The sequence below is a fragment of the Pokkaliibacter plantistimulans genome, assembly GCF_003194385.1.
GTDB classification, from domain to species: domain Bacteria; phylum Pseudomonadota; class Gammaproteobacteria; order Pseudomonadales; family Balneatricaceae; genus Pokkaliibacter; species Pokkaliibacter plantistimulans.
The window spans coordinates 1-57671 of sequence record NZ_LAPT01000095.1 but is presented as its reverse complement, the minus strand read 5'-3'; the positions used below and the strand labels follow the sequence as shown (position 1 = coordinate 57671).

The window sequence follows — 57671 nt, the reverse complement described above, 5'->3', positions numbered from 1 at the left end:
AGCACCATCCGCCTGCTGCCGGATGCGGGCAATGTTTCGCATTTCTCCGAAGATCACTTCGCGCTGGCCTTCGCCCGCATCGAGAACCACTTCTTCGTCAACGCAGGCTGGATGGAAGAGGGTCAGCTGATCGCTAATGCCGCGCGCCTGAAAGATATTCCGGGTGTGATCATTCAGGGCCGCTATGACGTCTGCACCCCGGCCAGAACGGCGTGGGAACTGCACAAGGCCTGGCCACAGGCGGATTATCAGATCATTGATGATGCAGGCCATGCCTTCAACGAGCCGGGTATTCTTGATGCGCTGATCCGTGCGACCGACCGCTTTGCCGGTTTATCACACTCATAGCCTGTGTTAACCCGGGCCATGCACGCCCACACCGCCCGCCGCCTCTGTGGCCTGCTCCGTCGCCTTGCGGGCCACAGAGGCAGGCCATACCTACAGCAGATAGACGCCAATGAGCCTGAAATTAAATCATATTCATCACGTTGCCATCATTTGCAGCGATTATGCCCGCTCCAGAGCCTTCTATACTGAAGTACTGGGGCTGACGGTCGTAGCGGAAACCTACCGCGCTACCCGTGACTCCTGGAAACTGGACCTGGCGGTGAACGGCCACTATCAGATCGAGCTGTTCTCCTTTCCTGATGCTCCCGTTCGCCCGTCCTGGCCGGAAGCGCAGGGCCTGCGCCACCTGGCTTTTGCCGTTGAGGATGTCAGCACCGCACGGCAGGTGCTGCTGGATGCGGGCATAGAGGTGGAAGCGGTGCGGGTGGATGACCTGACCGGCAAACGCTTTGTGTTTTTCAGTGACCCGGACGGGTTGCCGCTGGAGCTGTACGAGCAGTAATCGCACTGGCAGCACGCTGAAACACCCTGACGACCGGCGCCCCGTGCACTCCGACAGAACTGCCGCTATGATGCGGCATCCCGGCGATCAGGCCGACACAGCAATATGAGAGAAGTACAGCATGAGCATGAGGTTGTGGATCAATCTGGGCGGCCTGCAGGGTCGCCAGCCCGACAAAACCGATCTGGTCACCCTCTATGAAGAGATTGAGGCGCTGGACGATCTGGCCGAAGCGCTGGATCAGGTGCCGCTGTCTGCCTATTTCGATGACACCGACCTGCAGTATCAGCTCAATGACGGTGATCATTTCGACGATGATGAAGAAACCTGGGACAACGACGAAGCCGAGTGGTTCTATCCCAAGGAGTGTCTGCTGACCGTCAACGCCCTGCTGGCCCATCTGCAGGCCAACGGCGAAGTGCTGGCAGAAGACACCGAGCAGGCGATCCGCGAGCTGAGCCATGTGCAGCAGGTGCTGAGTCAGGCGGAAAGCGAAGGCATGGTCTGCCACCTGATGCTGGTGATGTAAGCCGCGGTTCACGAACTGCTGCGCGCCAGCCACCCGGCGTGACAAGACCTTCCCGTCCCGGCGGGTGCGCACGGGCGAAGATCAAACATAATTTAGGGTTTTACAGGAGGTGCTCCGTGCCCCTGAACAGCAATGCCTCCACACGCCTGACGGGCGGTTGCCTGTGTGGAGAACTGCGCTATGAAGTCAGCGGTCAGGTGATTGATGCCGGTTACTGCCACTGCCGCCTGTGTCAGCGCGCCAGTGGTGCACCGATGATGGCCTGGCTGACCTGTGCCGACAGCCACTTCCGCTATACCTCCGGCACGCCGGCGGAGTATCACTCCTCCAGCCGCAGCCTGCGCGAATTCTGCCCTCACTGCGGCACCCATCTGGTGTTCCGCACCGTAGGTCAGGATCATCTGGATGTCACCATGCCCAGCCTGGATGACCCCGATCAGATCAAACCGCAGTACCACATCTGGTGTGCCAGCAAGCGCCCGTGGCTGCAGATCGGCGATATGCTGCCGCGTTTCGACGATAACGGCCCGGATATCTGACCGCTTCCCCAGCGGATAGCGCTGATGTTCTCTCCAGCGCACCGCTGTCCAGCACACCTCTGCCTCAGGCAGAGGTGTCATCGGTCTGCACGATCAGCAGGCGATCAGGCTATCAGGCTTCCAGTAATTTCAGCAGATCCGCATAGAGCGCATCCGGCAGTTCCACACCCTGCGCCTCACTGCGCAGACGTGCCTCATAGCGCCGCTGTGACGGCAAGCGGGCACCCGCATCAATGATCCCCTCGAACAGGCTTTCTGCCCGCAGCAGATGGGTATCGCAGTCATCACCAAGGAAACGTTTGGGATCGAACACCACCAGCAGCTCGCCGTGATAGGGCAGTGAACGGCTGCCGTCATCAAACGCCAGTGACTCTGCACTGGTCAGGTCGCCAATCAATGGCCCTGCCAGCAACTCCACCATGGCCGACAAGGCCGATCCCTTATGGCCGCCGAACGTCAGCATGGAGCCCCCGTTGATCACGGCATTAGCATCAGTGGTCGGCTGCCCTTCAGCATCCACGCCCCAGCCCAGCGGAATGGGCTTGTCAGCACGACGATGCAGCTCGATATCGCCACGGGCAATGGCACTGGTGGCAAAGTCAAAGATATAGGGGTTATGACCGGGACGAGGCCAGCCAAAGGCGATCGGATTGGTACCAAAGACCGGCTTGCGACCGCCCGCCGGGGCCACCCAGGCATGGCTGGGAGTGAACGCCATGGCGACCAGCCCTTGCTCCACCAGCGCTTCGATTTCTACCCACAGTGCCGAGAAATGCACGCAGTTGTTAATGGCCATGGCCGCGATGCCGCCACTGCGGGCCTTGTCCACCAGCAGCGGCAGCCCCTGACGGAAAGACAGCGGCGAGAAGCCACCGTGCGCATTGACCTTCACCACCGCAGGGGCGTGATCAATCACTTCAGGCTCCGCATCGGCAACACCTTTACCAGCCTTGAGGGTGGCAACAATACCGAGCAGGCGGTACAGCCCATGGGAATGACACTCATCCCGTTGACCACGTACCACGGTATCGGCCACCGCCTGCACGTGACCTTCAGTAAAACCGTGATGACGCAAAATACGCTCAGCCAGTTCGCGGATGTCTGTCAGTGACAACTGCATATCGCTCTCCAGATTCAGTCATGCCTAGGGCAGAGAGACGATGGTCACTGCCCGCTGATAGCACTGGTGTTCAGTTAAATTCCAGCTCCGGCAGCATCGACTGCCCGACCGCGACTGTCAACTCTCACCCGTGTGACGTCATCAGGCCTGATCAGAGGGGGCCGCGGCACGTTCCAGCGCCGCCTGCAGGGTCGGGAACCAGGCCGTCACGCCCGGCTCGGGCCGCACCCCCGCATGCCTGAGCGTTCGCAGCGGCTGCTGCTGCATATCGGCCAGCCACAGGCTGACCCCGGCGTGACGACACTGATCCATCAGCTTGAGCAGGGCGGAGAGGCCACCGGCATCCAGCACCGTGACCCCATCCAGATACAGAATCATGCCGGGCAGGGGCTCGCCGCTGCGCTGTTGCTGACGATGCAGCTGGGCCAGCTCACCAAAAATGCGCTCTGCCGCGGCAAAGAACAGCGGCCCGTTGATCTTGAACACCCGCCAGCCCGCTGGCAGCTGCGCATCCCGCACCCGCTTGCCGTCGGTAATATCGGTGACTTGGGTCATCGCCGCCATTTCCTGCATGAACAGCACGGCTGCCAGCAGAATGCCAGCGGTGATGGCGATCACCATGTCAAACAGGATGGTCAGCAACAGACAGGTCAGGAATACCAGCACATCGCCGCGTGGTGCGGTTTTCAGCAGATGCACGGCCTTGGGGGCTTCACTCATGTTCCACGCCACCATCAGCAGCAGCGCCGCCATGGCCGGCATCGGCAGATAGGCCAGCAACGGTGACAGGCTCAGCAGCGCCAGCAGCACCACCAGCGCATGGATCATCGCTGCCAGCGGCGACTGGGCGCCAGCGCGGAAATTGGCAGCGGAACGGGCAATGGCGGCCGTCGCGGTGATACCGCCGAAGAACGGGGTGATGACATTGCCGATACCCTGACCGAGCAGTTCCGAGTTGGCGCTGTGGCGTTTGCCGGTCATTCCATCCAGCACCACCGCACACAGCAGCGACTCGATGGCGCCCAGCATGGCGATGGCAAACGCCGAGGGCAGCAACGCCTGCACCATCGCCCAGCTCCACGCCAGCGGCTTGCCATCCGCGCCCGGATGGCTCCAGGGCCACGCCAGCTCCGGCAGTACCGGCGGAATACCCTGCCCCTGAGAGCCATCGGCCAGCACATAGCTGAAACGCGAACCTATGGTATCCACCTGCCAGCCCAGATGATTCAGTGCCAGCGCCAGCAGGCTACCGGCCAGTACCGCAGGCAGATGCGCAGGCACCGGTGTTTTCAGTTTTGGCCACAGCAGCATGATCGCCAGTGTCAGCCCGGCCACCAGCACACTGGGCCAGTGGCTGCCCGGCAACGCCAGTAGCAGCGCCTCCACCTTGGGCAGATAGCGCTCCGGCAACTGGCCGACGCTGAGGCCAAAGAAGTCCTTGATCTGCAGGGTGGCAATCGACACGGCGATCCCCCCGGTAAAGCCCAGGGTGACCGCTTCGGGAATGTATTCAATCAGCCGCCCCAGACGCAGCAGCGCCAGCAGGATCAGAATCAGCCCCGACAGCAGGGACGCCAGTAACAGCCCGCCCAGACCAAACTGCTGCGCCACCGGATAAAGAATCACGACAAAGGCCGCGGTCGGCCCGGAAATGCTATAGCGCGAACCGCCGGTCAGGGCGATCAGGAAACCAGCGATGATGGCGGTGTAGAGGCCATACTGCGGCGCAACGCCACTGGCGATAGCCAGCGCCATGGACAGCGGAATGGCAATGATACCGACGGTGATACCTGCCAGCAGATCCTTGCTCAGTCGCTGCAGGTTGTAGGTTTCATTCAGACAGCTTTCACGCAGGGCGTGGCCAATACGGAGGGAAAACAGGTGGGCGCGATGCGGCATGATCACAGGTCTCCAGCAGGAGAAAGCGCCAACCGCAGACAGCGCTGTGTATCGCCTTCTGTACAGTTAGCATGTGATGAGAATTATATGCCTATACAGTATTCATTCAATGTTAATAACATTAACATGTAATGCACATATCCATGAGCCTGCATGGCGCTCAAGCCCCCGAATCCTGCCGAGGTACCTGAAGATGGAGCAGCGAACTGCACGCCTGACCCTGTTGATCGACCCCCGCAAGAAAGCCATTTTCGAAGCACTGTGCGCGAAGGAAGATGTCACTCCTTCACAGAAGGTCCGTCAGTTTATCCGTGACTACATTGAACAGCAGATGGGGCCAGACTGGTTGCAGCAGGCCATTGAGCAGGAAGGACAACAGGAAGAACAGTAAGGCTGACGGCGCTGCGGCCGTCAGCCAGCTGATTTACAGGGCGTAAACACACTCTCACGAGCGCAGGCCCGGCAAGACGAAAAGCGCCGCAGAAGCGGAGTTTGCTTAACGCACATGGCCTTTCAACGCTGCGTGGCCGACACGCAGCAGCGCGTTGGCAGGTACTCAGAACAGCCAGCGCAGCACGCCATAGACCAGCATCCCGCCACAGACCGTCAGCAGCAGGCTGACCCCACGCCAGGCCATCAGACCAGCGACCACAGCCGCCCACAGGGTGGGATTCTGCCAGTCGGTGTGGATCTGCTGGTCACGTACCAGCGTGGTCTGCACCACGATAGCGGTCAGTACTGCAACCGGCACATAGCCCAGCGTACGCTGCAGCAACGGCGGCAGCTGGAAGCGATGAGCCAGTGCAAAGGGCAGATAACGGGGCACAAACGTCACCGCCATCATCGCCAGAATCAGCAACAGCAGGGTCAGATCATTCATGGTGAGTCGCTCCGTTCAGGGGGGCCGTTTTTTTGCTCAGCATCTCCGTCCCGATACCGACACCAATGGCCACCAGTGAGGTTACCAGCAGACCGGTATTGTGCGGCCAGTCATAGGTCAGCAGGATGACGCCTCCCGCCGTCACAGCACAGCACAGGTGGCTGAACTGCTTGATGGCAGGCACAACCATGCCGACAAAAGCCACGACCAGCGCCACTTCCAGCCCCCAGTGGGTGAGATCAGGCACATCCCTGCTCAGCCAGGCGCCCAGCGCGGTGCAGGCGACCCAGTTGATGTACATGGCAGAACCCGAGCCCAGCCAGTACCAGCGCAGGTTGCCGGTATCGCGATAGTGGCGCAGATGGGTGCTGACGGTGGCATAGGTTTCATCCGTCAGCCAGAACGCCAGAGGTAACCGCCAGCGCTGTGACAGTCTGGCCGCTTCCGGCATCAGGCTGGCGGCATAGAGCATATGCCGCAGGTTGACCACCAGTACGGTCAGCGCAATCACGGCCGGATGAGTGTGCGATGCCAGCAGCCCCACGGCAATAAACTGTGAGGCACCGGCAAATACCAGCAGGGACATGGCCAGAATGGCCCACACCGGCACCCCCTGACTGTAGCCAAGGGCACCATACAGAATACCAAAGGGGATAGCGGCCAGAATCAGCGGCACGGTATCGGTTATACCGGCCAGATAGGCGTTGACTGGCAGCTCATGGCCAGCGCGAAGAGTCTTGTTATGGGTTGTCATGGGCATCACTGACGCTGCAGATTGGGCTCAGGCAGTATAGACCTGCCGTCTGAAAGACTGCTTGGACAATATTGACTTTCTTGCTGGTCCGGCGGGGCGGTGGCATCGGGCCGGTTTTTTCTATACATTGCCGACTCCGGGCGGCGGTCGCCCGACCCGAATCAAGTATTACCTCAGGGGAGTGTTCTCCATGGCATCACTCAAGGATCAATTACTCAAAAACGGCCTTGCTACCAAACAGCAGGCGCAAAAGGCATCCGCGGACAAACGCAAGCAGGACAAGCTGGCCAAGCAGGTGTCCAAAGCGGATCAGGAAGCGGCCAAGCTGGCTGAGCAAGTCAAACGCGAACAGGAGCGTCAGGCCAAGGTGCAGCGCGACCGCGAGCTGAACCAGAAACAGCTGGATGACAAAACCCGCCGCGCACAGGAAGCCGAAGTGCGTCAGCTGCTCGAAGTACATGGCGTCAAACCGCCCAAGGACGCTGACACGCCCTACAACTTCGTCCACGGCACCAAGATCAAGAAGCTGTACGTCACCCCTCAGCAGCTGGAGCAGCTGTCACGCAGCCAACTGCTGATCGTGATCGCCGATGAAGGTTACCTGCTGGTCCCCGCAGCAGAAGCCGCCCGTATTGAAGAGCGGATGCCGGAACGGGTGATTCATCCTCATGTCGACAGCAGCAGTGACGATGACGAATACCCGCCCATCCCCGATGACCTGATGTGGTAAGGGTGGTGTAACAAACAAAAGAGCCCGGGCCGCTTAGCGACCCGGGCTCTTTGTTTTTCCACAGCACCGTTGTTTGACGAACGTCCCCGCGCTCAGAAGGTGAGCCGGTTACAACACCTGCGACAGGAAACGCTGCAGGCGCGGATGGGTAGGGTTATGGAAGAACTTGTCCGGGGTATCTTCCACCAGCAGTTCGCCGTCTTCCATAAACAGCACCCGGTCAGCCACTTCACGGGCAAAGCCCATTTCGTGAGTCACCACCACCATGGTCATGCCTTCTTTGGCCAGACTCTTCATGACATCCAGCACTTCACCGACCATTTCCGGGTCCAGTGCCGAGGTCGGCTCATCGAACAGCATGATTTTCGGCTTCATGCACAGCGCCCGGGCGATGGCCACACGCTGCTGCTGACCGCCCGACAGCTGACTGGGGTAGTTGTTCATGCGCTCGGCCAGACCGACTTTCTTCATCAGCGCCTTGGCATGCTCCTCCACCTCGCTTTTGGCCCGTTTGGAGACCTTCAGCGGCGCCATCATCACGTTGTGCAGGGCGCTCTTGTGCGGGAACAGGTTGAAGCTCTGAAACACCATACCAACGTGCTCACGCAGTTTGTTGATATTGGTGTTTTTGCCGTACATATCGACCTGATCGATGACGATACTGCCACTGGAGATGGTTTCCAGCTGGTTCAGGGTCCGCAGGAAGGTGGACTTGCCGGAGCCCGACGGCCCGATAATCACCACCACTTCGCCCTTCTTGATAGAGGCCGAGACCTTTTTCAGGGCATGGCAGCCATTGGGATAAATCTTGTCGACATCTTTGGCGATGATGATGTCTTCGGCGTTCTGTAAATGCATCGTATCGTCCTCGCCTTAATCGCTGGCTGCCAGTTTCTTTTCCAGACGCTGGATCATCCATGACAACGCGCCGGTCATCACCAGATACAGCAGCGCCACGGTGAACCACACCTCGAACGGAGCAAAAGTGGCGGAGACCACTTCACGACCGGCTTTGGTCAGGTCAGTGATGGAGATGACCGACACCAGCGAGGAGTCCTTGATCAGGTTGATAAACTGACCGGCCATGGGCGGCAGGGTGCGTTTGAAGGCCTGCGGCAGGATGACGTTGACCATCGCCTGCACGTAGGTCATGCCCAGCGAGCGGGCGGCTTCCATCTGTCCGGGCGGAATCGACTGGATACCGGAGCGGACGATTTCCGCCACATACGCCGCGGTAAACACCGCCAGCGATGCCACACCGGCGGTAAAGCGGTCCAGTGACAGCACAGTGCCGATAAAGAAGTAGAAAATGAAGATCTGCACCAGCAGCGGCGTGCCGCGGATGATCTCGATATAGGTGATACACAGCTGACGGATAGCCAGATTGCGGGAGATACGGCCAAGGCCAATAAACAGGCCGATGATCACCGCAAACACCAGCGATGCCAGCGAGATTTCCAGCGTGGTGATCATGCCTTCGGTGATGGGGCCGATGCGCCAGTTGCTGATGGTGGCCACCTGATCACCTTCAAAAATCAGGTCGCCGTCGTTCACCGAAATCGCGCTGAACTTCTTCACCACCACCGGCTCGCCACCGGCATCGGGCACCAGCGTCAGGGTCTTGTCGTCAGTACTGACTTTGGCGGTACCGTCAAAGGGCGCACGAACCGATTGCGGCTCGGTATTGATCAGGTAGGGAACGACACGCTGCCAGTTCCAGTTGTAGTTGATGTGTTTACTGGAGGCGTAGACCACAGCACAGAAGGCTACCACTATCACCAGATACACGCTTTGCCATAGCGCCCGGTTTTCAGATCGCATGTTTGAGGGTACTCCAAAAAAACAAACACCGATTTGCAAGCAAACCGGTGTTCGGTATCACAGGACTGAATTCAACTTACTGTACAGTTTTCAGCCATTCGTCACTTTCAAACCACTTCTGGTACAGACGGTCATAGGTGCCATCACCCTTGGTCTGACGCAGGAAGTTGTTGAGGAAGTTCAGGAAGTCAGGATCGTTCTTGCGGATCGCCCAGCCCAGAGGCTCATAGGTGAAGGGCTTGTCCAGGTGAACCACTTTGCCTGCATTCTGCGCTGCGTAGATAGCGTTGAAGGGCAGGTCGTAAACGAAGGCATCAGCCTTGCCATTGACCACTTCCAGTGCGCCATCCGCTTCGGTGTCGAACAGACGGATGTTGGACTGACCGATATATTTCTTGGTTGCAGCATCACCGGTAGTACCCAGTTTGGTCACTACGGTGTACTTGGGATCATTCAGATCTTTGTAGGAGGTGATTTTGCCAGCCAGTGAAGGCTTCATCAGGATGGACTGACCCACCACGATGTACGGATCAGCAAAGTTAACTTTCAGGTTACGCTCAGCAGTGATGGTCATACCGCCCATGATGATGTCGCACTTGTCAGTCAGCAGGGCAGGGATGATACCGTCCCAGGCAGTGTTGACCGGGGTGAACTTCACTCCCATGGACTTGGCCATCAGTTTGCCCATATCGATGTCAAAACCGACGAATTCGCCGTTCTTGTTTTTCATCTCAAACGGCATGTAACCGGCTTCGAAGCACACCCGCAGTTCACCTGCAGAGACCACTTTGTCGACAGCGCTTTCTGCCATGGCAGCCTGTGACACGGTAGCCACACCCAATACCAGCCCCAAAGACGCGAGCAGTTTTTTCATAAGCAACCTCAAGCTAGACAACTTTTATAATGGCAGGCCTTTCACCCCGCTTCCGCCTCCAACAACGCAGATAAATCACTGATATACAGTACAAATCTGACTCTGATGTAGAAGCAGGCACCCTGAACCTGTTAATCGAACAAGACTAAAGCAATTAGCAGGCCACAACAGTTAAGTTTTCTGCGATTGATGGATTTGCAGGCAAATAAACCATATTCACACCCTCAATGACGTGATTCTGCACAGGATTACGGCTGAAATGCATACCAAAGATGCTGAACCGAACCAGTCTCAGCAGCGGGGGTGTTACCTTTTGAAGCAATCGCTTCACAGCAGGGGAAAATGCACCGGCCAGACCGGGCCCTGTCTGCACAGAGAAGCATCGGACGGGCAGGGCAATTGCCATGGCAGCCGTCCGATGGCCTTGGATTTGCACCGTTATAGTGCGTCCGAACCTTCTTCGCCGGTACGGATACGAATCACCTGTTCCAGCTGGGTGACAAAAATCTTGCCGTCACCGATCTTGCCGGTATGGGCCGCCTTGGAGATGGCATCGATCACGCTGTCCAGCGCGGTGTCATCCACTGCCACTTCGACTTTTACCTTGGGCAGAAAATCGACCACGTATTCAGCACCGCGATACAGCTCGGTGTGGCCTTTCTGACGTCCAAAGCCTTTTACTTCCGTTACCGTGATACCTTGAATGCCAATGTCAGACAGTGCTTCACGCACATCGTCCAGCTTGAAGGGTTTGATCACAGCAGTAACAAGTTTCATGACAGTCTCCCTTATACAGAACGGCTGAGCCGCAAGCAGTGGCGCCTAGTATACCCGAACAGGGCAGTGAGGCTATCCCGCTGCCGGGCACTGTGCTCCATCAACAGGATCGTGTCCTCACGTTGTGGGCACCTTCTCCCTGATGAAAGCAAGGGCCAAGCCAACCTGCTTGTTTATCCTTAATTCACCGCCACCACCGCCGCTGTCTGATATTGCAGCGGTGAGGGTGACAAAAACGCCATCGGCTCCCGCAGGAGCCGATGGTTCAGCACAGTGTTACAGGAACACGGGGCTTATTTGCTGGTTTTGAACTCAGGGTAGGCTTCCATACCACATTCGTGGATGTCCACACCTTCGTACTCTTCCTCTTCGCTGACACGGATACCCATGACGGCTTTGAGGATCGCCCACACCACCAGGCTGGCAATGAAGCACCAGGCGAAGATACAGACCGCACCCAGAATCTGCGCACCGAAGGTGGCGTCACTGTTAGTCAGCGGCACCGCCAGCAGACCCCAGATACCGCACACGCCGTGAACAGAGATGGCACCGACAGGATCATCAATTTTCAGTTTGTCCAGAGTGACGATGGAGAACACCACGATCACACCGCCCACTGCACCGATCAGGGTGGCAGCGACGGCAGAAGGAGCCAGAGGTTCAGCAGTGATGGCCACCAGACCGGCCAGAGCACCGTTCAGTGCCATGGTCAGATCCGCTTTCTTGAACCACAGACGGGCTACGATCAGCGCGGCAATCACACCGCCTGCAGCGGCAGCATTGGTGTTAACAAAGACGTTGGCAACGGCGTTGGCTTCACCCACATCAGATACTTTCAGCTCGGAACCACCGTTGAAACCGAACCAGCCCAGCCACAGGATCAGCGTACCCAGGGTCGCCAGCGGCAGGTTGGAACCGGGGATCGCGTTGACCTGACCATTAGCACCGTATTTACCTTTACGGGCACCCAGCAGCAGCACACCGGCCAGCGCAGCAGACGCACCCGCCAGATGCACAACGCCAGAACCTGCGAAATCCTGGAAGCCGGCTTCCTGCAGGAAACCACCGCCCCATTTCCAGTAGCCTTCCACGGGATAGATCACGCCGGTCATCACTACCGCGAACGCCAGGAAAGCCCACAGTTTCATACGCTCAGCCACGGCACCGGAGACGATGGACATGGCGGTGGCGACGAAGACCACCTGGAAGAAGAAGTCAGCGCGCAGTGAGTAGTAAGGCGCACCGTCACCACCGGCCAGTACCGCTTCAGCAGTGTGCTCTTCGCCGATCAGGCTGCCGAAGCTGGGGATGAAGCCGCCTGCATCGCTGGAGTACATCAGGTGGTAGCCACACAGCAGGTACATGGTACAGGCGATGGCGTAGAGTACGACGTTCTTGGTCAGGATCTCGGTGGTGTTCTTGGCACGCACCAGACCGGCTTCCAGCATGGCGAAGCCCGCGGCCATCCACATGACCAGGGCGCCCATCACCAGAAAGTAAAACGTATCTAGGGCATACTTCAGCTGGGTTACATCACCCGCCGTTGTTTTTAAAAGCTCTTCCACAGGAAACTCCTCCTCAGGCAACTTGTCGGCCTGCGCACTTCACAGCAGTGCGCGGCAGCAATCACAGTGCTTCTTCACCAGTCTCGCCGGTGCGGATACGGATGACCTGTTCCAGGTCAGATACGAAAATCTTGCCGTCACCGATCTTGCCGGTATGGGCAGCCTTGGAAACCACATCGATCACCTGATCGACCAAGGTGTCAGCCACCGCGACTTCGATCTTGACCTTAGGCAGGAAGTCAACGACGTACTCTGCGCCACGATACAGCTCGGTGTGACCCTTCTGACGACCGAAGCCTTTGACTTCCGTCACAGTGATCCCCTGAACGCCGATATCCGACAGGGCTTCGCGTACATCATCCAACTTGAATGGCTTGATTACCGCCGTAACTAGTTTCATAGATGCTCCCTCTTAGAATTCGTGCACCCTGAGGTGCTGGCAGTGCCTTGGTTACCCCTCTAAGCAGACCCTGTGCCAGTTTTTGAAAACTTATTCAATTCATAGAGTTAGAGAGATTTTGCGAACTTTCGGTAGCAAAAAAGGAAGGATTGAGCGCGCCACTTTGGTGCACGCACCAAAATTGCTCATTTTTTGTGCACTGCTGACCGTAACGATGCACCAGCGTGGCTCACCCTCACCGCCAGCGGCGCCTGCCTGTATCGGCAGGCTGTGCGCTGCAGACTTCAAATCGACAAGTCGTTGGGGGTATAGTGAAGCCCAATCGCCAACTCAGGGGACAACCCGCAATGATCAACTCCAAACTCTTTGAAAATCTGCAGCAGCAGCTCAGTCAGGGCCTGTCCAGCCTGCCGCTGCCTCATGAAGAAATTCAGAAGATGGTGCGTCAGACCCTGCAGAGCACCTTTGCCAAACTGGATCTGGTAACCCGCGAAGAATTCGATGTGCAGGTAGAAGTGCTGCAGCGTACCCGCGCCCGTCTGGAAGCGCTGGAAGTGCGTCTGGCCGCGCTGGAGCAGGGCAACAGCGGCAGCGCCGGAGAAGACAACGAAGGCGAAGGCTTTGTGAAGGTCAACCCACAGGCCGACGAATAACCCTTCCTGCAGTGCAGAGCGCCCCGGCCTCTGCGCTGTCTGCTAAAACGCCACTACACCGCCTGCTGCCCATCGGCTCAGGCACCTGCCGCTGGATGGCTGGCAGCCCATAACAAGGACGTATCTATGACACTTGCTGTCGTCAACAGCCGGGCGCTGCTCGGTGTCGATGCCCCCGCCGTCACTGTCGAAGTGCACATTTCTGCTGGCTTGCCTGCGCTGAATATGGTGGGTTTACCCGAAGCTGCCGTGCGCGAAAGCAAGGAGCGGGTACGCAGTGCCATCCAGACCAGTCAGCTGGAGTTCCCACTGGGGCGCATCACCGTCAATCTGGCCCCGGCGGACCTGCCCAAAACCGGCGGACGCTACGATCTGGCCATCGCGTTGGGGATTCTCGCCGCTTCCGGCCAGATCCCGCTGGAGCCGTTAAAGCATCTGGAATGTATCGGCGAACTGGCACTGGATGGTCGCATCCGTCCTGTGCCCGGCGCGCTGGTGGCGGCACGCGCCAGCCGGGATGCACGCCGCTGTCTGGTCTTACCTGCGGACAATGCGCCCCGTGCCGCGCTGGTACAGCAGGCGCAACTGCTGCCGGTCACCGATCTGCTGGGGCTCTGTGCCCATCTCAAGGGGCTGACCCCGCTGCCGTTCTACGAGGGCTGCATCAGTGCCAGCATCATGCCGGACTATCCCGATATTCTGGATGTCAAAGGTCAGCAACAGGCCAAGCGGGCACTGCAGGTGGTCGCTTCGGGCGGCCATAACGCGCTGCTGTTTGGCCCGCCCGGCACCGGCAAGACCCTGCTGGCCAGCCGCCTTCCCGGCTTGCTGCCGGTACTGGATGAAGAGGAAGCACTGGAAGTCGCAGCAGTGGAATCACTGCTGGCAGGCTATCTGGAAGAGGGCGGCTGGCCGCAGCGCCCCTTCCGCGCGCCACACCACAGTGCCTCGGCCGCGGCGCTGGTAGGAGGAGGTAGTGAGCCCCGACCCGGCGACATTTCGCTGGCCCATCAGGGCGTGCTGTTTCTCGATGAACTGCCGGAGTTTGACCGCAAGGTACTGGAGGTCATGCGGGAACCGCTGGAGTCTGGCCATATCACCCTGTCCCGTGCCCGCGCCAAGGTGACCTTTCCCGCCCGTTTCCAGCTGATTGCGGCGATGAATCCCTGCCCTTGTGGCTATCACGGCGACAGCAGCGGCCGCTGCCAGTGTTCTGCCGAGCAGATCCGCCGTTATCGCAGTCGCCTGTCCGGCCCGCTGCTGGATCGCATCGACCTGCATCTGCGGGTGCAGACCCCTGACTGGCAAACCCTGCGTCAGGCCGAACGCAGCGGCCCGAACAGCGCCCAGATCCGTCAGCAGGTGACCGAAGTGCGGCAGTTACAGCTGCAGCGTCAGGGGTGTCTTAACGCTCACCTGCAGGGGCAGGCTCTGGATCAGTTCTGTGATGTGGATGAAGCCACCGCTGCCACCTTGCGGCAGGCGGTGGATCGTCTGGGCCTGTCGGCCCGTGCCTATCATCGGGTATTACGAGTCAGCCGCACCCTGGCAGACATGGCCGGAGAGGCGCAGATCGGTATGCGTCATGTGCTGGAAGCCTTGTCATACCGCCAGCTGGACCGCCCGGTTTAAGCTGCACAGGGCAGACTGCGCGCAACAGGCAGAACAGCACACGTTCGTGAACGGGTGCTCAACCGCCTGTTAAAACCCTCTGCTGGCAAGATAGGCGTCATAGTCAGGAATCTGGTATTCGTATTCCTGCTGCATAAAGGGCGAAGTGATGAGGAAGTCCGCACTGGCGCGGCTGCAGGCCACCGGAATATTCCACACCGCCGCCACACGCAGCAGGGCTTTGACATCCGGGTCATGGGGCATCGGCTCGAACGGGTCCCAGAAGAAAATCATCACATCGATCTGGCGCTCGGTCACCATGGCGCCAATCTGCTGATCCCCACCCAGCGGGCCACTGATCAGTTTATTGACACTGATACCCAGCGCCTTTTCCAGCACCCGACCGGTCGTCCCGGTAGCAAACAGGGTATGGCCGTGCAGATGCTGCAAGTGGGTCTGGCACCAGTCCAGCAGCAAATCCTTACGGTTGTCGTGAGCGATCAGGGCGACCCGCTTGGCAGCAGGCATCAGCGTGGTTTTCTGTTCAATCATGGGTGAACTCGCAGCGCTATAGAACGGACATTGGAGAGACAGCATAACGCCATGCGCTGCTGACGTCTGTCAGCCAAGCGAGAGGTGGCGATATTGCTGGCCTTCCAGCATGCGGCACAGGTCTTCAAAACACTGTGGGCGGCCAAACAGGAAGCCCTGCGCCTGATCGCAGCGATACTGCCGCAGGAACAGCAGCTGCTCCGGTGTTTCCACCCCTTCTGCCACCACCAGCATACGCAGGTTATGGGCCAGACTGATCATGGCGCGGACGATGATCTCGTTGTCGCCACAGCTGGTAGCTTCCTTGACGAAGGATTTGTCGATCTTCAGGCGGGTCAGCGGCAGGCGCTGCAAATGGGCAAACGATGAATACCCCGTACCGAAATCATCCAGCGCAAAGCAGGCGCCAAGCTCGGTCAGCTCCTTGATGCACTGGGTGGTCTGCTGCTCATTCTTCATCATCGCTGACTCGGTCAGCTCGAATTCGATATTGCGCGGATCAGCCTGAGTGGTCTGGAAAATACGCGTGATGGTGCGGGTCAGCATCGGATCGCTGAACTGCCGGAACGACAGGTTGATGCTGAGCTGAATCTGCGGCAACCGGTGGTGACGAAGGAAGTTGGCATCCTGACAGGCCTGGTGAATCACCCAGTAGCCCATCGGCACGATCAGACCGGTACGTTCGGCCATCGGAATGAATTCGTTGGGCATCAGCAAGCCACGCGTTGGGTGCTGCCAGCGAATCAGGCCTTCGGCGGCGACGGTTTCCTCGGTTCGCACATCCACCCGTGGCTGGTAATACAGGCGCAACTCATTACGGCGCAGGGCACGGCGGAAGTCCGCTTCCAGGCTGAAGGCTTCCGAGGTTTTGGAATCCTGACCGGGTTCAAACAGGTGATGGCTGACACCGGGATGGCGTTTGGCCTCATGCATGGCGATGCCCGCCTGCCGCAACAATTCATCCAGATTGTGCGCCGTATCAGGGAAGAAACTGACGCCGATACTGCAACCCAGACTGATCTGCCCGCTAGGCAGCAGATAGGGCTGATTGAACAGGCGTTGCAGCTGATACAGAGTCGGCATCACCTGCTCGCGGTTATCGAGATCGGCCAGCATGATGGCGAACTGGTTATCACTGATCCGCCCCAGATGCTCCGCTGAAGGCAGAGTCAGCAACAAGCGCTGCACGGTTTCGCGCAGAATGTCGTCACCCAGCTGATGGCCAAGGGAATCATTGACCTTCTGGAAACCGTCCAGATTGAGTTGCAGCACCACCACCCGTTTCTGATGCGCATCGGCCATCTGCAGGGCATGCTGCAGACGCTGGACAAACATCTGCCGGTTGGCAGCGCCGGTGACGATGTCGTGGTGGCTGATCTGATGCAGGATCGTGCGTTGCTGGTGACGCTCGCGAGCGGTGTGAATGGCCTTTTCAAAGGCATCCAGACTGAGTTGCAGAATCGACAGGTAGTCAGCAGCGCCCATCTTGTAAATCAGCTCACGGCCACCAGAGCTGCGTAACAGCCTGCCCAGCACCACAACGGGTACAGCACTGCCGTCAGTATTGGTCAGTTTGAGCAGATCGATGGAGCGTTCTTCACGCAGGGGGTTGTGCAGCAGCAGAACGTCGACCCAGTCCATAGCCAAGGCCGTACGGGCGCTGTCAATATCACAGCACCAGCTCAGCTCATAGGCTGCCTCGGCACGCGCAACCAGAATCTGGAACAGCGCCTGCGCCCGAGGATTAGGATGGACCAGCAGGAGACGAAGCGGTCTGTTTACCGTCTGCTGGCTTTCATTCGACATGCATTTCAACTCCAGACAACTACCGGATATTTCTGAAGTACAACCAGACTGTGAGTAGCTAACACCTTGATATTGCTGGCGTTGGGACCCAACAGATCATGCGAAGCATGAAAGCCATGCAAGCGGACTTCCTTTCGCTTCCTTATATCGTTTGCCAAAGAAGAGTTCACTTTAGCCCTTTATGTCAATTTATTACAACAACCGTTATGCAACGAATTGTGAAGCGATCTGCTAGAATCATCCGGCTTCACACGAGATAACAGGTGCCAGCCGTGAGCCAACTCAACCCAAGACAACAGGAAGCCGTACGCAACATCTCAGGCCCCTTGCTGGTCCTGGCCGGAGCGGGCAGCGGCAAGACCTCGGTCATCACCCGCAAGATCGCCTATCTGGTCGAGCAGTGCGGCTACAAGGCACAGCACATCGTTGCGGTGACCTTCACCAACAAGGCCGCCCGCGAGATGAAAGAGCGTGTCGGCAAGCTGATCAAAGGACAGGCTTCGCGCGGTCTGACCGTCTCCACCTTCCACAACCTGGGGCTGAACATCATCCGCAAGGAGCTGAAGACCCTGGGTTACAAACCCGGATTCTCCATCTTCGACCAGCAGGATGCCCTGGCACTGATCAAGGATATTCTGCAGACCCTCAAGCAGCAGGATCTGGAGGTCGCGGAATATGTTCAGCATCTGATCTCCAACTGGAAGAACGATCTGGCCGATCCGCATTACATCATCAGCCACGCCGCCAACAATGATGAGCTGCTGGCCGGACAGGTCTATCAGGAATACAACCGTATTCTGCAGGCCTACAACGCCGTCGATTTCGATGACCTGATCCGTCTGCCGGCGGAGCTGTTCCGTGATTACCCGGAGGTGCTGGAGCGCTGGCAGAACAAGGTGCATTACCTGCTGGTTGACGAATACCAGGACACCAACATGAGCCAGTATCTGCTGGTCAAACTGCTGGTGGGTAAACGCGCCCAGTTCACCGTGGTAGGGGATGATGACCAGTCGATCTATGCCTGGCGCGGTGCCCGCCCGGAAAACCTCAGCCAGCTGGCACGCGACTTCCCCAGCCTCAAGATCGTGAAGCTGGAGCAGAATTACCGTTCCACCGGCCGCATCCTCAAGGCTGCCAACGTGCTGATCGCCAACAATCCCCATGAATTCACCAAGGAGCTGTGGAGTGACAAGGGCTTTGGTGATCCGCTGCGGGTCATCCTGTGTCGCAACGAAGAACACGAGGCGGAGCGGGTAGCGACCGAGATTCTTGAGCACAAGCTGCGTAAGCGCACCGAATTCCGTGACTATGCCATCCTCTATCGTGGCAACCATCAGGCGCGACTGATCGAGGCCAAGCTGCAGAGCTATCAGATTCCCTATCGCCTGAGTGGCGGCACCTCGTTCTTTGCCCGTGCCGAAATCAAGGACATCATGGCCTACCTCAAGGTGATGATTAACCCTGACGACGACAACGCGTTCCTGCGCATCATTAACGTGCCACGCCGTGAGATCGGCCCCTCTACGCTGGAAAAGCTGTCCGCCTATGCCGGCGAACGCGGTATCAGCATGTACGCAGCCTGCAGTGAAATGGGGCTGGCCCAGCATCTGCCGGAAAAGGCCATCGACAAGCTGCGGCGCTTTGCTCACTGGATGGAGCAGACCCACCAGCGCTGCTATCAGGAAGACATGGTCGGTGCGGTACGACAGATGGTGCTGGATATCGACTTCCCCGGCTGGCTGCAACAGCATTCGACGTCGCCTACGGCCGCAGAACGGCGTATGGAAAACGTCTGGTTCCTGATCGACTCCCTGCGTTCGACTCATGAGCGTCTACTGGAAGACAACCCTGACGCCGATATTCGCGATGTAATCAGCCGTCTGATCCTGATGGATATTCTGGAGCGACAGGAAGAAGAGGACGAGTCCGATCAGGTACAGATGATGACCCTGCACGCTTCCAAAGGACTGGAGTTCCCCCATGTATTCCTGATCGGCATGGAAGAGGAACTGCTTCCCCATCGCAATGCCATCGAAACCGATACCGTGGAAGAGGAACGCCGGCTGGCTTATGTCGGCATCACCCGTGCGCGTGAAACCCTGACCATGACACTGGCCAAACAGCGCAAACAGTTCGGCGAACTGCTGGACTGCGTACCCAGCCGCTTTCTCGATGAGTTACCGCCGGATGACGTCGAGTGGGAAGGTCGTGAGGGGGTCAGTAAAGAGGTCAAGCAAGCCAAGGCACGGGAAACCCTGGCATCCCTGCGCAATCTGTTGCTCGACTGACATTCAGGTCGCAACGCCGGGTGACCGGCGAAGCAGACCATGCACACTGTCCAGGCCAGTGGCATTTATGACCGGCTGCGTATGGACCAGAAAGAACAACGGGAGCCTGAAGCTCCCGTTTTGTTTTCGCTATTGCTATTTCGATATCGTTCTTTCGATAACGAGCTTTCGACGTCGCTATTCGCTCTGTCGGTCAGGCACTCAGCGGCGTTTGGCACCCACCAGCGCCCGCACATCGGCATCCATTGGCAGGCGGTAGTCTGACGCGGCGAGAATGCGGTTATCGGCAACCCGCACCAGACGGCTGGTGACATACACACTCTGTCGACCGATAGCATAGGTACCAACCACCACTGCCTGCGCCTGATGGCTCTGGCTGATGTGCTGCAACTCACGTGAAAGCATGAATTCACCGCTGCCTTCCTGAATGAACAGCGAGTCGCGCAGCTTCAGCTCCACCACGGGCAAACCCTGACGGGTCAGGCTGGAGGCCATCTGTTCTGCCAGCATACGGCCCAGTGTGGATGACTCATCCAGATGATCAACGTTAACAAAGCTGGCCACGATCAGAGGCTGGTCGGGGCGCAGATTCGGGCCCAGCTGTTTTACCAACGCGGTTGCCGCATCTTCACTGCTCTGTACCAAATTGCTCTCTTCCGCCGCCTGTGGCTGCACGGTGGCCGTCTCGCACCCTGCCAGCAACAAGCTGGAGGCAAGCATCACGGCACCGGCAAATAGTGATCCTTTCATTGTTATCCCCTGTCCCCGTTACTGCCCGACAACCTGAATGGTCTTGCCCTGCCAGGCACTGTCACCCGCCACATAGTGATCTTTGCCACCGGCGTTGATGTAGTACATGTTGGACTCAGACATCAGCAGGTTACTGCCGTAGACCACTTCGGTGGTAATCAGTACTTCCATGCCTTCATTGCTGACGGTACGACCGGCACCATAATCTGCACCCAGACCTACCAGCGGCAGCGCCAGATAGCTGTTCTCCCAGCTGTTTTTCACGGCATTGCGCATGACGGCCAGGCCAGTGGCCAGCACGGTGTAGGTGCCGGGCACAGGGCGTGCACCATCAAGATCCTTATGCTGAATCAGCTGCGCCGTATAACGGGTATGCACAGCGCCAAGGCCAGGCTCCAGCGTGACATGCAGGCCCTGCTTGACCATCTGACTCTGCAGCAGGCTATGGAACGCAGTGGAGAACGTCGTGGGAGTGGCAGGCGGCTCAACATAAATGGCGACCTGATGATCCGGTAACGACTGAGCAATACGCTCAGCCATGTCTTTGGCCAGCACGTCCCAGTGATGGGCTGTTTCCATCTTCTGCTGGGTGCTGTAGGGATAGGTGTCGGCACGTGGCACGGCGGTCTTGAGATTCTGCTCAGACCATTGCTGGCAACCACCGAGGGCCAGCATCATAAGAGAAAAGGGGGCAAGCCATACTCGCTTCATGTGGCTATCCTTACTGTTTGCTGTGATGGCGGGGGTTGCCGGGTTAGTTGACGAATTCCGTTACAGACTGAAGCAGAAGCATAAAACAAAAAATCCGGCTGTGCACTGACCTGACGATTTTTTGTGCGTCCCGGTCCTTTTATGACCGAAATGCATCTTGCCGCTGTAGCACCTCAGCCCTTCAGCACTCCTGAATCACTGCTCAGCGCCGCTCCTGCTGCAATCGTGCCAGCAGATCACGCCAGGGACCTATGCGGTCTGAAGTACCTACTTTCTGTCCCGTCGGGGAGTTGTTGATCCACAACCCGGAGCCGTTAAAGCTGTAAACAGGCACCAGATCGGTACGTTTGCTGGCAGGCTCAATTTTCGGATTGATATTGTCGAGCACCAGCGGCATGGCGCTGGGCGAGGCGTAGTACAGCAGTACCATATGGGCCTGATTATAGGCCAGCGCCTTTACATACATGATACGCAGCTTGCTTTCCGGCACCCCCAGCTCACGCAGGGTGAAGTACTTGGCGATGGAGAAGTCTTCGCAGTCACCGGCATTGCGTTCGAGGAACTCCAGCGGCGTGGCCCAGTAGTCGTTCTTGCCCCATACGGTCAGATCATCCAGCCAGCGGACCTTGTTGAAGAAGTCATTGACCGCTCGCAGCTTGGTGCTTTCCTGCGCATTGAGCAGGGTCGAATCGGTCATCAACCCTTCCCAGTCAAGCACCCGGCGTTTGGCTGCCACCCCGTACTGACTCTCGACACGCTGCAATACCACACTGCTGAAGCCAGAATAGGCGGCCATCAACCAGCCCATAGGCAGCAGTAACAGGCACAGCAGCACAGCGCGGATCAGCATTCGGCACGGCTCCTTCATACCAGGACCAGAGTCCTGCGCGAAACGTCATGGTTCAGTCCATGCACCCCGTAGACGCCTCGCCGACGCAGGTGACTGATCAACAAGTCTGGTAAGAATATGGCTGCTGTGCAAGCCGATTGGCACAGCTATTTGTTCAACGGCCTGTACGGACCCTGGCCGTCAAAAGCACACGCGAGTGCGGCGTGCCATTACAGGCGCATTTCGATACCTTTTTCCGCCATATACTGCTTGGCTTCCGGAATGCTGTACTCGTTGAAGTGGAAAATGGAGGCGGCCAGTACCGCATCAGCCTTACCTTGCAGCACACCATCCACCAGATGATCAAGATTACCCACACCGCCTGAGGCAATGACCGGTACCGGCACCGCCTCACTGACCGCGCGGGTCACGCCCAGATCAAAGCCATTTTTGGTGCCGTCAGCATCCATACTGGTCAGCAGAATTTCCCCTGCGCCCAGTGCCACCAGCTTTTTCGCCCACTCGATCACATCCAGCCCGGTGGCACGACGTCCGCCGTGGGTGAACACTTCCCAGCGGTCAGGCTCGCCGGGCTGGCTGACTTTTTTCGAGTCGATGGCCACTACGATGCACTGGGCACCAAAGCGCTCCGAAGCCTCGCGGACAAAGTCGGGATTGGTCACCGCGGCGGTGTTGATTGAGACCTTGTCGGCACCGGCGTTGAGCATACGGCGAATATCGTCGCAGGTACGGATACCACCACCAACCGTCAGCGGAATGAATACCTGTCCGGCAATGGCTTCCACCACATGCACCATGGTGTCGCGGTCCTGATGACTGGCGGTAATGTCGAGGAAGGTAATTTCGTCAGCACCCTGCTCGTTATAACGCTTGGCCACTTCCACCGGGTCACCGGCATCGCGTATATCAAGGAACTGCACGCCTTTGACCACACGGCCGTTGTCGACGTCCAGACAGGGGATGATGCGTTTTGCCAATGCCATGAAACAAGTCTCCGGGTAAGTCAGGGCCGCAGTATAGCAACAGCCGCCCCCGCGGTGACGAGTGGCTTCTCACTCACCTCCGCACGGCTAAATTCAATTCAATGTTGTTCTTCGCTGACGGCCGTCTGCTCATCCAGCGCTGAAGCCTCGTCATCAGCATGAGGGTCGTCGTGCCCATGATGCTCTTCGGTGGCGGGAGTTGCATCACTCGCCTTGCTGAGTGGGGCAGGGCGCAGCAGCGGCGCTTTCAGCAGCACCCACTGTTCCGGCCAGTGCTCGGTCGGTGGCTGGCTGAACTCACTGCGGACAAACTGACGCAGGCGGCCTTCGGCAAAGGCCATCAGCAGATTGGCGCAGACACTGGGCGGCTTCAGGGTACGCAGCTGCTCACGCAGCTCGGCCTCGCGCAGGATCTGCCGCAGCTGGGTCTCAATACGGTCGAACACCTGACGGATACGCTGATGCAGACGTGCATCCTCGCCCGCCAGCACGTCACCGGCCAGCAACACGGCCAGGCCAGGATTCTTCTCGGCAAACGCCAGCAGCAGCGTCAGTACCTGCTGACAGCGTACGGCCGCACTGGCTTCGCGCTCCAGAATCAGGTTGATGCGGCTAAACAGGCTCTCCTCGACAAAATCGATCAGCCCCTCAAACATCCGCGTCTTGCTGGGAAAATGGCGATACAGTGCCGCTTCGGTCACACCGACTTCCTGTGCCAGTGCTGCCGTGGTGATGCGCCCGCCCGGCGCATGTTCCAACATCCGTGCCAGGGCTTCCAGAATCCGCTGCTTTGCCTGGCCCTTACGGGCCTTGGGACTGAGACTTTCCGTCATTGTTTACCTTACATCCGTCAGCCCATCTGCAGGCCGGTGCAGGGGAGTGCACCGGCCTGCAGACAACCGTCAAGCCTTGAGTTTTTCGTTGGTAATCAGGGTGCCCACACCTTCGTTGGTGAACAGCTCCAGCATGGTGGCATGTGCCACGCGGCCATCGATGATGTGCGCACGTTTGACGCCATTACGCACCGCTTCCAGTGCACAGTCGATCTTCGGCAGCATACCACCGGTGATGGTGCCATCGGCGATCAGGGCGTCGACATCCGCCAGCGACAGACCAGTAAGAACCTTACCCTGTTTGTCGAGCAGACCGGCAATATTGGTCAGCAGCAGCAGTTTTTCTGCATCCAGTGCTTCAGCCACCTTGCCTGCCACCAGATCGGCGTTGATGTTATAGGAGTTACCTTCCTCATCCACCCCGATCGGAGCAATGACGGGGATAATATCGCTGGCGACCAGCAGATCAAGCAGTTCGCGGTTAATTCGTTCAACACTGCCAACATGGCCGATGTCGATGATTTCCGGCGCCTCCATATCGGGCGTCTTGTGGGTGACCTTCATCTTCTTGGCCATGATCAGACGGGCGTCCTTTCCGGTCAGGCCGATGGCACGTCCGCCGTTGGTGTTGATCAGGTTGACGATGTCTTTATTGACCTGCCCCCCCAGTACCATTTCCACCACATCCATGGTGGCGGAATCGGTCACACGCATGCCATTGATGAAGTGGGATTCGATCTTCAGTTTCTCCAGCAGCTCACCGATCTGCGGTCCGCCACCGTGCACCACCACCGGGTTGATACCGACCAGCTTGAGCATGACGATGTCACGGGCGAAGGCGTTCTTCAGGGTTTCGTCGATCATGGCGTTGCCGCCGTACTTGACCACGATGGTCTTGCCCACATAGTTCTGGATATAGGGCATGGCCTCGCTCAGGACCTTGGCAACATTAAGGGCGGCATCGCGGGAAAGGGGCATAACGGAAATCCTTTGTCTTGACGAAATGACAGCAGTGACCCTGGGGCCGGATCGGTGACCGGGCAAACCGGCACCGCTAGTTTAAAGAAGGCGACCCGAGCTTGCTATGCAGCGACCTGATTTTCCTCCGGTTCTGCCAGTTGTCGGGGCGCACTCCAGAACGACGCCTGAGCGCCCGGCCCGGTTAGCCGATAACGAGGCTCAGGATGGCAAAACCTCGCTACATCCTGATGAACCAGACACGCTGCTCATCCGACGGGGTGATCAATCCACAACCGGCGGTGAAGGGATTCACAAATCGATAGCGCATTGTTACCGGCCACGTCACTGCACCTTTATGTGGCTGTGGGGATAAAGTGCGACAGATGCAACCCGGACGCGGTTATCCGCTGCTCCTACACACTGCGGTTACACCACCGCCGTTCATAACTGACAACCCCGAGAAAAGCCCGTGATTGCGCTTTTAAACTTCCCTTTGTCATATTTGTGTAACACCATGTCGTTGTAATAATGCGGTCACAAGAACGCAATAGATGACAGGTAATGCACATGGCTGACAAAAAGGTCCTGATCGTCGATGACGAAGCGCCGATCAGGGAAATGATTGCCGTTGCGCTGGAAATGGCCGGCTACGAGTGTTTCGAAGCCGAAAACACCACCCGCGCCCATGCCATTATCGTCGACGACAAACCCGATCTGATGCTGCTCGACTGGATGTTGCCCGGCACCAGTGGCATCGAATTCTGCCGTCGGCTCAAGCGTGACCAGATGACCGCGGAAATGCCGATCATCATGCTCACCGCCAAGGGCGATGAGGACAACAAGATTCAGGGTCTGGAAGCAGGCGCTGATGACTACATCACCAAACCCTTCTCACCGCGTGAGCTGGTGGCCCGTCTCAAGGCGGTGCTGCGCCGTGCTGCGCCGCAGGGGCTGGAAGATCCGGTGGAAATCGAAGGCCTGCTGCTGGATCCGGTGTCCCATCGCGTCACCTCCCACGGCAAGCAGCTGGAAATGGGACCGACCGAATACCGACTGCTACACTTCTTCATGACCCACCCTGAGCGCGCCTACTCCCGCGGACAACTGCTGGACCAGGTGTGGGGCGGTAACGTCTATGTCGAAGAGCGCACCGTCGACGTCCATATTCGCCGTCTGCGCAAGGCGCTGGGCGGACAACACGAACACCTGATTCAGACCGTACGCGGCACCGGCTATCGATTCTCCAACAAGGTTGCGTAATCATGCGCAGTTTCCTGGGCCGTCAGGCTCTGGTGTTACTGGGATGTACACTGGCAGGCGCCCTCAGCGGTTATGCGCTGCAGGGGCTGAGCCTGGGACTGGCTGGCCTGCTGGGCTGGCAACTGTGGCATTTTCAGCATCTGGTACGCTGGCTGGCGAAAAACTCCAGCGAAAAGGATGACGTACCGGAAGGCAAAGGGCTGTGGGGCGACATCTTCGATGAGCTGTATCGTCTGCAGAAACGCAATCTGGACGAGCACGACCGCCTGCGAGGCATCATCGCCCGCATTCAGGATTCCACCTCCGCGCTGAAAGACGGCGTCGTGCTGCTCGATGAAGACGGCGCGCTGGAATGGTGGAATCAGGCCGCCAGCCGCCTGCTGGGGCTGCGCTATCCACAGGACCGTGGCCAGCCGATCACTCACCTGCTGCGCCGCCCTGACTTCGTGCGCTATTTTGATCGCTGCCGTTATCAGGAGCCGCTGGAAGTCCCTGCCCCCACCAACAGCGACCAGTATCTGCAAATCAGCATTACCCTGTTTGGCAAGGGCGACCGCCTGATGCTGGTACAGGACGTCACCCGGCTGCACAACCTGGAGAAAATGCGCCAGGACTTTGTCGCCAATGCCTCTCACGAACTGCGCACGCCACTGACTGTCATCAGTGGCTATCTGGAAACCCTCGGCGACCATCTGGATCAGCTGCCGCGCCCCTGGGTGCGCCCGGTCCAGCAGATGGGCAAGCAGGCCAAGCGGATGGAAAACCTGATTGCCGACCTGCTGACCCTGTCGCGGCTGGAAACCTCACAGATTGAATATGCTGCCGAGCCGGTAGACATGGATCATCTGCTGCGCCAGATTCTGCATGATGCCGAAGCACTCGGCACCGACAAGGGTCAGACCATCACGCTGGAAGCCGAGCCGGGCCTGTGCCTGCATGGCCGCGAACAGGAGCTGCACAGTGCCCTATCCAACCTGGTGATGAACGCCGTCAAGTACACGCCTGATGAGGGACAGATTCAAATTCGCTGGCGCCGTCAGGGTGAGGGCGCCGTCTTTGAAGTACAGGACAATGGCATCGGCATTGATCCTATCCACATCCCTCGCCTGACCGAGCGCTTCTATCGTGCTGACCCCAGCCGCACCTCAGAAAGCGGCGGCACCGGTCTGGGCCTCGCCATCGTCAAACATGTACTGCTACGTCACGAAGCCACGCTGCAGATCGAAAGCCAGCTGGGCAAAGGCAGTCTGTTCCGCGCCAAATTCCCGGCCAGTCTGCTGGTCAGCCTCGAACAGGAAGCCTGACAGCCCATCACCGCTCGCTCTGCACCGCCAACCGCACGTCAAGCGCATAAAAAAGCCCGCAGACCTCACGGCCTCCGGGCTCAACTGGCAACTCTTAATACTCTGACAGCGCACCCTGAGAGGTGCCCCAGGCTGACTTACAGCACCTTGAAGTGGCGTATCGCCAGCTCCACACCGCGCAGCTCCGCCAGCCCTTTCATACGACCCAACAGGGAATAACCGGGACGGCCCTGCTTGCGCAGATCATCCAGAATCTGGTGGCCATGATCCGGACGCATGGGAATGAGCGGCAGATCACCGGCCTCGGCACGACGACGCTCCTCGTTCACCAGTACCCGCACCACCTCAACCAGATTGGCATCGCCGCCCAGATGCGACGCTTCGTGGAAGCTGCCGGGTGTCTCCTCACGCTCAGTGGAGCGCAGGTGGGTAAAGTAGATACGATCAGCAAACTCGGTGGCCATAGCACACAGATCGTTATCGGCACGTACACCGTAAGAGCCGGTACAGAAGGTGATGCCGTTGGCCTTAGCAGGCACTTTCTCTACCAGCCAGGCGACATCATCACGCGTGGAGACAATGCGCGGCAGACCCAGAATCGGCCGGGGCGGATCGTCCGGGTGAATGGCCAGACGGATGCCCACTTCTTCCGCCACCGGTACGATGGCTTCAAGGAACAGACGCAGGTGCTCACGCAGCTGATCTTTGTCGATGGCATCGTAGGCTGCCAGCGCCTGCCGGAAGTCATCCAGGGTATAGCTTTCTTCCGCCCCTGGCAGACCGGCAATGATGGTGGCCACCAGCTTGTCACGCTCTGCATCCGGCAGCGCGGCCAGATAGTCAGCCGCCGCCTGCTGCTCGGCCGCCGAGTATTCACTCTTCGCCCCCTCGCGCTGCAGGATGAACAGTTCAAATGCGGCAAAGGCGATCTGGTCAAAGCGCAATGCACGGGAACCGTCTGGCAGCTCATAGGCCAGATCAGTGCGGGTCCAGTCCAGCACCGGCATAAAGTTGTAGCACACCGTGTCGATACCGCAGGCGGCCAGATTGCGCAGGCTCTGCTGATAGTTGGCGATATAGTCGGCATAGCGACCGGTGCGACGCTTGATGTCCTCGTGCACCGGAATACTTTCCACCACGGCCCAGCGCAGCCCGGCCGCTTCAATGATGGCCTTGCGCTCGGCAATGGCAGCGACCGGCCAGACCTCGCCGTTGGCGATGTCGTGCAGTGCAGAGACGATGCCGGTCGCGCCAGCCTGACGGATATCCATCAGTGAAATGTCGTCGGCTGGTCCAAACCAGCGCCAGGTATGTTCCATAACTAGGCTCCTAAGAGACGGGTTCAGATCAGCCTTGCAGCTGAGCAATAAAAGTTCGGATGGTCGAGGGCTGGCTCAGCGCAGTCAGCGCCTCACGCAGCCGTACTAGCAGGGCCTGGTCCTGCAATAGCTGGGCAGGGAAGATAGCGTCCACTGACAGCAATGCCAGCAACGGATCGGCCTCGCTGGCCGCCGCCAGCAATGTCGCCTGCATCGGGTCATTCAGAGTAAGCAAACCCTTACTAGCCTGCATGACAGTCATTACCCAGGCGGCAATGCCCAGCTCAGTACGACGGCAGGGCAACTGATCGTGACGCAGCTGTTGCATCCCCGCCAGCCAGCGTTGTGGCAGTTTCTGGGAACCGTCCATGGCAATCTGGCGTAGCTGATGGTGCAGGCTGTCGTTGGCAAAGCGGGCCAGCAGCTGATCGGCATAGGCGTCAATGTCCACATCGGCGGGCATCGACAGCGTCGGTTTGGCTTCCTCCAGCATGTAACCGCGCAGCAGTGCACACACCTGCGGGTCAGCCACGGCTTCGGCGACGGTGGCATAGCCCAGCAGCGGCCCAAGATAGGCCAGCAGTGAATGGCTGCCGTTCAGCATGCGCAGCTTCATCGCCTCAAACGGTGCCACATCCGCCACCATCTGCACGCCGTCGACTTCCCAGTCAGGTCGCCCCTGCGGGAAATGGTCTTCCACCACCCACTGACTGAAGGCTTCACAGATGATGGCCGCAGGCTCATTGCAGCCGAGATCGCGCAGGGTCGCCAGAGAGGCGTCGGTCATGGCTGGCACGATGCGATCCACCATGGAGCAGGGAAAGGCGACCTCCGTGGCGATCCAGTCCGCCAGCCCGGCATCCTGCTGGGCAGCCAGCTGCACCACGGCCATCTGACAGCGCTTGCCGTTGTCCGGCATGTTGTCACAGGACAGGACCGTAAAGGGCGGAATGCCTGCGGCCCGACGGCGACGCAGTGCTTCCACCAGCAGACCAGGAGCGGTATGGGGTTGCTGAGGCTGGGCAATATCAGCGGCAATGGCCGGATCATCCAGACGCAACTGTTGCTGCGCAGGGATCAGGTAATAGCCCTTTTCCGTCACTGTCAGGGTGACAATGCGCGTGGTAGCAGCGCTGAGTATGTCCAGCAATGCGGCATGGCCACTGCCGTTGTCGCCTTCACCGGCATAGATGGCAGAAGCAATGGCGTTGACCTGACGCAGGGTGACATGCTGCTGATCAGCATATTCGGCAACGTGATAGCTGAACTGCTGGTACTCCAGCTCCTCCACGACCCGCATATTGGAACGGATGTTGGCACTGCAGATGGCCCAGGGGCCGCCACCATGACGCTGCAGCACCTGCTCGATATAGACCGCCTGATGGGCACGGTGAAAAGCGCCAAGGCCAAGGTGCACGATACCAGTACTGATGTCGGCAGGCCGATAGGTGCCAGGCACTCTGGTTACGGTCGGGGAGTTGTCATCCGCAGGCGTCATTGTTATTTCCTGTCAGGCAAGGAGTGGGGGCAACGACAAAAACTGGCATACCAGAATGGAATCGCTGCATACCAGCTGATGTATCACGCTCGTAATGAGCCTCCTGTGCTGCTTGCTGGTGAAATGCCATACAGTACGGTCAGCACAGGGCGCTACCTTAGCATCAAATTGGCATACCAATAAATAGAAAATTTTTCTATGGCATACCAGTCATGGCCACAGGTATAGTTTGCACCTAGCCACTCACCCCTCTGCCCGTATCAACACCCCATGACCGAACGCCTCTATCGTGACATTGGTGAGCAGATCAAAGCTGATCTGGCCCAGCAGGAACTTGCTCCAGGCTGCAAGCTACCCACCGAACGCGCCTATGCCGAACGTTTTGGCACCAGCCGCACGGTGGTGCGTGAAGCCTTTATCATGCTGGAAATTGAAGGCTGGATAGAGGTACGCCAGGGCTCAGGCATCTATCTGCGCCAGCGGCCCGGCAGCCCCGTATCGCCACAACGCGTACCGGATGAGGATATTGGCCCGTTCGAGCTGTTGCAGGCCCGACAGGTGCTGGAAAGCTCCATTGCCGCCTGCGCCGCGCAGACGGTGACCAAGCAGGATATTCAGCAGATGCAGGAAATGCTGGATCTGGAAGACACCATGATGGCTTCGGTGGAAGTCAGTGAGGATGCCGACCGGCGCTTTCATCTGCTGATCGCCCGCTCAACACAAAACAGCCTGCTGCTGGAAATGTGTACGCAGCTGTGGGATCGCCGCGATCGCAGCCCGATGTGGCAGACCCTGCACAAACGCATCATGGACCTGTCATACCGGGCCAACTGGCTGGAGGATCACCGCGCCATTCTCAACCAGTTACGCAAACGCGATGCTCAGGGCGCACGTCAGGCGATGTGGCAGCATCTGGAAAACGTCAAGACCACCCTGTTTGCCCTGTCGGATACCGATGACCCGAACTTTGACGGCTATCTGTTCAGCAATCTGCGTGCGCAGTAGTCAATCGGAAGAACAGGTAGAGGAAGGATGAGGGAGCCATGTGAGGCACCCTCAGCAAGACGGCAGGGTCAGAACTGAATCGCCAGCTGGCTGAGCTGAAATTCCGCTTCCAGACGCTGGCCGATCACATTGTAACCACACAGGTGATGGGCATAGTGCATATGCAGGCAACGCACGCGGTCCCAGTCGGCAATCCCCCCCACACCGAGCTTCTGCAGATATTCCAGCTTGCCCTGCGTCGCCAGTAGCTCCCGGTCTTCTTCCCGCATAAAACCATTACGCTGATCGACATAATCCTGATGGCTGGCATGCAGCGCGGCTTTCAGCTCGGGATTATCCTGCACCTCCGCCTCCAGACGCTTGATATAGCCGCCTGCTTCGATGGTGGAGATGGTCTTGAACAGATCGCGGCTGGTCAGCCAGTACAGGGTAGGGAAGGGTTTGCCTTCCATCACTGCGCGCATGCGCACTACCAGGGGAATGCCCGTGGCGCTGCTGGCAGCAATGTCTTCCAGGCCACGCGGGGCGCGCTCAAGCTGGCGAGTCAGCCAGTCCAGCTGGGTTTCGGTAATCATCGGTCGGCTATTCGTTTCACGCTTCTTGTTAAAACAACATACCAGGGCAATCCGGCATGTCGTGGCAGCGGCACAGTATAGCAGCCTGACTCGGTGGATACTGCCTGATCAGGCCTGCGAATAGCGCTCCGCCTGTCCCAGCCAGCGGCGGATCAGCGGTTCACTGATGTCAGGGCGATGACGCATCACCCAGTCACCGGCCTCATGCACCGCATCCAGCCAGTGCTCATCCTGACTGAGATCAGCAATACGGAACTGCACCAGCCCGGTCTGACGCGTTCCCAGCACCTCACCCGGCCCGCGCAGCTCCAGATCCTTCTCGGCAATCACAAAACCGTCGGTACTGTCCCGCATGACCCCCAGTCGAGCCTTGCCCTGCTGCGACAGCGGGGCGTGATACATCAGCACACAGAAGCTTTCTACTGAGCCACGCCCGACCCGGCCCCGCAGCTGGTGCAGCTGCGCCAGCCCAAGCCGCTCGGGATTCTCGATGATCATGACACTGGCATTGGGCACATCGACGCCCACTTCGATAACCGTGGTCGCTACCAGCAGGTGCAGGTCACCGGCTTTGAACTCGGCCATGACAGCCGCCTTTTCCGTCGCCTTCATGCGCCCGTGTACCAGACCTATCTTGAGCTCAGGCAAGGCTTCCTTGAGTTGCTCGGTGGTCGCCTCGGCAGCCTGACACTCCAGCACTTCCGACTCTTCAATCAGGGTGCAAACCCAATAGGCCTGACGGCCCGCCATGCAGGCACCACGCACACGCTCAATCACCGCATCACGACGCTGGTCAGCAATCACCACGGTCTGAATTGGTGTACGCCCGGGTGGCAGCTCATCAATGACAGAGCAGTCGAGGTCGGCATAAGCCACCATGGCCAGAGTACGGGGAATAGGTGTGGCGGTCATGATCAGCTGATGTGGCGCCTTGCCCTGATGCATGCCCTTCTCTCGCAGCGCCAGACGCTGATGCACCCCGAAGCGATGCTGTTCATCAATGATGACCAGCCCGAGATGGGCAAAGGACACATCATCCTGAAACAGCGCATGAGTGCCGACAATCACCCGCGCTTCTCCGCTGGCAATCGCCTCAAGCGACTGCTGCCGGGCCTTGCCCTTGAGCTTACCTGCCAGCCAGGCCACCTTCAGCCCTAGCGGCTCCAGCCAGCGACTGAAGTTATGAAAATGCTGCTCGGCCAGAATCTCGGTGGGCGCCATCATCACCGCCTGAAAGCCGGATTCCACTGCCTGTAACGCTGCAAGGGCCGCCACGACCGTCTTGCCGGAGCCCACATCGCCCTGCACCAGTCGCAACATAGGCGCCGATTTATTCATATCCTCAGCCACTTCTTGAACCACTCGCTGCTGCGCGTTGGTCAGGCTGAAGGGCAGGGAGGCAAGCAGTGCCTGCCGTAAAGACTGGTCCCCCGTCAGCACCGGTGCGTCAATCCGCAATGCCTGCTGGCGTAATTTGATCAGACTCAGGTGATGAGCCAGCAACTCCTCAAAAACCAGACGCTGGCGATGCGGTTCGGTGGTGCTGAGCAGGCGCTCCTGCGATATCCCGGCAGGGGGACGGTGCAGATAGAGAAGGGCCTCCTCCAGTGAACAGAGACGGTGCTGACGCAGCAGCTCGGCGGGCACCCAGTCAGTCAGTGCATTCTCCCGCCGCTGCAGCATCGACAGAGCCTGATCTGACAGCTGGCGCAGACGGGCTTGAGTCAGCCCTTCGGTGGCGGGATAAATCGCCGTCAATGCCTGTGACAGATCGGCGGGTGGGCTATCCGCCTGCAGCACCTTGTATTCAGGGTGAACCATTTCCAGGCCATTGGGGCCAACCCGCACCTCGCCGAAGCCTCGCAACAGTTCACCGCTGCGCAGCGCGACCCGCTGGGCCTGGGAGAAATGAAAGAAGCGCAACGTCAGCGTACCGGAGCCATCCTGAATCTTGCACAGCAGACTGCGGCGCTTGCCTTTGATGATATCGGCAACCCGGATATAGCCTTCGACCATCACTTCGTCACCCGGACGCAGCGAACCCAGTGGCGTGATCCGAGTGCGATCCTGATAGCGCAAAGGCAGGTGAAACAACAGATCCTGCACACTGTGCAGACCCAGACGTTCACAGCGCTCGACCACCGCCGGGCCAGCGCCTTTGAGTAATGCGATCTCGATCTGATCGAGACTGGCTGGCGTCATGCAGGAAGTACCCGCAGATTGCACTGTTTGATGGTGTCACGCAGCACATCGATGGCTTTCGGTCGCGGGAAGCTGGCACGCCATGCCAGTGCTACGGTGCGCATCGGCTGAGGTGAGGTAAAAGGACGGGTACAGAGCAGGCCGGGGGCATACAGCCCTTCGCCCGCCGCCGACAGCGGCAGAATGGTAATACCGAAGCCGGAAGCCACCATGTGGCGCAAAGTTTCCAGCGAGCTGCCTTCGGTAATGCTCTGCTGTGTTTCGCTGTCACGCAGACTGGGGCAGGCCTGCATGACCTGATCACGGAAACAATGACCTTCTCCCAGGAGCAGCATGTCATTGCAGCGAATATTGTTGGCATCCACCGTTTCCTGCTTGGCCATCTCATCAGAGCAGGGCATCAGCATGACGAAAGGCTCATCGTACAGCGGTAGCGTCAGTACATCAGGCTCGGTAAAGGGCAGGGCAACGATGATCACATCCAGCTCACCATTGCGCAGTTTGCGGCGCAGCACCGAGGTGTAGTTTTCCTCGATATACAGTGGCATATCGGGGGCTTTTTGCTTCATCTGGGGGATCAGGTGAGGGAACAGATACGGCCCGATGGTGTAAATCGCTCCCAGTCGCAACGGGCTGCGCAACTGATCTTTACCGGCTGTGGCCAGCTCGCGGATACGCTCGCTTTCTTCCAGCACACGCTGAGCCTGCTGAATGATGGTGTCGCCCATCGGCGTGGTGCGCACTGCATTCTTGGAGCGCTCGAACAGGGCAATCCCCAGCTCATCCTCGAGTTTCTTGACGGCCACACTGAGCGTAGGCTGACTGACGAAACAGCGCTCTGCGGCCCGACCAAAGTGCTGTTCCTGTGCGAGGGTGACTATGTACTTGAGTTCTGTAAGTGTCATCTGGGCCTGTTCCTGAGCTACTTCAACTTATCGCTGTTACTCCTCATAGACGGCAGTCATTGAGCGGTTATGTGTATCACCGCCTCGAGAGCGTCTTTGAGAAGGATCGACATCCACCTTGTTGCCGGATGATCCGGCTGCCATTATAGCCAATACCAAAAAGCTGTGGATATATCCAGTTAATGCAAATGCCTACATCCGTTCTGATCGCTGGCTGCGGTAAACTCGGCAGCCCACTGGCACTGACACTGGCCCATCAGGGCTATGAGGTGCATGCCCTCTGTCGCAGCCCACGTGAGTTGCCGGGAGTGACCCTGCATTATCACGATCTGAGCCAGCCGCTGACAGCTACATTACCCGCTACCGACTTTGTGTTTTACATGCTGGCGCCGACGGAGCGGACTGAAGCTGGCTATCGCACTGTTTATGTGCAGGCACTGCAACACCTACTAGCAGCCTTGCCCCGGCCACCTCAGCGCCTGTTCTTTATTTCCAGTACCAGCGTTTACGGCCAGGATCAGGGCGAATGGGTAGATGAAAACAGCCCGACACATCCCGGCAGCTTCAGCGGTCGTATCCTGCTGGAAGCCGAGGCGATGGCCCGCCAAAGCACCTTTCCAGCCACCATTCTGCGCCTGAGCGGCATTTATGGGGCCGGGCGCAATCATCTGCTGGAGCAGGTACGCCAGGGCATCTGCCATCCTGCTGAACCACCTTACTATTCCAATCGTATTCATCAGGATGATGCCGTGGCTGCCATGGTACATATGTTGCAAGTTTGTAAACAGGGAAAAGCGCTGGCCGACTGTTACCTGCTCACCGACTCAACCCCTGCGCCGCTTCATGAAGTGTGCCAGTGGTTAGCGACGCAACTGCAAGTGTGTGTAATGGAAACAGCTGCATTGCGCTCTCGCGGGGGAAGTAAACGTTGTTGTAACACGCGTTTAATCGAAACGGGCTATGCTTTTCACTATCCCGACTATCGGGAGGGGTATTTATCACTACTATAAGCACACAAAAATGCGCAATAACTTACAAAAGTTAAAATTCAGAAAAATTCCTATTCCCTTTTTTGAAAAAGATGGCAGAATAGGCAGCACAAGGACGAAGGCAGGATGCCAAACATCAGGATGATGTTCAGGGACGTTAAGGAAAGCCGGAAACTGGCCAGGAGGCCCGTAGGATACGACGTCAAGGATGAACATGGATGGGTACGAGGATAGACAAGGAGTGTCCTTTCCTCGACCTGCTCTTACTTTTACCCCGCTTTTTATTATTCCTCTCACCTCCCACACTACAATCAGTAACAATATTCACAATACGGCACTGCCTTGTTGGGCAACCAGATTGTACCTTCAGTTACAAAACACTTGGCGATATAAGACTTGAAGAGCCAGCTTCTATTGCTGGCACTATGTGCTTACCTGAGTGAAAGGCAGGGAATACGACCGAGAGAGTGATCGTGAATCAGGCTGCAGCCGTTACGCTGGCCAACACACGTTGCAGGCGCTGTACCTGTTTGAGATGACGCAAACGCTTGAGTACTCGCGCCAGATGTACACGGTTTTTTACCAGCAGATGCATTTCCACCATGCTGACGGAATCATCCTGCCGATCCATATCCATCCGCGTCACTACTGCATCAGCCAGACTCGCCTCAGCGGCCAGCATGGGTAACAGTTCACGATGAGCCACTGCCTGAATGCGCAGCGGCGCCAGGAACTCACGCTGTATATGCTCGCCCCAGGTTAAGGTCAGGGTCTTTTCCGGATTTTTGCGCCACTCCAGCGTGTTCTTGCACAGAGAGTGATGCACCATCAGGCTGCCACCGGCAAAATGCCCGAGAATAGGGTCGCCGGGCAGGGGATAACAACAGCGGGCAAACTTCACCAGCATGCCTTCAGAACCATTGATCACCAGTGACTGGCTGGCACCTTCGCGGCCACGCTGAGCCACGCCAAGAGCATCTTCCGCCCGGGGCTGCAAACGATGAGCCACAACCTGAGGCACACGCTTACCAAGACCAATTTCTTCCAGCACATCATCAAGGCCCGACAGCTCGGTTTCCTGCAACAGCTCATTCAGCGCCCCTTCGCTGATCTGCTCCAGGGTATAGCCATCACTGGCAGCGGCCTGAGTCAGCAAACGTCGTCCCAGCTCAATGGATTCACTGCGCTCGGCCGTTTTCAGGAAGTGACGAATGCTGCTGCGCGCCTTGCCAGTCACAACAAAGCTCAGCCACGCCATGTTGGGATGAGAGCTTTCCTTGGTGATCACTTCCACGGTCTGACCACTCTGTAACGGGCTGCTCAGTGGCGCCAGATGCCCGTCAACATAGCAACCCACACAGGTGTTACCCACATGGGTGTGTACGGCATAGGCAAAATCCACCGGCGTTGCGCCACGGGGTAGTTCCATGATTTTGCCTTTGGGGGTGAAGACATAGACCTCATCAGGAAACAGGTCTTCCTTCACGTGCTCGATAAACTCCAGAGAGCTGCCAGCACGCTGCTGCATTTCCAGCAGCCCGGCCACCCAACGCTGCGCCCGGCGCTGCGAGCCCTGCACACGGTCACTCAGCTGGCTGTTACTGCCCCACTGGCAGGCGATACCCAGATTGGCCACCATCTCCATTTCTTCGGTACGGATCAGTACCTCGAGCTGGAAGCCCTTGCCAGTAAACAGCGTAGTATGCAGAGACTGGTAGCCGTTGGCCTTGGGAATAGCAATGTAATCAGAAAAGGTGCCCGGCACCGGCTTGTACAGCCCATGCAGCAGGCCGAGAATGCGGTAGCAGTTTTCTACCGAATCGGTCACCACGTTGATGACCTGAGTCGCCATGATCGTCTTCAGGCCTTTGCGCTCGTGCAGCATCTTCTTGTAGATGCTGTTCAGATGGCGCTGGCGCCAGGTCATGCGATGATTAACGTCCTGTGCCGACAGGCGCTCCTCGATGACACTCTGCACCTCTTCCAGCTGCTCCCGCCGTGATTCGCGAAACTGTGCCACGGCAGCCGACAAACGTCGGGAACGCATGGGGTAATAGGCCGCAAAAGCCAGATCTTCCAGCTCAGTACGCACCAGATGCATACCCAGACGCCCGGCAATGGGAGCGTAGATATCCAGTGTTTCTTTGGCGATACGACGTTGCGAGGGGGCAGACATGGCACCGATGGTACGCATGTTATGCAGACGGTCTGACAGTTTGACGAGGATCACGCGGATATCCGCTGACATCGCCAGTACCATCTTCTGGAAGTTTTCGGCCTGAGCCTCGGCCTTGGTGGCAAACTCCATCTTGTTGAGCTTGCTGACCCCGTCAACCAGCTCCGACACCGTGTCGCCGAACTGATGACGCAAGGCATTCTTGGGAATGCCGGTGTCTTCAATGACGTCATGCAACATGGCCGCCATCAGACTTTGAGAGTCCATCCCCATGTTGGCCAGAATACCGGCCACCGCCAGAGGATGGATGATGTAGGGTTCTCCCGATTTGCGGGACTGACCATCATGCGCCTGCTCTGCGTAAAAATACGCCCGCTTGACCTTGTTGACTTCGTCAGGGGTCAGGTGGTCGCTTAGTCGCTCAGCCAGTGCATTGATGGTCGACATGAAGAATCCCCGGTCCTGCTTAGAACTCTTCCTCTTCGGCTTCCAGCGTGGTACGCGTCACACTACCCTGCGCAATTTCACGCAGTGCGACCACGGTCGGCTTGTCGTTTTCCCAGGCTACCTTGGGCTCTCTGCCGCCGGTGGCCAGCTGGCGTGCACGCTTGGATGCAACCATGACCAGTTCAAAGCGGTTTTCTACGTTTTCCAGACAATCTTCGACAGTCACACGTGCCATAGTTTTCTGTCTACCCTTCAGCGATGATAAGACGAAACTGTATAAAAAATAACCAAACCTGCCAGACAGGCAAGAGGCGCAATTCTATGTGAGCCGCGCCCCCGAAACAAGCTCTACTGCTCAAACTTCGGACAGCAATTCAGCCAGCAAACGTGCATTAACCTGTTGCTGACGCTGCAGTTTGCAGCGCTCGGCCCGAAATACCGAGGCCAGCTCGGCGACAGCGAAGGTGAAGTCGTCATTGAAAATGACATAGTCATATTCGGGATAATGCGACATTTCGCTGACAGCCTTGGCCATGCGCCCGGCAATAACCGCGTCGTCATCCTGGCCACGGCTGTTCAGCCGCTCCAGCAACGCTTCTTTACGAGGTGGCAGAATAAAGATGCCGATGGATTCCGGAATCTGCTTGCGCACTTGTTGAGCGCCCTGCCAGTCGATTTCCAGAATGACGTCCTTGCCTTCATTAAGGATTTTTTCCGCTGCCACCACCGAGGTGCCATAGAAGTTGCCAAACACTTCTGCGTGCTCAATAAAAGCACCTTCACCGATCATCTGGCGGAATACGTCCTGACTGACGAAGTGATAGTGCACGCCGTCGATTTCACCGGGGCGCTGGGCACGGGTCGTGTGTGACACCGACACGCCAATGGTTTTGTCCTGTTCCAGCAGGGCCTTGACCAGGCTGGTTTTACCGGCACCCGAAGGTGCGGAGACGATGTAGAGTTGACCTTTAGACATAGGACCCGTTGTCTGTCTGCGCTATCACAAGCGGTAAAGTGGTATTTACAGGTTGCGGTGAAGGCTAAGTGCCATGTCGCACCTGACCTGACCGGTTCGCTCGTAGCTCACGTCCCTGATATATAGGGCTGAGAAGAGGAAGGTTCCAGCAGCCTGAAACATTCCATACCGGACCGATACGCATCCTGAATGATAAGGTCGGCTATCATAGCACTCCTTCCCGTTCGCCTCATCCGCTCCATCCGCGCCATTGCACAGCTATTGCAACACTACGTCCTATAGTCGGCATGCATAGACTATTTCTGTCGATGTGCAATTATTATCCATCCCACTCACCAGCTGCTGCCTTATTCATGATCCAGTTCCGACAAGTTGAAGCTTTCCGCTGCCTGATGGTGACCGGCACCACCGTGGGTGCAGCCCGCCAGATGAATGTCACCCAGCCCGCCATCAGTCGCCTGATTGCCGATCTGGAAGCCGATCTCGGCTTTCGTCTGTTCACCCGCACCAAAGGGCGACTGGAACCCACCAATGCGGCGGTGCGATTCTATAAGGCCGTGGAAGAGAACTTTCTGGGTCTCGAGCGCCTGCGCCAGGTGGCCAACAATATCCGTAACCATGCACCGGAAAGCATGAGCATCGCCTGCTCGCCGGTACTGTCCACATCGCTGTTGCCCATGGTGCTGAAAGAATTTGTGCAGTCTGATCCCGAGGTGACCATCCACGTAGTCAGCTGCAATACCTCGGAAATTTTGCTCAAGCTGCAGGATTTGAAAGTGGATCTGGCCCTGTGTCCGGCATTTCCGCCCATCGCTGGTATTGAACAGATCCATCTGATGGATCTGGGCATGCTGTGCGCCATGCCACCCGGCCATCGACTGGCCAGCAAAGACAAAATCTACCCGGAAGATCTGGAAGATGAAACGCTGATTGGCTGGCTACCCATCGGCCCACGTGCCTACGACATGGAGCAGGCCACCCTCGACAAGGCCAAGGTCAAGACCCGCTACTCCATCAAGACCCACTCCTCGCATACCCGCTATGCAATGGTGGCGCACGGTCTGGGCATTTCTGTGGTAGAACCTTTTGCTGCACGCATCTGGCAGCCCAACGACGTGGTGGTACGGCCCTTTATTTCCGACATTCGCTATCGCTATGTCCTGGCCTACCCCAGTTCAGCCAAACGTTCCGAGCTGATGGCCGATTTTCAGGATGCGGCCCTGCAGGCCATCCACGCCTATGACTTCCGGGTCGAGGGCTATGACAACTGGACGGTATTGACCTGATGTTCACAGGGCGGGCTCATCCATTTGCAATGAGCCTCGCCTTTTGACTCAGAACAGCAGATGAGCCACCCCAGCGATGACCGGCAGGGTCACCAAAGTGCGCAGGATAAAGATAACAAACAGCTCCCATAGATTGACCGGGATACGGCTCCCCAGCAGCAACGCACCCACTTCAGACAGATAGATCAGCTGTGTCACTGACATGGCGGCAATGACGAAGCGCGTCATTTCGTTATCCACAGCAGCAATCAGGATGGCCGGGATAAACATGTCGGCGAATCCCACCATCACCGTCTTCGACGCCGCCACTGCTTCCGGGACACCCAGCAGCTCCAGCAGCGGCACAAAGGGTTTACCCAGATACTCAAATACCGGCGTGTACTCCGCCACCATCAGGGCCAGCGTGCCTACCGCCATGACAACCGGCAACACGCCAAACAGCATATCGATAGCATTGTGAATGCCATCACGCAGTGGCAGGCGGAAGTTCTCGATACGATCAGCACGCGCCAGCGCGCGACGGTAACCGACACTCCACACACTGTGTCCCTGCGGAATCGCCTCTTCCTCGGCATTGCGTGGGCTGCCGTCGATATAGTGATCGCGCTTCCAGCAGAGCGGGGGCAAGCGCGGCACCACGATGGCGGCCACAATGCCCGCCAGACAGACCGTGCCATAGAAGGGCAGGAACAGATGCTCCAGCTTGACCTGTGCCAGCACGACCAGCGCAAAGGTAATGGATACCGCCGAGAAGGTCGTGCCAATCACCGCTGCTTCCCGCTCGGTGTAGAAGCGACCTTCATACTGCTTGCTGGTCAACAGAATGCCGACCGAGCCATCGCCCAGCCAGGACGCAAAGCAGTCCACTGCACTGCGGCCGGGCAGCTGAAATACCGGACGCATGACCCGGGTCATCAGGGTGCCGACCAGCTCCAGTAAACCAAAATCCAGCAACAGCGGTAGCAGCAGGCCCGCAAAGATGAACACCGAAAACAGCACCGGCATCAGATCACCAAATACCAGCTGGCCGGTGCTATCACTGAGCACCGCCTGTGGGCCATGACCGCTGTAAAGCATCAGAGCGATCACCGCACCGCACAGGCGAATCAGGGTCCAGATCCAGTTGGGTGACAGCAGGCCGTAGATAAAGGCGTAACGTTGCAACCACTGCGGACGCAACACCTTGGTCAGCAGGGTGCCTGACGCCGAAGCGACTATGACGGTGGTCAGCAGCTCAGGCATGACCTCGTTCAGTGCCGTCAGCAGGCTTTTCGCCAGAACGGCCACACTGATGGTGATGCTGCCCTGATAGTTGACAGGAACCATGAACAACAGAATGCCCACCAGTGAGGGCAATAAGAACACCAGGGCGTTGCGTGACAGGGAACGTTGCAGTCCCTGATTCTGCGCGGTCAGCAAAGAATCCACTGTGACTCCATCCTTATTATTTGTTATTGGGCAAGCAAAAAGGCGGCACAGTGAAGCAGAAGAACAGGATGTTGGCAAAGAACAACAAGAAATGGCTGCCATTTTCCGGCTATTTTCAGCGAGAAAACAAACCAGCACGTTGCATACAGATAAAGGATTTTAACAGCTATATATTCGCATTATTGCTAATAATCGCTGCACAGCATAAAAACTGATGCAGTTCTCATGTATTGAATCAACCAATAGAAGCCAGGGTTCAACTTCAGCGAAACTGATTAAAAACCGGCTTTATCTGTCTGGTCGCGACCCGAAATAAAACAGATGCGGCCTTTTCACAGCGCTACACCAGCACCCACATCCTGACGTCATGAAAAAGGAGGGGCTCCCTGAGTTGAGTCATCAAAGAGCGCGTTCAGGTTTCTGCACAGCACAGATAGAAAAACGGTCAGAACAGACCTAACTGCGCCTGCTCCAGGGCCAGCAACTGCTGCTTGATCGACAATCCTCCACCAAACCCTACAAGGTGTCCGGCACTGCCAATCACGCGGTGGCAGGGAATGATAATCGGCAGCGGATTGCGATTATTGGCCATACCCACGGCGCGCGACGCCCCAGGCTGCCCCAGTGCCCTGGCAATATCGCCATAGCTGCACGTTTCACCCCAGGGAATGGCCTGCAGCTGTTGCCAGACGCTGAGCTGAAAAGTCGTCCCCACAGGTTGCAACGGCACCGTAAAGGTTCGTAGCTGCCCGGCAAAATAAGCCTGCAGCTCACGTACCGCCCAGCTCAATATCGTCTGCTCGGGGCACACTGGCGTCACATCCTGCGCCTTCTCACCCAAAAAATAGACGCCCAGCAGCGCCTGCTCCGTAGCCGTCAGCCTCAGCGGGCCGACGGGAGAGGTGATGACGTGAGTGACCGTCGGGGGCGACTCATTCAATATTCTGTACCTGCTTGTGGAGCATCAGGAGTAACTTATTAATAATCAATGCTTTATATGTGAATTTTGACATTAAGAACGAGACCACTAACCGCTTTACTCACCAATTGGCCAAAGTCATCTTGAAGTTCAGCCTTGGACGTAGGGTAGCACATCCCATCCAAGGGCCGAGAGAGGAGGCTACTTCTGCATCCAAGCTAATAGATCCGACAGCAACCATACTGCGCTTCCCCCAACTCTTTTACGCCGTGGGACTTCACCAGACCTCTCCAGCCGCCACCAGGTCGTCCTGCTGATAGTGGTGATTCGTTCGCGCTCGGCCTCTTTAATAAGCCGTTCGGACTCATTGTAAGCACGGAGGATCTCTCCCCGAGTCTCCGTTGGCGGCGGAGAGAATCGGCTCACCTGTGTCATGAGGCTTCCCCTTGCTTGTTACGCAACAACCACTGGTCAATTTCGGAGCGTTTGAAGTAGACCCTTTTGCCCATCGGCTTGAAAAACGGGATCTCTTTCTTGGACGTCAACTTGTACAGGTACGAGGTGGACAGGCCCGTATAGATGGCACAGTCATTAATGGTCATGATTTCTTTGGCAGGAATGGCCAGTGATTGGATCTGTTCTAGCACGAATACCAGTTGATTCTCGGTCATAAGCTTTCCCTTGGGTGGTCAGGAGTTGCTGTTATTTTCTCTTGATCACCCTTCGAGGCCGACCTCTGGAATTGCCCTTTTCGGACAATTTGGGCGGTATTGCTACTCTCTGATTTCACATGCAGGGTCACCGCCTTGAGTTCTGTGGCTTTCTGACGAGGTTTATGGGGTACCAGATGATCAGACTCTAACGATGTAGACTTCACAGATAACGCTTGATTGTTTCTTGAGCAGGCGGGTTAAAATAAATATTGGTTTATAGAAAAGGTTAAATAAGAGGTTAAAGATAAGGTTATATGGGTGTGGATATCCCATGTAAGAATTTGATTTTGAAAAATAAAAATCAAATATCCTGCCCCTCTTATGTCAATAAGGTGCCCGTCAAATGTCAATAGTTGGCCCCTCAAATGTCAATGATAGCGCCCCTCAAATATCAATAACGTTGCCCCTCAAATGTCAGTAATCCGGCTGGGTTTCCAACAGGGTTGCCCACAGCAATAGTGGATAACTCGCGGTTGCGCTGGCGTTTTACCGCGCTGTCGCAGCTAGGAAACAGCCAAAATAGCAATGCGCCCCTCATTTGTCAGTAGCTTGCCGAGGGGGTTGCCCCTCAAATGTCAATGAAAGCCCCCCCACTTATCAGTATTGGCCGCATTCCCCAGATATAATTCAGGACTTATGCACAGGCTGGCTGGTCGTCCAGGGCGTTTTGTGGTGTGCGCAGAAGGAATGATTGGAGGGAAAGATGTTGGAAATCAGAAGGGATAGAGATGGTGTTTAAACCCAGAGTCACCGTTTGCAGTGCACCAAGTCATTATGAACCCAGGCACTTGCCACCATGTCGTTCTCGCACAGCTCGTCACAGGCCGCGCCGACCTGTTCGCGCCACTTCTTTGCTCTGGTTGATTCTGAGCCACACATCAACCGAAAGGTCTCCAGCTTAAGCGGATAGGGCTCTTTGTGAGATGCGAAGTAGTCGAACATCCGCCGGGCTGTGGGCGACAGCTTGCGGTACTTTTCCCAGACGAATTTCGAATAGTGATCGCCAGCGAAGAGCACGACGATCTCTCCGTCGATTTCAACCTGGCATAGAGATGTTTTCTTGCCTCGATCCAAGACGCGGAATCGATGGATAAGCGACAGTGATTCGAGGCGGCCGATCCGCGCGGAAGAAAAGGCCATTGCAGACGCCTGGAGGCGAGACAAGCATTCTTCGGCCTTGGTGTAATAGGCTTTGTTGATCGACCAACCCAAATCCTGGCAAAGTCTGTAGAACGTGAAAGTAATTGGCTCGCCCAATGGCGACCGTTTGGAATATTCCAGTACCTGCTGCCAAACCAGTTCATCGTCCTGAGCGCGCAGCTCAACACCTGTATAGGTTATATTCACGTCTTTGTTGACATGGTAAATGGGGTGGTTCTGCAAGGCTGCACGGGGAGTGCGTTTGTTGCGCACAGTGAACAGCGCCGATCGAGCGTAGTCGTTCGGCATGACCCGCATATTGTCGGACCAGGGAGCAATGTCGAATAGCGAGAGTTGCAGGTCTTTTATCTCCTGCTTCGTGTGTTGAAGTAGAGCCGCCTGCTTCGCTTCATCCACTCTCGCAGCCAGCACTTCGGCGGCTGGCTTGCGGCGCTTTTTATTGCCCTCCATATATCTACTAGCAGGCTTCATCAGACTCAACCAGCCGAGACGCCACCCAGGATTCAAGTTGGTCGAGCCGATAGCGCAGTGTCCGCTCTCCAGCCAGACGATAGGGCCGGGGAAAAGTTGGATCGTTGGCCCGGATTCGTTGAAGCGTTGGCGCGGAAATCTTCAGTAGAGCCGTTACTTCGTGCACTGACAGAAGCTGTAGATGCCTTTGACCAGTGTCATTTTCAATTTGGATTGCTTGCTGCATAGGACCCCCCTGATGAATATGATCACAGGGGTAATTTTGCTGGGTGCCGTCCCAAAACCTCGCCTCTGGATGTGCCCTTTTCGGGAGCAAAGAACGGAATGTACATCACAAGAGAACTTTCACATGTGAAAGTTTTCATCAATGATTAAAGCCAGCATGATGCTGGCTTTAACGGGGAGGATCTCAATTCGAGCCGTCCCAGTCTGGGAATATCTCGGAAGCCAAGTCGCGCCGCGCCTTATCTACGTCGACGCCGTTCAAGCGTTCCAGTGTCCTTTCCTGGGCGTTCTTACGGCTACCGTCAATGTTGAAGTCGCTACCGGCTCCGGTCAGGCTGTCGAGGTTCAACGAACTCGGGTCAGGCAACTTGCCGTGCTGTTGCAGAATCCCAAGCCACTCGTCCAAGTTGACCTTGCTCCAGTCAATCTTGGCGACTCTATCCAAAGGAATACCTCCACATTGAGGGCTCTCAGCGCTCCCAAAGCTAATGCCGAGCAGCGGACGAACTTGCTCCTGGACAATGCGGGACAGCGGTGAGTTGAAGCAGCAATAAGCCTCGCGTTTCTCGACACAAGCGCCGAGCACCTTGGACTTGCAGTAAGAGCCGACGTAGGAGCAGTTCTTGAGCGCCCTCTTGGCGTTCATAGTGAATTCTTCCTCCTCGCATTTGTAGAGCATCTGAATCATGACCATCGTCACGACATAGACCGTATAAATTGTCATCGCCGTGCTCAGCCAAGTGGCAGCACTGTCCATCATGCCTTCCTGAGCCATCTTGCTAGCACCTCCGGCTGCAGCCTCCTGGGTGGCAGCATCCTGCCCCAGTCCTTTCATGATGTTCGCCATGACCTCTTTAACCTGCTCGGTCAGTTGATCCATCAATTCATCAATAACCTGCTCTATAGGTTGGTAGAAGGAATCCACTGCGCCGGAGATATTCTCGATATAACTGGTGAAGGGTTGAGTTATTTCGGTCCAGCCTTGTAAGACAGGCTCGCGCAAGATCTGGTAAGCACCCTTGACTGAATTACCGCTCTGCAGGCCCATCACTGCGCCGTCCAATTTTGGTACTGCCATGATCAGATTAAGGTAGTCGGCCAGCGAAATGTTAGATGGCTTCTCGCAGCAATTCTGTACACCACCAACAGCAATCTTACATGTTCCAGCTTTCCCACCAAAAACCATACAACCTTGGTCAACATTAGCGTCACCGCCCTCATCGGTCGCACTATCTGAGCAGGTCATATCCTGTGTCATAAACTGAGCCGCATTCAAAAGGCTCACTGCGCGGGCAAAATCGACACTTTGGGACTTTGATACATCTAAGCATTCATCCCCCATACACTTAATTTCACCAGAACATTGGTACTCTTCCTGTTTTGTCACGGTAGGGATTTCGACATCACTTCCACAATCATATGTGTCTTTATATACATAACACTGGCCAGACTCTCCTTTGGCACCATCAATACACGCGGAACTGATAAATCCGCATTGCGGGTTGTTCTCATACGTCTGACAGGAGGAAAGGTTTTTCCCATCATTTACTGGGCAGTGTTCTACTCCCTGGGGATCTGTCCAGCAATCCATCTGACCCACGTTGAAATTGCATTGCATAGCTGAAAGATGAACTTCTGTTGCCAGCGTAGGAATGCTAGGAAAAGGAGAGGGTGTCAGTGCTGCATAAAGATCGTCATTTGGGCAAATCTTTACCCCGTTTACGGTAGTGCAATCTGTATTGTTAGTAGCACCGCCCGTTGTTATTAATTGTCCTGTACAGAAACCATCACTAAGCTGAAGGGCATCACTTACACAATTATGAGGCGTCCAACTGTCTTGCTTTTGATTAATGAATCGAAATTCAAATTTGCCTCCGAGAACGAAATCATCGCTGTCGGATTCTGTAGTATCTTGAATTTGTACAACACCAATTAATCCATTTTCGCAGGAGGGTATTTGGTTAACTTGATAATACACTGAAGAGTCAACATCTCCCTCGATCCCGCTATCGATCCAGTCCCATGCTCCTACTAGCTGAGTCTTATTTATACTTCCACTTTCTCCACATATTGCCACCTGGTCCAGCTTCGGAATTGTTGCTACTGAATACTCTCCATCCGTTGGATCGACGGTTTTCCATGTCCCTTTCGTTAGATCAAACTCCACCGTCAGCCAAGTACGCCCCTTAGCCGCAACATAAACCGTATCTACAAAAGAGCTGATTCCCATATTATGCGTTATCGTGCATGAGCCGACTGACTTCGTAACCCGTTCACATCGCTCATATTCAGGAACGTGTGTTGTGAACGATGTCTTATTGAGGGATGTACTGACAGTGCAGTCACCAAAGCCCTCTGTAATTAGATCAATATTTTCATATATGTCTTTACTCTGGTTCAGCATTGGGTCATTGCTAAAATTTGGACGCGAGCGATTTGTTGCATCGAGGAGTACTTTGTAGGCAGCACCAGAGATGGATGGATCGGCGCTATTTGCGTCAGACCAAAGAGCTCCTTTAGCGCTGTTGCCTACGTCATCCATGTCTTCGCTGGAATCAAAAAGACCTTGGAGCATGTCAGCATCGGTTTTTTTGGCATCCGGGAAATAGTAGCTGTCGGATTGACCGTCACCGCCGCTGGTTCCTGGAAACAGGTCGTTCACATTGATCTGGCTTCCGCCATTTATATGGAATTGACCGTCTTTCAGCGCCGGCATCGAGATCGTGCCGTTTTGGAACGAACCCGAGTTGGCTCTGAACGAGTTGGCGAGGTCTTGACCAAAGGCTTGGGCTTCTTTCCCAACGGAGGAAATGTCCGGATTCTGACCGCTGTTGGCGTATGCATGGATCGGTAGCACCGACATTGTGACCGTCAGCAGCGAGGCCACCGTTCTAATGAAGAGTGTTTGATTTCTCATAGCATGGTTCTCAATAAAATATTGAGGACCATGCTATGAGCCTTAAGTAATAAACCTCCTCCGCCAAGCTGCCCAATTGCGGAAAATCACGCGGCTTTACTCTTATCAGCAACGCAAAACGGACACTCCACACAAGTTCTTTGGTTAACTGAGGTAAAGTAAGTGCATTGGCAATGATCACATTCCTCAAGCATAGCATTGCCGCTTCTATACTCAGCAGCCAAGCACCAAGCATCGGTAATATTAAAAGGAGTCCATCGATAACCTTTCATTCCAGGAATCTCTTTACGAATGGCGTGATACATACGAAACGCTTTGTTAAGCGCGTTGATATCTATCGACTTTAATATCGCTTCCCCGCCAATATTACGGTAAAGCTGCATCAGTAGAGACGCCTGAATCTTAGATGTGTGGTTATGAATCAGGGTGGCCCCGCCACGAAATGTACGTGACCTAGGCTCCAGCTCGTACCCATCGTTTTTGATGTCCTGATATAACCTGCGTACCTGTTTGTAAGTCAGCCCCGTCTCAATCATGATGATCTTGGTGATATATCCAGCTAGAGCCATATGGCGGGCGGCTATCCATCGGCCCAAACACCCTGACTTATAATCCGTACATTTCTCCATTGTCAGGCATCCTTGCTACTGGCGAACAAATTCCGGTATTGCATCCACAACGCCGCTATCACTGCTGGAAGAGCTGCTGCGTAAAACCAATCGCTTCGCTCTACCCCTTCAAGTGTAATCAGCGACGCGACAGACAAGGAAAAGAGGACCGCAACTAACCAGGCCAGTTTTTTATTCTTGGTGTTCTTCATAACATATCTCCCACGATATTATTAAAGTTTCTTTCTATCATGAGATCTCAGACATGCAACACAAAAATACTATATATTTTACAGTATTATTTTTTGATGCTTTGAAGGTTTGCACTTTCAGGTAAAAATGAAATATTGACCCTGCAATGATCGGAGGCTTTCAATGTGAAGCGAATGTTTAAATGGGGTATAGTGCTGGCAACTTTGTTCGTTGCATACAGAGTTGCTGGAAGCGGAGGGCTTATTTTGTCCTTGATTCCACTAACTATTCTTATACCCATTTTTGCGATTAGATACACCAGAGAAACAGGTTCACAAGGTGTTAATTTTCAGAGAGCAACACACCTTGATGATCAGGAAGATGTATGCACTCCCATTCCTGATGCTTCGGATATATGCTCCGACTGGCAGGGAATCCCTTATTGAAAGCACTGGTGTTATGCAGTGCCTTTCAGGCATCCCACCGAGGATTCGCCTTCAACACGAAGGATTAGTTTACCATCCCTGCAAACTAATACGGGGCGGCGCTGGGCTCGACTAAGCGTTCCCCTCAATAAATACGGACAAATACCGGTTTCCTCACTGGAGACCTTTAAGGCTTCAGCGCTGGTCACCAGGACATTACCAGTTCGCTCCACTGGAGTTACAAGCCAATCCCCGTATCCTTCCAGCATCATCAGTTTCAGTGTATTGATGACCAAGATTGGAGTGATGGGGCCACGTACTTCATGAGCTTCCAGCATGCTATCCATGCTTGCCCATACCTGTTCCAGTTCGTCCTGAAGCTGGCGTTCACGAAGTTTCAATTGGACCAGCGCGGTATTCATGAACCACCTCCTTGCTTAACAACAAAATAACGCGAAACTGGAGCCAGATAACCCCCGGCCTGTTCTCGTCCAGCCCCAGCTGCTGACTCAATGATATCCGCTGTTTTGTTCGCCAAGGCGTCATCGCCCATTTCACTCCGGAGTTGAGCCCGATATTCCTGTTCCTTTCCATCGCTTGCGCCCAAGATGGATGAGGCAAACAACCGTGCACCCGCATTCGAATGGAGGCCATGCTCTTGTATCGCGGTCTGCATGGCCAAATTACGAAACTCATCTCCGTACTGCTGAACAAAGGCCTGCGCATGCTCTGCACCTGCTTCGCTCGCACTAGCAAACGCTGCCGCGAAGAACATACCACGCTCGCGAACCGACATGCCCTTGGCCGCCTCGGATAGGTCCGATTTCCCGGTGAGCCATTCCTTGGCTGCATAGAAACCGGAAACTCCTGCTCCGATAATGTCCCTACCCAGGTTGGCCGCACCAGTAGCCAGGAACCCTGGAAGGCCATACTGATCTTTGATGTACTGATCTCCCTTGTGTGCGTCGGCAATAAACTGATCGCGCTGCTCGGGCGTCATCCGTGCCAGTTGGTTCATCGAGTTGGCAAAGTCATTTGAGAATCCATCCATGGCCACCCCTGAGCCGCCAACGATCTTGTCGAAGAATCGACCAGCCCCATCGGACGAGGCAAAGATATTGGATGCGGTGGATGATTCTACGTTGGAGTTCATTATCTGCGTTCTTAGTGACCCCAATCGCTCATCCTGGAACGACTCCTTTTGATTGGCATGAACGTCCTGTACTCGGCTCATATTCTTGTCATGCTGCTGGAAAACCGCCTCTCCGCCAGGCACACTGCCATAGGCTTGGGTACGCTGCCTCTCGTTCATACGACTGGGGTCTTGGAGTCGCTGAGTGTTGGAAAGGCCGGTGATTGCCGGAGCTTGCTGGACAAGCAACTGGTTCTCGTTAAACCGCCCCACACCCTGTGTGACGACACCACCAGTAGCCGCCGAGATAGCCTCAGCCGCAACAGTCTGCTCGGCTCCCTTGCCGGAGTTCAAAAGCGCGTAAATTTGCCCACCGGCTAACGCCTGCGCGGAATCCATTCCCAATGCCTGATAGAACCGTGCTTTTTCGGCAGCGGCCTGACGAGTCTCAGGCGACGCCATACGCATCCCATTCTGTAACACGGTGCTTGCGGCTGGACTACCAACGGAAGAGGCGGCCAATGCCCGCATATCCATTTGACTGGCCGTGCCAATTGAGCTTTGAGCGGAGGAAAGGCGCTGATACGTATTTTGAGCGCTAACGGCTTGTGTCGCGGATAGGGAAAGTTGCTCGCGTTGTTCCTCACCCAATGAATTAGTGAACCGCTGGCCTGACTCGGTGTTGGTTTGTCGCGCCAGATCTTGGGTCAACGCTGCGGAATCATCCTTGGAAATGCCCAAATTCTTTGTCAGCTTGTCTAGATCCGTGGTCAGTTGCTGACGCTGATCCGTCGTCCTGGACTCAGCAGACCCCGAAATATCTCCCTGTACTTTCAATGGCGCGTCTTTGCCAACTGCTCCCGACGCAGCAGCAATTCGACCTATTGGCCCGCCCATCACCGCAGCAAGCTTACCTGCATCAGCAGATCCTGAAGCCTTCATAGCTATGGCACCAGCTATGGCATCAGTATGTGTTTCCGACAATCCGTACTGCCGTGCGTAATCCTGAGCCTGACCGTAAATTGCCTTAGCCTGACTCGAATCGGATGCCCTAAGGGTTTGGCCCAGCCCCTGCAACCTAGCGTAACTCTGCTCGGCAGATGCCCCGGAGAAAACCGAGTTTGAGAGCTGTTCGGAGAAATTCCGCGTAGCTTGGGCGGATGCGGCCTGGCTGCTGCTAACCACTGAACTCAGGGTTTGTCCGATGTTCACCTTATCGACAAGCGACTCAGCTCCTGAAGCCATGGTACCGCTGAACTGGTTATACGAGAACGCTGGCTGACCTTTCATTATCGGATCTTGCTGCAGAAGATCAGGCGTTTGCATTTTCTCGTTTACGTGGTCGCCGCCATTGATTCGTGAGGCAAGGCTAGTAAACGCATAGGTGCTACCAGTGACGATGAACAAGGAAATGATCGGCGTAGCAGCGGCCAACATCCCACCCGTTGCGATCCAGTGTTGCAGCACATCACCTGTCGATGACAACGCATACATCGAGTCCAGTCCGGCGCCACTCAGGCTGGACACCTCCTTGGATGCCGCCGTGTGAACAAACAAGTTGATAATGGACAGAACTGGCATCCAAAGCTGAATCCAAAGGATGGTCTGTACATACTTGCCCGCCAGTTGGAGACCAAAACTCCCCATTACGATGATAAAGGCAATGATCGGAGTGATGGCGTAGATAAACCCTTCGAAGAAGGTCAACATTGGACGAACCACCGTCATGAACATGGACTGTTCCGCCGCCCACTGGGTATTCCGCTGCTGAATGGCCTGGTTAATCATCAGCGCGGAGCCGTAGTCCTGTAAGTCCTGATAGCGACCAGCGGCTGCCTCGTAATAAAGGGGTTCCAGCACGGCTGCCTTCAAATAATCGATGGATGATGTTGTCGAAGCTCCCATAGCTTGCAGCGAATCGCCGATTTTGGTGATGGCGTCATCGCCGGCACTGGTATCGATTCCCAGCAAGTTGTTCAAGGCGTCAACCACCACAGGGCTATTCAAGTTTGCAGTGGCGTTACTGATGGCGACCCACCCGTTAGTGCAGGTGTAATCAGCCCCATCAGGATTACCCGCAGAAAGGTAAAGGCGAGTCCCATAGAGCTGGGAGTTAAACCGAAGTGCTGTCTCGGTAGGACGATTCATGAGTTCATCCAGAGACATCAGTTTAAGGTCAACTTTGGTCAGTGTGCATTCACGGATGTAGTTGTTCCAGGACAGGCGCACATCGACGTATCCACCGCCATTGGCCGCATTGAGGGCGGTGAAGACACCGGTATCATAAGCTCTTCTGCGAACGTCATTCAGCAGCTTCAAAGTCTCCGAGAAGTGGCTTTCCGTAACGTTCGGTACGATGACCCCGTATCCGGTCTCGAAGAGGTTGGTAATGGTGTATCCCACGTTGGAGATCATCCCGCCCGCAAACCCAACCAACATAGGGACGTTGGCAACAACACGCACCTCGCCTGTATAGGCGTCTTCAATGGCTACTGTCGTGGTCGGTCCAAAGGAGCAGGCATAGATGACCCAGCCCAGCAAGACCTGCTGGAAGTTGATTTGTTTTGCTCCCTGAAAAACTGACTGGATACAGATGATGAGAACACCGAGCAGCAAGCCAATGCTGACCATTTTCTCGAAGTCCCCGGTACCAGTGATCATGGACACCGCAATCAGGATTTGCTCCAAGAATGCTGAATCCCCGATAGAGTGAATGGTAAACATAGGCACATTCTCCCGAAGTTTGGAGATAGCCTATTCGAGCAATCCTTTTTACCACGACTCTATAACTGCCCAATTTCGGTGTTTTACACAATCATCTCAATCATTGCCCGTTCAGAACATATCTCCATTTTTCAATAATAAGTCTGCATATTCTTGTCATTTATAAGAACTATGGCAGCATAATTTTATTGCTATAGGAGATTCCGTGATGACGAAAAAACTAACCTTAATATTTTTTGCAGTTGGACTGGCTTCTGGCTGCGCAACGACGACAAACAGCTACCAATACAAGGGAGACCATAGCCGCGCCTACAACTTGGCCCAGGCCGGAGGCCTCTACGACGCAAGGGATTACGACATCCCCAGGGAGCAGCGAGACGGTGTTATCAGCAAGGGATGGGATATCTCGGGTGACGCACTGCTGTTCAATTCCGGACATGGGCTTGGATTAGACTGGGGCAAGTCACTGGGCTTGGGCTTGCTGACCAGTGCCTTTACACCAAAGGGCGTTATGGAGCGAGATAGCGTATTTGGCTGGCTTCCGGAAACAAAAGCAGGTAATGCCAGAGAAGCCTGGGAACTGATGTCGAGTACTCTGCTCGATGGTATAGAGAAGACCTTACGGCAAGCGCATGTCAAATATGTTGTCGATAACAGGAACCTACATCAGGACTTTCCTCTAATGTCGGAGTACATTTTTTCCTCGGTGCGAATTGTCGATCCCGAACATGGTTGCCCTGACTGGGAAAGTGCCAATCGAGACTATGACCAATCCTGTTACGTGGCCACGACCGTGTATGCACCCACGGAAGAGCCACGAAAAGTGCCTGATTTCCTGATGGCCGGGCAAAATGGCTATGGCTTCTACGCAAATGATGAAGCCGATTACTCCCGCATAAAGGTGAACATCCCCAAAGATTCCAACCTAGACAAGACCCAGTTGCTTGCAGGCATCAGTCGGGAGCTTCCGTCATGGGCATTCATCTTCGTTGCATCGCAAAAGCTGGACACCGGCGGCTACACTGCTCCGGTGATCCTGACAGCAGGGAAGGCGGAACTATTCATCACACCGGATCCAGGATGAGCATGTGGCATGATGCCCTGGAGATCGGTCTGCTTCCTTTGGAAGAGACCGGCCTCTACTGTGATGGCATGACGTATGTGATCAGCCACGTGCTTCGAATAGCCGACATCCCACATCGGTGCTACATGGGCTATGTGAAAGACGAGAAACGTGGCGACCTGGTGGCGCCGCACTGCTGGGTTGAACTGGAGGGCGATGGTGATTGGATTGTCGATCTCCGGCTACGTACCTAGTTGGGAGATGATGACGAGGTGCCTCATGGGGTGTTCCAGCTTGCCGGGTGGTCCAGATTCACTTACAGGGGGCAGTCCATGGCAGGTATCGATCTGGATGAAGAGGCGGTCGAGGCCATGACCGACGGAAAATTTTCACATGTGAAAGTTCATAGATGATGCAATGTGGGTGCGCTACATGTCACGCAAGTGCTTCAACGCTCAGAACCGTTTTTCCGGGATTTGTTATAGAGATACAAACTTCCAAAGGTCACCACGGTAAAAAATGCAAGCAAACTCAGCATGGCAATTGTGAATGCATCCATGATACTCATCCTCTCTATCCAAACGTTCTATAATCAGATTTTAACCAAACTAGCGAGGTATTCCAGTGGCAAGAACACTAGAGCAACTCTTGGAGCAGGAGAAACCCGAAGTTGTAGCCGAGGCCAAACACAAGGCATCAGTGATGCTCCGCATCGTGGATAAGCAGACAACGGCCAAACAGGATCATAAAGCTGATTCAGACATTTCCTCTTCCCAGAAATAACAAAGGGCCAGACGAACTGGCCCTTTGTTGTTATTAACGATTAAATCACTAAGTACGGTTCATCGTTGTCGCTTTCAGCTATCGTCAAGTCAATAGTGAAAGTGATATCGACGCGCTCAACAGTCCGATTACACTCACAAGCGTGCTCATCCTGTAAGCTTTTAAACATCTTTTCAGCCTCATCATGAGAAGAAGCCTCTACAGTTTCAACAGCTAATTCACCTTCTTTTTCGGTGTAGTTAACCCCACGGTAATACACGCGGCCACATACGTCGAATTGATGGATTTCTATTTTAGTTTGTCCCAGCATTTTCATTCTCCAAGAGTTTAAAAGCCGGGACTTAGCCCAACCGGGCAAAGTACCCGGCAGGGTGATTTAAGATAACAAGGGCTATCGTTCTGAAAGGTTATTCACACCTTGGTTGACAAGAACTTCTTATTGGAAGCAATTGCAGCTCGCTCAGAAACCAGTTCCCCTTCAAGCGGCGCGCATTCGATGGCATCGAAAATGCCGGATTGATTGCTACCGGAGGTAGATCTCAACCATTCTCCGTTCAATGAACTGCTGACAGTAGCCAGCGGACTGACGACCCGTACGGGCCGCGTTTTTCTCAAGGACCGATATACCGCCATCGACGCCGCGTTTAATAGCTTGGCAACGATGGAAGCTCCGAAAGCAATGACGCCAACGGTAACAATCATGATCAAAACGAAAGTGGAAAAGTACATAAACACCTCCAATTAATTTGGAATTGAAGGGGCTACACCGCGTAACCGGTGAACCCCGGTTACGGGATAGGAAAGGAATTATTGGACGATATTGAACCAATCTGCGATTGGTTCAAATTTGTCACCCCATTCCATGATTTTCACGAAGTCTTCTGAGTTATCAGCTCTCGCCAATCCGCAGTAAGTTTTCGTATGACGACCATCAAGACACCGCAATACGGTGATATGAAGTGGTTCGCCAGATTCAGTTCTAGCGGCTGTTACCCCACGCCGTTGATGAACATGCGCATCATTAAGTGGCAGAATCAGACCGTTAACTTCGATTTTTGACATACAACACCTCAAATTTCTTTGAGGGTTCTCCCTTAACCGGAGAACCCCCGGTTAAGGGAAGGATTTAAGTTTGCTGTTTGTTTTTGGCGACCAGCTATCGCGCTCACTCAGCCAGAGGCTGAAGTTGTGAACACTGTAACAGCCAAGGCGTCGGGGGATACTCGCTGGAACTGCCCTTTTTGGGCGCATAGGTCAATAATTGAGATGAAGGAACTTTGTAGAAGGGAGAAGTTGATGCGGCATCTGGCGAATATAGGGCTTCTGATTCTGCTCATCCTGGGGCTGGTTGTCGCTGCCCATAAGCCAGGTATGGCACTTGTGTTGTTGGTGATCCTGGGTATTTTTCGCCTGGCTCGGGTTCGCAAGAGCGCCGTAGCTGGCAGTAGGGAGAGCAGTTATCAACGTCGAAAGAAAAAGAGGAAAGGAGGATTCCAGGACTCCTATGACTATGACCAGAGGTGTCACATCGGCACGAGTGACGATTAACCCGGCGCTCCACCATCTTTTGGCCGGGGAGGATCGCCCGCGCGACCAAGCAATTCCCACAGGAGTCGGAACGCATAGAAGTGATCGCGCAATGTCGGCGCACTCAGCCTCTGGTGCCTAGCGTAGTATCTGTGGATATGAGCTCTTCCGACCTGGGACGGGGATTTGACGCCTTTCTCATTGGCCGCAATGTCCTCCAGGGCCGCTATCAGACGTTTCACCATCGCCCGCCTTGCGGTCTTTCCGCCATGGCGGACATAGACATGTGATCGTTCTCTAACCCATTTTTCCATTGGTTCCTCCTCATATTACTTACCCCAGATAGGAGTTAGTTACGTCGATACGCCCATGGCCCAGCTCTCGCGCAACCTCCGACCGGATCTCCTGGTCCAGCATCCTGGCGTGGGTCACGGATACCCCAAGTTCCTTGGCAAGGTATTCATGATGGGAGCGGCCATGCTTTATTCCGGCTTTTACCGGGCATTCCGCGCCCAGCAGGTCCCGGTAGCGGGTTTGAGCGTAGATACCATCTCTCCTAACTGCCCTCAAATCGCATCACGCGACTTGAGGGCAATATTCGTTTTGATGTTTCACCACACCAAAACAAATCTGTACCAGCTTGCGCATCGCCGCGCCTAGCGCCTGCATTTTGCTCTTGCCGTTCTGTGTCAAACGCTCGTATTGG

57 protein-coding genes and 1 pseudogene (1 of these 58 running past the window's edge) are annotated in these 57671 nt (G+C 56.0%); 17 read left to right on the top strand and 41 right to left on the bottom strand.

The window, feature by feature from the left end:
* The 4 genes from pip to WH50_RS18895 form a co-directional block, all read left to right on the top strand.
* On the top strand, positions 1–348 hold the end of the coding sequence (pip, locus tag WH50_RS18910; RefSeq protein WP_110188859.1) for a prolyl aminopeptidase. It extends 615 nt beyond the left edge of the window; only the last 348 of its 963 coding nucleotides appear in the window; its start codon lies off the left edge, out of view; its stop codon occupies positions 346–348.
* Positions 349–457: 109 nt separating this feature from the next.
* The gene (gene gloA2, locus WH50_RS18905) at positions 458–850 is read left to right on the top strand and encodes an SMU1112c/YaeR family gloxylase I-like metalloprotein (protein WP_110188858.1); all 393 of its coding nucleotides are present in this window, start codon (positions 458–460) and stop codon (positions 848–850) included.
* A gap of 121 nt (positions 851–971) precedes the next feature.
* The gene (locus WH50_RS18900) at positions 972–1379 is read left to right on the top strand and encodes a hypothetical protein (RefSeq protein ID WP_110188857.1); all 408 of its coding nucleotides are present in this window, start codon (positions 972–974) and stop codon (positions 1377–1379) included.
* A gap of 116 nt (positions 1380–1495) precedes the next feature.
* On the top strand, positions 1496–1918 hold the full coding sequence (locus tag WH50_RS18895; RefSeq protein ID WP_207780388.1) for a GFA family protein: 423 nt from the start codon (positions 1496–1498) through the stop codon (positions 1916–1918).
* Positions 1919–2030: 112 nt separating this feature from the next.
* On the opposite strand, the gene WH50_RS18890 is transcribed toward WH50_RS18895, so the two are convergent.
* Together WH50_RS18890 and dauA are read right to left on the bottom strand one after the other, a co-directional pair.
* A complete protein-coding gene (locus WH50_RS18890) occupies positions 2031–3038 on the bottom strand; it encodes an Ldh family oxidoreductase (protein ID WP_110188856.1) in 1008 nt (335 codons plus the stop codon).
* A 141-nt stretch (positions 3039–3179) separates the two neighbouring features.
* Positions 3180–4937: a C4-dicarboxylic acid transporter DauA gene (gene dauA, locus WH50_RS18885; RefSeq protein ID WP_110188855.1), complete on the bottom strand. Its 1758-nt coding sequence runs from the start codon at positions 4935–4937 to the stop codon at positions 3180–3182.
* 193 nt (positions 4938–5130) lie between these two features.
* Between dauA and WH50_RS18880 the strand changes: the two genes are divergently transcribed.
* Complete coding sequence (locus WH50_RS18880; RefSeq protein WP_104154725.1) at positions 5131–5328, top strand: CopG family transcriptional regulator; 198 nt, start codon at positions 5131–5133, stop codon at positions 5326–5328.
* Between the two features lie 165 nt (positions 5329–5493).
* Here the strand turns inward: WH50_RS18880 and WH50_RS18875 are convergent, their stop codons facing one another.
* Together WH50_RS18875 and WH50_RS18870 are read right to left on the bottom strand one after the other, a co-directional pair.
* Positions 5494–5817, bottom strand: coding sequence for an AzlD domain-containing protein (locus WH50_RS18875; RefSeq protein WP_104154724.1), 324 nt, complete (start codon positions 5815–5817; stop codon positions 5494–5496).
* Positions 5810–6571 (bottom strand): AzlC family ABC transporter permease, encoded by a 762-nt coding sequence (locus WH50_RS18870; RefSeq protein WP_110188863.1) that lies wholly within the window; start codon positions 6569–6571, stop codon positions 5810–5812. Before WH50_RS18870 ends, WH50_RS18875 begins: the two co-directional genes overlap by 8 nt.
* Positions 6572–6761: 190 nt before the next feature.
* On the opposite strand from WH50_RS18870, the gene WH50_RS18865 reads away from it, so the two are divergent.
* Positions 6762–7301, top strand: a complete 540-nt coding sequence (locus tag WH50_RS18865) for a DUF2058 domain-containing protein (RefSeq protein ID WP_104154723.1) — start codon at positions 6762–6764, stop codon at positions 7299–7301.
* 108 nt (positions 7302–7409) lie between these two features.
* On the opposite strand, the gene WH50_RS18860 is transcribed toward WH50_RS18865, so the two are convergent.
* The 7 genes from WH50_RS18860 to glnK (WH50_RS18835) form a co-directional block, all read right to left on the bottom strand.
* Positions 7410–8159 (bottom strand): amino acid ABC transporter ATP-binding protein, encoded by a 750-nt coding sequence (locus WH50_RS18860; RefSeq protein ID WP_165838480.1) that lies wholly within the window; start codon positions 8157–8159, stop codon positions 7410–7412.
* A gap of 15 nt (positions 8160–8174) precedes the next feature.
* A complete protein-coding gene (locus WH50_RS18855; protein WP_110188854.1) occupies positions 8175–9122 on the bottom strand; it encodes an amino acid ABC transporter permease in 948 nt (315 codons plus the stop codon).
* A gap of 76 nt (positions 9123–9198) precedes the next feature.
* Positions 9199–9996 carry a transporter substrate-binding domain-containing protein gene (locus WH50_RS18850; RefSeq protein ID WP_104153240.1) on the bottom strand — a complete coding sequence of 266 codons (798 nt, stop codon included), beginning with the start codon at positions 9994–9996 and terminating at the stop codon, positions 9199–9201.
* A 154-nt stretch (positions 9997–10150) separates the two neighbouring features.
* Entirely contained in the window at positions 10151–10402 is a 252-nt protein-coding gene (locus WH50_RS26155; protein WP_133251372.1) for a hypothetical protein, read from the bottom strand.
* Positions 10403–10434: 32 nt separating this feature from the next.
* Positions 10435–10773: a P-II family nitrogen regulator gene (glnK, locus tag WH50_RS18845; protein WP_104153234.1), complete on the bottom strand. Its 339-nt coding sequence runs from the start codon at positions 10771–10773 to the stop codon at positions 10435–10437.
* Between the two features lie 293 nt (positions 10774–11066).
* Complete coding sequence (locus WH50_RS18840; RefSeq protein ID WP_104153231.1) at positions 11067–12338, bottom strand: ammonium transporter; 1272 nt, start codon at positions 12336–12338, stop codon at positions 11067–11069.
* Between the two features lie 61 nt (positions 12339–12399).
* Positions 12400–12738, bottom strand: coding sequence for a P-II family nitrogen regulator (gene glnK, locus WH50_RS18835; RefSeq protein ID WP_104153228.1), 339 nt, complete (start codon positions 12736–12738; stop codon positions 12400–12402).
* Between the two features lie 347 nt (positions 12739–13085).
* Between glnK (WH50_RS18835) and WH50_RS18830 the strand changes: the two genes are divergently transcribed.
* Complete coding sequence (locus WH50_RS18830) at positions 13086–13391, top strand: accessory factor UbiK family protein (RefSeq protein WP_104153225.1); 306 nt, start codon at positions 13086–13088, stop codon at positions 13389–13391.
* 126 nt (positions 13392–13517) lie between these two features.
* On the top strand, positions 13518–15023 hold the full coding sequence (locus WH50_RS18825; RefSeq protein WP_110188853.1) for a YifB family Mg chelatase-like AAA ATPase: 1506 nt from the start codon (positions 13518–13520) through the stop codon (positions 15021–15023).
* Between the two features lie 69 nt (positions 15024–15092).
* Here the strand turns inward: WH50_RS18825 and WH50_RS18820 are convergent, their stop codons facing one another.
* Positions 15093–15554 (bottom strand): methylglyoxal synthase, encoded by a 462-nt coding sequence (locus WH50_RS18820; protein ID WP_207780387.1) that lies wholly within the window; start codon positions 15552–15554, stop codon positions 15093–15095.
* A gap of 69 nt (positions 15555–15623) precedes the next feature.
* Entirely contained in the window at positions 15624–17360 is a 1737-nt protein-coding gene (locus WH50_RS18815) for a putative bifunctional diguanylate cyclase/phosphodiesterase (RefSeq protein ID WP_110188852.1), read from the bottom strand.
* Positions 17361–17632: 272 nt separating this feature from the next.
* On the opposite strand from WH50_RS18815, the gene rep reads away from it, so the two are divergent.
* Positions 17633–19648, top strand: a complete 2016-nt coding sequence (gene rep / locus WH50_RS18810) for a DNA helicase Rep (RefSeq protein WP_110188851.1) — start codon at positions 17633–17635, stop codon at positions 19646–19648.
* 201 nt (positions 19649–19849) lie between these two features.
* On the opposite strand, the gene WH50_RS18805 is transcribed toward rep, so the two are convergent.
* The 6 genes from WH50_RS18805 to argB form a co-directional block, all read right to left on the bottom strand.
* The gene (locus WH50_RS18805) at positions 19850–20398 is read right to left on the bottom strand and encodes a FlgO family outer membrane protein (RefSeq protein WP_104153217.1); all 549 of its coding nucleotides are present in this window, start codon (positions 20396–20398) and stop codon (positions 19850–19852) included.
* An 18-nt stretch (positions 20399–20416) separates the two neighbouring features.
* Positions 20417–21109, bottom strand: a complete 693-nt coding sequence (locus WH50_RS18800; protein WP_110188850.1) for a hypothetical protein — start codon at positions 21107–21109, stop codon at positions 20417–20419.
* A gap of 202 nt (positions 21110–21311) precedes the next feature.
* Positions 21312–21959 (bottom strand): transglutaminase-like cysteine peptidase, encoded by a 648-nt coding sequence (locus tag WH50_RS18795; RefSeq protein WP_110188849.1) that lies wholly within the window; start codon positions 21957–21959, stop codon positions 21312–21314.
* A 209-nt stretch (positions 21960–22168) separates the two neighbouring features.
* The gene (hisF, locus tag WH50_RS18790; protein WP_110188848.1) at positions 22169–22942 is read right to left on the bottom strand and encodes an imidazole glycerol phosphate synthase subunit HisF; all 774 of its coding nucleotides are present in this window, start codon (positions 22940–22942) and stop codon (positions 22169–22171) included.
* A 98-nt stretch (positions 22943–23040) separates the two neighbouring features.
* Positions 23041–23775: a nucleoid occlusion factor SlmA gene (gene slmA, locus WH50_RS18785; protein WP_110188847.1), complete on the bottom strand. Its 735-nt coding sequence runs from the start codon at positions 23773–23775 to the stop codon at positions 23041–23043.
* Between the two features lie 69 nt (positions 23776–23844).
* Positions 23845–24753: an acetylglutamate kinase gene (gene argB / locus WH50_RS18780; RefSeq protein WP_104153212.1), complete on the bottom strand. Its 909-nt coding sequence runs from the start codon at positions 24751–24753 to the stop codon at positions 23845–23847.
* A gap of 549 nt (positions 24754–25302) precedes the next feature.
* Here argB and phoB point away from each other — a divergent pair.
* Entirely contained in the window at positions 25303–25995 is a 693-nt protein-coding gene (gene phoB / locus WH50_RS18775) for a phosphate regulon transcriptional regulator PhoB (protein ID WP_104153211.1), read from the top strand.
* A gap of 2 nt (positions 25996–25997) precedes the next feature.
* Positions 25998–27299, top strand: coding sequence for a phosphate regulon sensor histidine kinase PhoR (gene phoR, locus WH50_RS18770; protein WP_110188846.1), 1302 nt, complete (start codon positions 25998–26000; stop codon positions 27297–27299).
* A 137-nt stretch (positions 27300–27436) separates the two neighbouring features.
* Here phoR and uxuA read toward each other — a convergent pair whose 3' ends face one another.
* Positions 27437–28618 carry a mannonate dehydratase gene (gene uxuA, locus WH50_RS18765; RefSeq protein ID WP_110188845.1) on the bottom strand — a complete coding sequence of 394 codons (1182 nt, stop codon included), beginning with the start codon at positions 28616–28618 and terminating at the stop codon, positions 27437–27439.
* A 28-nt stretch (positions 28619–28646) separates the two neighbouring features.
* Positions 28647–30116: a mannitol dehydrogenase family protein gene (locus WH50_RS18760; protein WP_110188844.1), complete on the bottom strand. Its 1470-nt coding sequence runs from the start codon at positions 30114–30116 to the stop codon at positions 28647–28649.
* Positions 30117–30386: 270 nt separating this feature from the next.
* Here WH50_RS18760 and WH50_RS18755 point away from each other — a divergent pair, with 270 nt between their 5' ends.
* Positions 30387–31121 (top strand): FCD domain-containing protein, encoded by a 735-nt coding sequence (locus tag WH50_RS18755; RefSeq protein ID WP_110188843.1) that lies wholly within the window; start codon positions 30387–30389, stop codon positions 31119–31121.
* Positions 31122–31189: 68 nt separating this feature from the next.
* Here WH50_RS18755 and WH50_RS18750 read toward each other — a convergent pair whose 3' ends face one another.
* From WH50_RS18750 to WH50_RS18740, 3 genes are all read right to left on the bottom strand, one after another.
* Entirely contained in the window at positions 31190–31696 is a 507-nt protein-coding gene (locus tag WH50_RS18750; protein WP_110188842.1) for a DUF501 domain-containing protein, read from the bottom strand.
* Positions 31697–31804: 108 nt separating this feature from the next.
* Positions 31805–33898, bottom strand: coding sequence for an ATP-dependent DNA helicase RecG (recG, locus tag WH50_RS18745; RefSeq protein WP_110188841.1), 2094 nt, complete (start codon positions 33896–33898; stop codon positions 31805–31807).
* Positions 33895–34803, bottom strand: a complete 909-nt coding sequence (locus WH50_RS18740) for a hydrogen peroxide-inducible genes activator (RefSeq protein ID WP_110188840.1) — start codon at positions 34801–34803, stop codon at positions 33895–33897. Before WH50_RS18740 ends, recG begins: the two co-directional genes overlap by 4 nt.
* 188 nt (positions 34804–34991) lie before the next feature.
* Here WH50_RS18740 and WH50_RS18735 point away from each other — a divergent pair, with 188 nt between their 5' ends.
* Positions 34992–35813, top strand: coding sequence for an SDR family oxidoreductase (locus tag WH50_RS18735; protein ID WP_110188861.1), 822 nt, complete (start codon positions 34992–34994; stop codon positions 35811–35813).
* A gap of 457 nt (positions 35814–36270) precedes the next feature.
* On the opposite strand, the gene WH50_RS18730 is transcribed toward WH50_RS18735, so the two are convergent.
* The 3 genes from WH50_RS18730 to gmk all read right to left on the bottom strand — a co-directional run bounded on the left by WH50_RS18730 (position 36271) and on the right by gmk (position 39391).
* The gene (locus WH50_RS18730) at positions 36271–38415 is read right to left on the bottom strand and encodes a RelA/SpoT family protein (RefSeq protein WP_110188839.1); all 2145 of its coding nucleotides are present in this window, start codon (positions 38413–38415) and stop codon (positions 36271–36273) included.
* A 19-nt stretch (positions 38416–38434) separates the two neighbouring features.
* Positions 38435–38650, bottom strand: a complete 216-nt coding sequence (gene rpoZ, locus WH50_RS18725; RefSeq protein ID WP_110188838.1) for a DNA-directed RNA polymerase subunit omega — start codon at positions 38648–38650, stop codon at positions 38435–38437.
* A 120-nt stretch (positions 38651–38770) separates the two neighbouring features.
* Positions 38771–39391 (bottom strand): guanylate kinase, encoded by a 621-nt coding sequence (gmk, locus tag WH50_RS18720; protein ID WP_110188837.1) that lies wholly within the window; start codon positions 39389–39391, stop codon positions 38771–38773.
* 353 nt (positions 39392–39744) lie between these two features.
* Between gmk and WH50_RS18715 the strand changes: the two genes are divergently transcribed.
* Positions 39745–40677 (top strand): LysR substrate-binding domain-containing protein, encoded by a 933-nt coding sequence (locus WH50_RS18715; protein WP_110188836.1) that lies wholly within the window; start codon positions 39745–39747, stop codon positions 40675–40677.
* Between the two features lie 48 nt (positions 40678–40725).
* Here the strand turns inward: WH50_RS18715 and WH50_RS18710 are convergent, their stop codons facing one another.
* Entirely contained in the window at positions 40726–42105 is a 1380-nt protein-coding gene (locus WH50_RS18710) for a YjiH family protein (RefSeq protein ID WP_243410176.1), read from the bottom strand.
* A gap of 1 nt (position 42106) precedes the next feature.
* Here WH50_RS18710 and WH50_RS27020 point away from each other — a divergent pair, with 1 nt between their 5' ends.
* Positions 42107–42268 carry a hypothetical protein gene (locus WH50_RS27020; RefSeq protein WP_243410174.1) on the top strand — a complete coding sequence of 54 codons (162 nt, stop codon included), beginning with the start codon at positions 42107–42109 and terminating at the stop codon, positions 42266–42268.
* A gap of 282 nt (positions 42269–42550) precedes the next feature.
* Here WH50_RS27020 and WH50_RS18705 read toward each other — a convergent pair whose 3' ends face one another.
* The 9 genes from WH50_RS18705 to WH50_RS18660 all read right to left on the bottom strand — a co-directional run bounded on the left by WH50_RS18705 (position 42551) and on the right by WH50_RS18660 (position 53592).
* Positions 42551–43045, bottom strand: a complete 495-nt coding sequence (locus tag WH50_RS18705; RefSeq protein ID WP_110188834.1) for a methylated-DNA--[protein]-cysteine S-methyltransferase — start codon at positions 43043–43045, stop codon at positions 42551–42553.
* A gap of 180 nt (positions 43046–43225) precedes the next feature.
* Positions 43226–43459, bottom strand: coding sequence for an AlpA family phage regulatory protein (locus WH50_RS27230; protein WP_110188833.1), 234 nt, complete (start codon positions 43457–43459; stop codon positions 43226–43228).
* A complete protein-coding gene (locus tag WH50_RS18695) occupies positions 43456–43695 on the bottom strand; it encodes a helix-turn-helix transcriptional regulator (protein WP_110188832.1) in 240 nt (79 codons plus the stop codon). Before WH50_RS18695 ends, WH50_RS27230 begins: the two co-directional genes overlap by 4 nt.
* 789 nt (positions 43696–44484) lie before the next feature.
* Positions 44485–45369 (bottom strand): plasmid replication initiator TrfA, encoded by an 885-nt coding sequence (gene trfA, locus WH50_RS18690; protein WP_243410172.1) that lies wholly within the window; start codon positions 45367–45369, stop codon positions 44485–44487.
* Between the two features lie 409 nt (positions 45370–45778).
* A complete protein-coding gene (gene traN, locus WH50_RS18680) occupies positions 45779–48511 on the bottom strand; it encodes a conjugal transfer mating pair stabilization protein TraN (RefSeq protein ID WP_110188830.1) in 2733 nt (910 codons plus the stop codon).
* A gap of 86 nt (positions 48512–48597) precedes the next feature.
* Complete coding sequence (locus tag WH50_RS18675; protein WP_110188829.1) at positions 48598–49140, bottom strand: FlhC family transcriptional regulator; 543 nt, start codon at positions 49138–49140, stop codon at positions 48598–48600.
* 2 nt (positions 49141–49142) lie between these two features.
* The gene (locus tag WH50_RS18670) at positions 49143–49331 is read right to left on the bottom strand and encodes a hypothetical protein (RefSeq protein WP_110188828.1); all 189 of its coding nucleotides are present in this window, start codon (positions 49329–49331) and stop codon (positions 49143–49145) included.
* A 437-nt stretch (positions 49332–49768) separates the two neighbouring features.
* Entirely contained in the window at positions 49769–50158 is a 390-nt protein-coding gene (locus tag WH50_RS18665) for a hypothetical protein (RefSeq protein ID WP_110188827.1), read from the bottom strand.
* Entirely contained in the window at positions 50155–53592 is a 3438-nt protein-coding gene (locus WH50_RS18660; protein ID WP_110188826.1) for a conjugal transfer protein TraG N-terminal domain-containing protein, read from the bottom strand. The genes WH50_RS18665 and WH50_RS18660 overlap by 4 nt, the downstream gene beginning before the upstream one ends.
* A 208-nt stretch (positions 53593–53800) precedes the next feature.
* On the opposite strand from WH50_RS18660, the gene WH50_RS18655 reads away from it, so the two are divergent.
* A complete protein-coding gene (locus WH50_RS18655) occupies positions 53801–54676 on the top strand; it encodes a hypothetical protein (RefSeq protein WP_110188825.1) in 876 nt (291 codons plus the stop codon).
* Between the two features lie 2 nt (positions 54677–54678).
* Positions 54679–54909, top strand: a complete 231-nt coding sequence (locus WH50_RS18650) for a transglutaminase domain-containing protein (RefSeq protein ID WP_110188824.1) — start codon at positions 54679–54681, stop codon at positions 54907–54909.
* 569 nt (positions 54910–55478) lie between these two features.
* Here WH50_RS18650 and WH50_RS18645 read toward each other — a convergent pair.
* From WH50_RS18645 to WH50_RS27010, 4 genes and pseudogenes are all read right to left on the bottom strand, one after another.
* The gene (locus tag WH50_RS18645; protein ID WP_110188823.1) at positions 55479–55748 is read right to left on the bottom strand and encodes a hypothetical protein; all 270 of its coding nucleotides are present in this window, start codon (positions 55746–55748) and stop codon (positions 55479–55481) included.
* Positions 55749–55849: 101 nt separating this feature from the next.
* A complete protein-coding gene (locus WH50_RS18640) occupies positions 55850–56167 on the bottom strand; it encodes a hypothetical protein (protein WP_110188822.1) in 318 nt (105 codons plus the stop codon).
* 78 nt (positions 56168–56245) lie between these two features.
* Positions 56246–56500 carry a hypothetical protein gene (locus WH50_RS18635; protein WP_110188821.1) on the bottom strand — a complete coding sequence of 85 codons (255 nt, stop codon included), beginning with the start codon at positions 56498–56500 and terminating at the stop codon, positions 56246–56248.
* A 1041-nt stretch (positions 56501–57541) separates the two neighbouring features.
* Positions 57542–57671 (bottom strand): annotated as a pseudogene (locus WH50_RS27010) (IS110 family RNA-guided transposase); the annotation flags it as partial.

Bases quoted from the DNA above. Each gene is read 5' to 3' on its own strand.
- gloA2 (WP_110188858.1), top strand. From the start codon at position 458: ATGAGCCTGAAATTAAATCATATTCATCACGTTGCCATCATTTGCAGC.
- WH50_RS18900 (WP_110188857.1), top strand. From the start codon at position 972: ATGAGCATGAGGTTGTGGATCAATCTGGGCGGCCTGCAGGGTCGCCAG.
- WH50_RS18890 (WP_110188856.1), bottom strand. From the start codon at position 3,038: ATGCAGTTGTCACTGACAGACATCCGCGAACTGGCTGAGCGTATTTTG.
- dauA (WP_110188855.1), bottom strand. From the start codon at position 4,937: ATGCCGCATCGCGCCCACCTGTTTTCCCTCCGTATTGGCCACGCCCTG.
- WH50_RS18880 (WP_104154725.1), top strand. From the start codon at position 5,131: ATGGAGCAGCGAACTGCACGCCTGACCCTGTTGATCGACCCCCGCAAG.
- WH50_RS18875 (WP_104154724.1), bottom strand. From the start codon at position 5,817: ATGAATGATCTGACCCTGCTGTTGCTGATTCTGGCGATGATGGCGGTG.
- WH50_RS18870 (WP_110188863.1), bottom strand. From the start codon at position 6,571: ATGACAACCCATAACAAGACTCTTCGCGCTGGCCATGAGCTGCCAGTC.
- WH50_RS18865 (WP_104154723.1), top strand. From the start codon at position 6,762: ATGGCATCACTCAAGGATCAATTACTCAAAAACGGCCTTGCTACCAAA.
- WH50_RS18860 (WP_165838480.1), bottom strand. From the start codon at position 8,159: ATGCATTTACAGAACGCCGAAGACATCATCATCGCCAAAGATGTCGAC.
- WH50_RS18855 (WP_110188854.1), bottom strand. From the start codon at position 9,122: ATGCGATCTGAAAACCGGGCGCTATGGCAAAGCGTGTATCTGGTGATA.
- WH50_RS18850 (WP_104153240.1), bottom strand. From the start codon at position 9,996: ATGAAAAAACTGCTCGCGTCTTTGGGGCTGGTATTGGGTGTGGCTACC.
- WH50_RS26155 (WP_133251372.1), bottom strand. From the start codon at position 10,402: ATGGCAATTGCCCTGCCCGTCCGATGCTTCTCTGTGCAGACAGGGCCC.
- glnK (WP_104153234.1), bottom strand. From the start codon at position 10,773: ATGAAACTTGTTACTGCTGTGATCAAACCCTTCAAGCTGGACGATGTG.
- glnK (WP_104153228.1), bottom strand. From the start codon at position 12,738: ATGAAACTAGTTACGGCGGTAATCAAGCCATTCAAGTTGGATGATGTA.
- WH50_RS18830 (WP_104153225.1), top strand. From the start codon at position 13,086: ATGATCAACTCCAAACTCTTTGAAAATCTGCAGCAGCAGCTCAGTCAG.
- WH50_RS18825 (WP_110188853.1), top strand. From the start codon at position 13,518: ATGACACTTGCTGTCGTCAACAGCCGGGCGCTGCTCGGTGTCGATGCC.
- WH50_RS18820 (WP_207780387.1), bottom strand. From the start codon at position 15,554: ATGATTGAACAGAAAACCACGCTGATGCCTGCTGCCAAGCGGGTCGCC.
- WH50_RS18815 (WP_110188852.1), bottom strand. From the start codon at position 17,360: ATGTCGAATGAAAGCCAGCAGACGGTAAACAGACCGCTTCGTCTCCTG.
- WH50_RS18805 (WP_104153217.1), bottom strand. From the start codon at position 20,398: ATGAAAGGATCACTATTTGCCGGTGCCGTGATGCTTGCCTCCAGCTTG.
- WH50_RS18800 (WP_110188850.1), bottom strand. From the start codon at position 21,109: ATGAAGCGAGTATGGCTTGCCCCCTTTTCTCTTATGATGCTGGCCCTC.
- WH50_RS18795 (WP_110188849.1), bottom strand. From the start codon at position 21,959: ATGCTGATCCGCGCTGTGCTGCTGTGCCTGTTACTGCTGCCTATGGGC.
- hisF (WP_110188848.1), bottom strand. From the start codon at position 22,942: ATGGCATTGGCAAAACGCATCATCCCCTGTCTGGACGTCGACAACGGC.
- slmA (WP_110188847.1), bottom strand. From the start codon at position 23,775: ATGACGGAAAGTCTCAGTCCCAAGGCCCGTAAGGGCCAGGCAAAGCAG.
- argB (WP_104153212.1), bottom strand. From the start codon at position 24,753: ATGCCCCTTTCCCGCGATGCCGCCCTTAATGTTGCCAAGGTCCTGAGC.
- phoB (WP_104153211.1), top strand. From the start codon at position 25,303: ATGGCTGACAAAAAGGTCCTGATCGTCGATGACGAAGCGCCGATCAGG.
- phoR (WP_110188846.1), top strand. From the start codon at position 25,998: ATGCGCAGTTTCCTGGGCCGTCAGGCTCTGGTGTTACTGGGATGTACA.
- uxuA (WP_110188845.1), bottom strand. From the start codon at position 28,618: ATGGAACATACCTGGCGCTGGTTTGGACCAGCCGACGACATTTCACTG.
- WH50_RS18760 (WP_110188844.1), bottom strand. From the start codon at position 30,116: ATGACGCCTGCGGATGACAACTCCCCGACCGTAACCAGAGTGCCTGGC.
- WH50_RS18755 (WP_110188843.1), top strand. From the start codon at position 30,387: ATGACCGAACGCCTCTATCGTGACATTGGTGAGCAGATCAAAGCTGAT.
- WH50_RS18750 (WP_110188842.1), bottom strand. From the start codon at position 31,696: ATGATTACCGAAACCCAGCTGGACTGGCTGACTCGCCAGCTTGAGCGC.
- recG (WP_110188841.1), bottom strand. From the start codon at position 33,898: ATGACGCCAGCCAGTCTCGATCAGATCGAGATCGCATTACTCAAAGGC.
- WH50_RS18740 (WP_110188840.1), bottom strand. From the start codon at position 34,803: ATGACACTTACAGAACTCAAGTACATAGTCACCCTCGCACAGGAACAG.
- WH50_RS18735 (WP_110188861.1), top strand. From the start codon at position 34,992: ATGCCTACATCCGTTCTGATCGCTGGCTGCGGTAAACTCGGCAGCCCA.
- WH50_RS18730 (WP_110188839.1), bottom strand. From the start codon at position 38,415: ATGTCGACCATCAATGCACTGGCTGAGCGACTAAGCGACCACCTGACC.
- rpoZ (WP_110188838.1), bottom strand. From the start codon at position 38,650: ATGGCACGTGTGACTGTCGAAGATTGTCTGGAAAACGTAGAAAACCGC.
- gmk (WP_110188837.1), bottom strand. From the start codon at position 39,391: ATGTCTAAAGGTCAACTCTACATCGTCTCCGCACCTTCGGGTGCCGGT.
- WH50_RS18715 (WP_110188836.1), top strand. From the start codon at position 39,745: ATGATCCAGTTCCGACAAGTTGAAGCTTTCCGCTGCCTGATGGTGACC.
- WH50_RS27230 (WP_110188833.1), bottom strand. From the start codon at position 43,459: ATGACACAGGTGAGCCGATTCTCTCCGCCGCCAACGGAGACTCGGGGA.
- WH50_RS18695 (WP_110188832.1), bottom strand. From the start codon at position 43,695: ATGACCGAGAATCAACTGGTATTCGTGCTAGAACAGATCCAATCACTG.
- trfA (WP_243410172.1), bottom strand. From the start codon at position 45,369: ATGAAGCCTGCTAGTAGATATATGGAGGGCAATAAAAAGCGCCGCAAG.
- traN (WP_110188830.1), bottom strand. From the start codon at position 48,511: ATGAGAAATCAAACACTCTTCATTAGAACGGTGGCCTCGCTGCTGACG.
- WH50_RS18675 (WP_110188829.1), bottom strand. From the start codon at position 49,140: ATGGAGAAATGTACGGATTATAAGTCAGGGTGTTTGGGCCGATGGATA.
- WH50_RS18670 (WP_110188828.1), bottom strand. From the start codon at position 49,331: ATGAAGAACACCAAGAATAAAAAACTGGCCTGGTTAGTTGCGGTCCTC.
- WH50_RS18665 (WP_110188827.1), bottom strand. From the start codon at position 50,158: ATGAATACCGCGCTGGTCCAATTGAAACTTCGTGAACGCCAGCTTCAG.
- WH50_RS18660 (WP_110188826.1), bottom strand. From the start codon at position 53,592: ATGTTTACCATTCACTCTATCGGGGATTCAGCATTCTTGGAGCAAATC.
- WH50_RS18655 (WP_110188825.1), top strand. From the start codon at position 53,801: ATGACGAAAAAACTAACCTTAATATTTTTTGCAGTTGGACTGGCTTCT.
- WH50_RS18650 (WP_110188824.1), top strand. From the start codon at position 54,679: ATGTGGCATGATGCCCTGGAGATCGGTCTGCTTCCTTTGGAAGAGACC.
- WH50_RS18645 (WP_110188823.1), bottom strand. From the start codon at position 55,748: ATGCTGGGACAAACTAAAATAGAAATCCATCAATTCGACGTATGTGGC.
- WH50_RS18640 (WP_110188822.1), bottom strand. From the start codon at position 56,167: ATGTACTTTTCCACTTTCGTTTTGATCATGATTGTTACCGTTGGCGTC.
- WH50_RS18635 (WP_110188821.1), bottom strand. From the start codon at position 56,500: ATGTCAAAAATCGAAGTTAACGGTCTGATTCTGCCACTTAATGATGCG.